Annotated in this window: 51 protein-coding genes, 1 tRNA gene, 1 rRNA gene, 1 pseudogene and 1 riboswitch (1 of these 55 cut by a window edge); of the genes and pseudogenes, 21 read left to right on the top strand and 33 right to left on the bottom strand. The window is 71.5% G+C overall.

Features of this window, described 5'->3' with window-relative positions:
• The 3 genes from V3T34_RS00485 to V3T34_RS00475 all read left to right on the top strand — a co-directional run.
• On the top strand, positions 1–213 hold the 3' portion of the coding sequence (locus V3T34_RS00485) for a DUF3088 domain-containing protein (RefSeq protein ID WP_305078497.1). Its footprint begins 132 nt before the window's first position; the window shows 213 of its 345 coding nt (coding positions 133–345); the start codon falls outside the window, past its left edge; the stop codon is at positions 211–213.
• A gap of 188 nt (positions 214–401) precedes the next feature.
• A complete protein-coding gene (locus V3T34_RS00480; protein WP_091884792.1) occupies positions 402–1,889 on the top strand; it encodes a PAS domain-containing protein in 1,488 nt (495 codons plus the stop codon).
• Between the two features lie 149 nt (positions 1,890–2,038).
• Positions 2,039–2,560 (top strand): GNAT family N-acetyltransferase, encoded by a 522-nt coding sequence (locus V3T34_RS00475; protein WP_305078498.1) that lies wholly within the window; start codon positions 2,039–2,041, stop codon positions 2,558–2,560.
• Here the strand turns inward: V3T34_RS00475 and V3T34_RS00470 are convergent.
• A complete protein-coding gene (locus V3T34_RS00470) occupies positions 2,553–3,464 on the bottom strand; it encodes a LysR substrate-binding domain-containing protein (protein ID WP_305078499.1) in 912 nt (303 codons plus the stop codon). The genes V3T34_RS00475 and V3T34_RS00470 overlap by 8 nt on opposite strands.
• A 130-nt stretch (positions 3,465–3,594) precedes the next feature.
• On the opposite strand from V3T34_RS00470, the gene V3T34_RS00465 reads away from it, so the two are divergent.
• Positions 3,595–4,860, top strand: coding sequence for a serine hydroxymethyltransferase (locus V3T34_RS00465; protein ID WP_305078500.1), 1,266 nt, complete (start codon positions 3,595–3,597; stop codon positions 4,858–4,860).
• On the opposite strand, the gene V3T34_RS00460 is transcribed toward V3T34_RS00465, so the two are convergent.
• The 4 genes from V3T34_RS00460 to V3T34_RS00445 form a co-directional block, all read right to left on the bottom strand.
• Positions 4,848–5,879, bottom strand: coding sequence for a 5-oxoprolinase subunit C family protein (locus V3T34_RS00460; protein WP_305078501.1), 1,032 nt, complete (start codon positions 5,877–5,879; stop codon positions 4,848–4,850). The two genes, V3T34_RS00465 and V3T34_RS00460, sit on opposite strands and share 13 nt — an antisense overlap.
• A complete protein-coding gene (locus V3T34_RS00455; RefSeq protein ID WP_305078502.1) occupies positions 5,876–6,598 on the bottom strand; it encodes a 5-oxoprolinase subunit B family protein in 723 nt (240 codons plus the stop codon). Before V3T34_RS00455 ends, V3T34_RS00460 begins: the two co-directional genes overlap by 4 nt.
• Before the next feature lie 5 nt (positions 6,599–6,603).
• Complete coding sequence (locus tag V3T34_RS00450) at positions 6,604–7,365, bottom strand: LamB/YcsF family protein (RefSeq protein ID WP_091884777.1); 762 nt, start codon at positions 7,363–7,365, stop codon at positions 6,604–6,606.
• A gap of 115 nt (positions 7,366–7,480) precedes the next feature.
• Positions 7,481–7,690: a hypothetical protein gene (locus V3T34_RS00445; RefSeq protein WP_305078503.1), complete on the bottom strand. Its 210-nt coding sequence runs from the start codon at positions 7,688–7,690 to the stop codon at positions 7,481–7,483.
• 303 nt (positions 7,691–7,993) lie between these two features.
• Between V3T34_RS00445 and V3T34_RS00440 the strand changes: the two genes are divergently transcribed.
• Entirely contained in the window at positions 7,994–8,560 is a 567-nt protein-coding gene (locus V3T34_RS00440; RefSeq protein ID WP_331369079.1) for a hypothetical protein, read from the top strand.
• Between the two features lie 16 nt (positions 8,561–8,576).
• On the opposite strand, the gene V3T34_RS00435 is transcribed toward V3T34_RS00440, so the two are convergent.
• From V3T34_RS00435 to V3T34_RS00410, 6 genes are all read right to left on the bottom strand, one after another.
• Entirely contained in the window at positions 8,577–9,341 is a 765-nt protein-coding gene (locus V3T34_RS00435) for a sulfite exporter TauE/SafE family protein (protein WP_060849101.1), read from the bottom strand.
• A gap of 11 nt (positions 9,342–9,352) precedes the next feature.
• On the bottom strand, positions 9,353–9,559 hold the full coding sequence (locus V3T34_RS00430; protein ID WP_060849102.1) for a hypothetical protein: 207 nt from the start codon (positions 9,557–9,559) through the stop codon (positions 9,353–9,355).
• Positions 9,560–9,739: 180 nt separating this feature from the next.
• Positions 9,740–10,144: an ACT domain-containing protein gene (locus tag V3T34_RS00425; protein WP_305078505.1), complete on the bottom strand. Its 405-nt coding sequence runs from the start codon at positions 10,142–10,144 to the stop codon at positions 9,740–9,742.
• Positions 10,141–10,578, bottom strand: coding sequence for an acyl-CoA thioesterase (locus V3T34_RS00420; protein ID WP_091884770.1), 438 nt, complete (start codon positions 10,576–10,578; stop codon positions 10,141–10,143). The genes V3T34_RS00425 and V3T34_RS00420 overlap by 4 nt, the downstream gene beginning before the upstream one ends.
• 68 nt (positions 10,579–10,646) lie before the next feature.
• A complete protein-coding gene (locus V3T34_RS00415; protein ID WP_091884767.1) occupies positions 10,647–11,474 on the bottom strand; it encodes an aldo/keto reductase in 828 nt (275 codons plus the stop codon).
• A gap of 91 nt (positions 11,475–11,565) precedes the next feature.
• Positions 11,566–12,780 (bottom strand): ABC transporter substrate-binding protein, encoded by a 1,215-nt coding sequence (locus V3T34_RS00410; RefSeq protein ID WP_060849106.1) that lies wholly within the window; start codon positions 12,778–12,780, stop codon positions 11,566–11,568.
• Positions 12,781–12,997: 217 nt separating this feature from the next.
• Positions 12,998–13,198, top strand: a riboswitch (cobalamin riboswitch).
• A 265-nt stretch (positions 13,199–13,463) separates the two neighbouring features.
• Here V3T34_RS00410 and V3T34_RS00405 point away from each other — a divergent pair.
• The 3 genes from V3T34_RS00405 (at position 13,464) to V3T34_RS00395 (ending at position 19,975) form a co-directional block, all read left to right on the top strand.
• Entirely contained in the window at positions 13,464–15,599 is a 2,136-nt protein-coding gene (locus V3T34_RS00405; protein WP_305078506.1) for a TonB-dependent receptor, read from the top strand.
• An 11-nt stretch (positions 15,600–15,610) separates the two neighbouring features.
• The gene (locus V3T34_RS00400) at positions 15,611–17,038 is read left to right on the top strand and encodes a PepSY domain-containing protein (protein ID WP_331369078.1); all 1,428 of its coding nucleotides are present in this window, start codon (positions 15,611–15,613) and stop codon (positions 17,036–17,038) included.
• 648 nt (positions 17,039–17,686) lie between these two features.
• Complete coding sequence (locus V3T34_RS00395) at positions 17,687–19,975, top strand: putative bifunctional diguanylate cyclase/phosphodiesterase (RefSeq protein WP_305078508.1); 2,289 nt, start codon at positions 17,687–17,689, stop codon at positions 19,973–19,975.
• A 129-nt stretch (positions 19,976–20,104) separates the two neighbouring features.
• On the opposite strand, the gene V3T34_RS00390 is transcribed toward V3T34_RS00395, so the two are convergent.
• Together V3T34_RS00390 and V3T34_RS00385 are read right to left on the bottom strand one after the other, a co-directional pair.
• Positions 20,105–21,157 carry a DMT family transporter gene (locus V3T34_RS00390; RefSeq protein WP_305078509.1) on the bottom strand — a complete coding sequence of 351 codons (1,053 nt, stop codon included), beginning with the start codon at positions 21,155–21,157 and terminating at the stop codon, positions 20,105–20,107.
• Between the two features lie 143 nt (positions 21,158–21,300).
• Positions 21,301–22,179: a hypothetical protein gene (locus V3T34_RS00385; RefSeq protein WP_305078510.1), complete on the bottom strand. Its 879-nt coding sequence runs from the start codon at positions 22,177–22,179 to the stop codon at positions 21,301–21,303.
• 297 nt (positions 22,180–22,476) lie between these two features.
• On the opposite strand from V3T34_RS00385, the gene V3T34_RS00380 reads away from it, so the two are divergent.
• From V3T34_RS00380 to V3T34_RS00370, 3 genes are read left to right on the top strand one after another with little or no spacing between them, the layout of a single operon-like run.
• Positions 22,477–23,325, top strand: coding sequence for an FAD binding domain-containing protein (locus V3T34_RS00380; protein ID WP_305078511.1), 849 nt, complete (start codon positions 22,477–22,479; stop codon positions 23,323–23,325).
• Positions 23,322–26,090, top strand: coding sequence for a molybdopterin-dependent oxidoreductase (locus tag V3T34_RS00375; RefSeq protein WP_305078512.1), 2,769 nt, complete (start codon positions 23,322–23,324; stop codon positions 26,088–26,090). Before V3T34_RS00380 ends, V3T34_RS00375 begins: the two co-directional genes overlap by 4 nt.
• Positions 26,081–27,436: an NCS2 family permease gene (locus V3T34_RS00370; RefSeq protein ID WP_331369077.1), complete on the top strand. Its 1,356-nt coding sequence runs from the start codon at positions 26,081–26,083 to the stop codon at positions 27,434–27,436. Before V3T34_RS00375 ends, V3T34_RS00370 begins: the two co-directional genes overlap by 10 nt.
• Positions 27,437–27,572: 136 nt before the next feature.
• On the opposite strand, the gene lexA is transcribed toward V3T34_RS00370, so the two are convergent.
• From lexA to V3T34_RS00350, 4 genes are all read right to left on the bottom strand, one after another.
• Positions 27,573–28,313 carry a transcriptional repressor LexA gene (lexA, locus tag V3T34_RS00365; protein WP_060849115.1) on the bottom strand — a complete coding sequence of 247 codons (741 nt, stop codon included), beginning with the start codon at positions 28,311–28,313 and terminating at the stop codon, positions 27,573–27,575.
• A 220-nt stretch (positions 28,314–28,533) separates the two neighbouring features.
• Complete coding sequence (gene uvrB, locus V3T34_RS00360; RefSeq protein ID WP_305078514.1) at positions 28,534–31,314, bottom strand: excinuclease ABC subunit UvrB; 2,781 nt, start codon at positions 31,312–31,314, stop codon at positions 28,534–28,536.
• 44 nt (positions 31,315–31,358) lie between these two features.
• Positions 31,359–32,420 (bottom strand): PAS domain-containing protein, encoded by a 1,062-nt coding sequence (locus V3T34_RS00355; protein WP_305078515.1) that lies wholly within the window; start codon positions 32,418–32,420, stop codon positions 31,359–31,361.
• A complete protein-coding gene (locus tag V3T34_RS00350) occupies positions 32,417–33,394 on the bottom strand; it encodes a LysR family transcriptional regulator (protein WP_305078516.1) in 978 nt (325 codons plus the stop codon). Before V3T34_RS00350 ends, V3T34_RS00355 begins: the two co-directional genes overlap by 4 nt.
• Positions 33,395–33,522: 128 nt before the next feature.
• Between V3T34_RS00350 and V3T34_RS00345 the strand changes: the two genes are divergently transcribed.
• Positions 33,523–34,029, top strand: a complete 507-nt coding sequence (locus V3T34_RS00345; RefSeq protein ID WP_091884737.1) for a VOC family protein — start codon at positions 33,523–33,525, stop codon at positions 34,027–34,029.
• Here the strand turns inward: V3T34_RS00345 and V3T34_RS00340 are convergent.
• Positions 34,016–34,273: a DUF3297 family protein gene (locus tag V3T34_RS00340; RefSeq protein WP_060849118.1), complete on the bottom strand. Its 258-nt coding sequence runs from the start codon at positions 34,271–34,273 to the stop codon at positions 34,016–34,018. The two genes, V3T34_RS00345 and V3T34_RS00340, sit on opposite strands and share 14 nt — an antisense overlap.
• Positions 34,274–34,624: 351 nt before the next feature.
• Between V3T34_RS00340 and V3T34_RS00335 the strand changes: the two genes are divergently transcribed.
• Complete coding sequence (locus tag V3T34_RS00335; protein WP_305078517.1) at positions 34,625–34,951, top strand: hypothetical protein; 327 nt, start codon at positions 34,625–34,627, stop codon at positions 34,949–34,951.
• Positions 34,952–35,054: 103 nt separating this feature from the next.
• Here V3T34_RS00335 and V3T34_RS00330 read toward each other — a convergent pair whose 3' ends face one another.
• Positions 35,055–35,681, bottom strand: a complete 627-nt coding sequence (locus V3T34_RS00330) for a hypothetical protein (protein ID WP_331369076.1) — start codon at positions 35,679–35,681, stop codon at positions 35,055–35,057.
• 146 nt (positions 35,682–35,827) lie between these two features.
• Positions 35,828–37,333: a D-alanyl-D-alanine carboxypeptidase family protein gene (locus tag V3T34_RS00325; protein ID WP_305078519.1), complete on the bottom strand. Its 1,506-nt coding sequence runs from the start codon at positions 37,331–37,333 to the stop codon at positions 35,828–35,830.
• A 370-nt stretch (positions 37,334–37,703) separates the two neighbouring features.
• Between V3T34_RS00325 and queE the strand changes: the two genes are divergently transcribed.
• From queE to recF, 6 genes are all read left to right on the top strand, one after another.
• Positions 37,704–38,336 (top strand): 7-carboxy-7-deazaguanine synthase, encoded by a 633-nt coding sequence (gene queE, locus V3T34_RS00320; RefSeq protein WP_305078520.1) that lies wholly within the window; start codon positions 37,704–37,706, stop codon positions 38,334–38,336.
• Between the two features lie 85 nt (positions 38,337–38,421).
• Positions 38,422–38,778 (top strand): 6-carboxytetrahydropterin synthase QueD, encoded by a 357-nt coding sequence (gene queD / locus V3T34_RS00315; protein WP_060849121.1) that lies wholly within the window; start codon positions 38,422–38,424, stop codon positions 38,776–38,778.
• Between the two features lie 273 nt (positions 38,779–39,051).
• Positions 39,052–39,717, top strand: coding sequence for a nucleotidyltransferase family protein (locus tag V3T34_RS00310; protein WP_305078521.1), 666 nt, complete (start codon positions 39,052–39,054; stop codon positions 39,715–39,717).
• Positions 39,718–40,217: 500 nt separating this feature from the next.
• The gene (dnaA, locus tag V3T34_RS00305) at positions 40,218–41,720 is read left to right on the top strand and encodes a chromosomal replication initiator protein DnaA (RefSeq protein ID WP_305078522.1); all 1,503 of its coding nucleotides are present in this window, start codon (positions 40,218–40,220) and stop codon (positions 41,718–41,720) included.
• A 168-nt stretch (positions 41,721–41,888) separates the two neighbouring features.
• Positions 41,889–43,010 (top strand): DNA polymerase III subunit beta, encoded by a 1,122-nt coding sequence (gene dnaN / locus V3T34_RS00300; protein WP_060845197.1) that lies wholly within the window; start codon positions 41,889–41,891, stop codon positions 43,008–43,010.
• Positions 43,011–43,272: 262 nt separating this feature from the next.
• A complete protein-coding gene (recF, locus tag V3T34_RS00295; protein ID WP_305078523.1) occupies positions 43,273–44,418 on the top strand; it encodes a DNA replication/repair protein RecF in 1,146 nt (381 codons plus the stop codon).
• Positions 44,419–44,424: 6 nt separating this feature from the next.
• On the opposite strand, the gene V3T34_RS00290 is transcribed toward recF, so the two are convergent.
• Together V3T34_RS00290 and V3T34_RS00285 are read right to left on the bottom strand one after the other, a co-directional pair.
• Positions 44,425–44,826, bottom strand: coding sequence for a type II toxin-antitoxin system VapC family toxin (locus tag V3T34_RS00290; RefSeq protein WP_305078524.1), 402 nt, complete (start codon positions 44,824–44,826; stop codon positions 44,425–44,427).
• Positions 44,826–45,065, bottom strand: coding sequence for a type II toxin-antitoxin system VapB family antitoxin (locus V3T34_RS00285; RefSeq protein ID WP_091884723.1), 240 nt, complete (start codon positions 45,063–45,065; stop codon positions 44,826–44,828). Before V3T34_RS00285 ends, V3T34_RS00290 begins: the two co-directional genes overlap by 1 nt.
• Before the next feature lie 86 nt (positions 45,066–45,151).
• On the opposite strand from V3T34_RS00285, the gene recQ reads away from it, so the two are divergent.
• The gene (recQ, locus tag V3T34_RS00280) at positions 45,152–46,996 is read left to right on the top strand and encodes a DNA helicase RecQ (RefSeq protein WP_305078525.1); all 1,845 of its coding nucleotides are present in this window, start codon (positions 45,152–45,154) and stop codon (positions 46,994–46,996) included.
• Positions 46,997–47,190: 194 nt separating this feature from the next.
• Here the strand turns inward: recQ and rsgA are convergent, their stop codons facing one another.
• From rsgA to V3T34_RS00235, 9 genes and pseudogenes are all read right to left on the bottom strand, one after another.
• Positions 47,191–48,225: a ribosome small subunit-dependent GTPase A gene (gene rsgA, locus V3T34_RS00275; protein ID WP_305078526.1), complete on the bottom strand. Its 1,035-nt coding sequence runs from the start codon at positions 48,223–48,225 to the stop codon at positions 47,191–47,193.
• A 44-nt stretch (positions 48,226–48,269) separates the two neighbouring features.
• Positions 48,270–48,434 (bottom strand): annotated as a pseudogene (locus tag V3T34_RS00270) (IS5/IS1182 family transposase); the annotation flags it as partial.
• Positions 48,435–48,464: 30 nt separating this feature from the next.
• A complete protein-coding gene (locus V3T34_RS00265; protein WP_244533402.1) occupies positions 48,465–48,767 on the bottom strand; it encodes a hypothetical protein in 303 nt (100 codons plus the stop codon).
• Positions 48,764–49,534, bottom strand: coding sequence for an RlmE family RNA methyltransferase (locus V3T34_RS00260; protein WP_060845204.1), 771 nt, complete (start codon positions 49,532–49,534; stop codon positions 48,764–48,766). The genes V3T34_RS00265 and V3T34_RS00260 overlap by 4 nt, the downstream gene beginning before the upstream one ends.
• 214 nt (positions 49,535–49,748) lie before the next feature.
• Positions 49,749–50,858, bottom strand: a complete 1,110-nt coding sequence (locus tag V3T34_RS00255; protein ID WP_060845205.1) for a Ppx/GppA phosphatase family protein — start codon at positions 50,856–50,858, stop codon at positions 49,749–49,751.
• Between the two features lie 183 nt (positions 50,859–51,041).
• Entirely contained in the window at positions 51,042–51,905 is an 864-nt protein-coding gene (locus V3T34_RS00250) for an ABC transporter ATP-binding protein (protein ID WP_305078527.1), read from the bottom strand.
• Positions 51,906–51,907: 2 nt separating this feature from the next.
• Positions 51,908–52,690, bottom strand: a complete 783-nt coding sequence (locus V3T34_RS00245; RefSeq protein WP_407942628.1) for an ABC transporter permease — start codon at positions 52,688–52,690, stop codon at positions 51,908–51,910.
• Positions 52,691–52,729: 39 nt separating this feature from the next.
• Positions 52,730–53,710, bottom strand: a complete 981-nt coding sequence (locus V3T34_RS00240) for an ABC transporter substrate-binding protein (protein WP_091884708.1) — start codon at positions 53,708–53,710, stop codon at positions 52,730–52,732.
• 172 nt (positions 53,711–53,882) lie between these two features.
• Entirely contained in the window at positions 53,883–54,362 is a 480-nt protein-coding gene (locus V3T34_RS00235) for a response regulator (protein WP_048432124.1), read from the bottom strand.
• 145 nt (positions 54,363–54,507) lie between these two features.
• Between V3T34_RS00235 and V3T34_RS00230 the strand changes: the two genes are divergently transcribed.
• Entirely contained in the window at positions 54,508–55,221 is a 714-nt protein-coding gene (locus V3T34_RS00230; RefSeq protein ID WP_305078528.1) for an alanyl-tRNA editing protein, read from the top strand.
• Positions 55,222–55,271: 50 nt separating this feature from the next.
• Here V3T34_RS00230 and V3T34_RS00225 read toward each other — a convergent pair.
• Positions 55,272–55,348: transfer RNA gene (locus V3T34_RS00225), tRNA-Met, on the bottom strand.
• Positions 55,349–55,392: 44 nt separating this feature from the next.
• A 5S ribosomal RNA gene (gene rrf, locus V3T34_RS00220) occupies positions 55,393–55,504 on the bottom strand; the annotation flags it as partial.

Raw genomic sequence — 55,504 nt, 5'->3', positions numbered from 1 at the left:
GACGTGACGCGCCTGCCCTGGCCGCGGCCGCGGGACGCCCTCGTCTCGCGCCTCGGCGAGGCGCACCAGGTGCTGCCCGTGCTGGTGCTCGCCCCGGATGCCCCGGATGGCCTCGCCACCGGCCGCCGGGGCCCGATGCGCTTCGTCGACGACAAGGACGCGATCCTGCGCGTCCTGCACGCGCGGCACGGATTCCCGGAAGCGCATCCGTGACGGAGCGACCGACCGCCGCGCGCCGTCCATGACGTGCGGCCGGATATATTCGATCGCACGCGATTGAACCAACCTCTCCGGATGTGCGTTTTTGCAGCGGTCCGGAGCGTTGCACCGAACCGGACCCTTGCTCATGAGATAGTGGCAGACGCGCGCCCTCCGACGGGCGCGCAAGGGACGACCGACGCGTGACCGACCGCCGCGAAGAGAACCGCATCGCCGCCGAGCTGACCCGGGTCGGCGCGAGCTCCGATCCGTTCGCCGCGGCCGTGCGGGCGACGCGGATGCCGATGCTGGTCACCGACCCGCACCAGGCCGACAACCCGATCGTCTTCGTCAACGACGCCTTCTCGAAGCTCACCGGCTACACCAGGGACGAGATCCTCGGCCGCAACTGCCGCTTCCTGCAGGGTCCCGAGACCAACCGCGACGACGTCGCCCGGGTGCGCGACGCGATCGAGCGCCGGGTCTCGATCGAGGTCGACCTCCAGAACTACAAGAAGTCGGGCGAGACGTTCTGGAACCGCCTGCTCGTCTCGCCGGTCTTCGACGACGAGGGCCAGCTGACCTACTACTTCGCCTCGCAATTCGACGTGACGCTGGAGCGCGAGCGGCTGGTGCGCCTGCAGCGCGACCGCGATGCCCTGGAGCAGCAGATCGAGCGGCGCTCGCAGGCCCTGCGGCGCAGCGAGGAGCGGCTGCACTTCATCCTCAAGGCGTCGCGGCTGGGCTCCTGGACCCTCGACCTCGACGGCATGCGGCTCGTGGCCTCCGACAGCTGCAAGCGCAACCTCGGCCGGGAGCCGGGCGACCCGTTCACCTTCGAGGACCTGATCGACGCGATCCTGCCGGAAGATCGCGACCGGATGCAGGCGGCGATCCGCGAGTCGATCGAGAACCGGAGCGACTACGACATCGAGTACCGGATCCGTACGCCGGCCGGCGAGGTGCGCTGGCTCGAGATCCGCGGCCAGCCCTTCTACGATGCCGACGGCGAGCCGCTGAGCATGGCGGGCGTCACCCTCGACGTGACCGAGCGCAAGCGCGGCGAGGAGCACCGGGCGCTGCTGGCCGAGGAGCTGAACCACCGGGTGAAGAACTCCCTGGCGACCATCCAGTCGATCGCCAACCAGACCCTGACCCACGCCGCCTCGCTCACCGAGGCGCGCCTCGCCTTCAACGCGCGACTGCAATCGCTCTCGGCCGCCCACGACGTGCTCACCCGCGAGAGCTGGGAGGGTGCGACGCTGGCCGAGATCGTCGAGGAATCCTTACGCCCGTTCCGCACCGGCCAGGGGACACGGTTCAAGACCGGCGGTCCGCCCGTCCGCCTGCCGCCGCGGCTAGCCCTGGCCTTCGTGATGGCCCTGCACGAGCTCGCCACCAACGCGGTGAAGTACGGCGCGCTCTCGAACGCGCAGGGCCGGGTGATCCTCAACTGGGACATCGTCGACGGCTCGAACCCGGGCCGCCTGTGGCTGCGCTGGGAGGAGATCGGCGGCCCGCCGGTCGTCGAGCCGGCGCGCCGCGGCTTCGGCTCGCGGATGATCGAGCGGGTGCTCGCCGCCGAGCTCGGCGGCAGCGCGGAGGTCGAGTACCGCCCGCGCGGCGTGGTCGCGACCGTCGAGGCGCCCCTGCCGGCGGTGGGGACGCGCAAGACCGGGGCCGCGGCCTGAGCGGCGCGGCCCTGACGGCCGGGGCCGTCACGGTCTAGGCAGACTTGCGTTGGCAGGCCAACGCTTCGTCCGCTTAGGTCCTTGTTTTGTCGCAGATTTTTGTCGCAAAACCGGTGACCACTTTTGCGAAACCTGCTTAGAAGCGGGGCATGACGACCGATACGGTGACCCTCGCCCCCGCGCATCCCGACGATCTCCCGGCCTTCAAGCGGGAATTGCAGGAGGCCTTCGCGATCGCCGTGGTGGCGGAGTTCGGGGCGCTGCCGGACGGCCCGATCCCCTCCGACGACGACCTCGACGCCACCCTCGCGCATCCGGGCGCCGTGGTCCTGCGGATCCGGCACGAGGGCCGGGTGGTCGGCGGCGCCGTAGTGACGATCGATCGCGAGACGCATCGCAACGCGCTCGACCTGTTCTTCATCACGCCCGGTGCGCATGGACGCGGCCTGGGGCGCCGGGCCTGGTTCGCGATCGAGCGGCACTTTCCGCAGACGCGGGTCTGGGAGACGCACACGCCCTATTTCGAGAAGCGAAACATCCACTTCTACGTCAACGTCTGCGGCTTCCGGATCGCCGAGTTCTTCGGCGCGCATCACCCGGACCCGCACGGGCCAGGGCAGAGCGACCTGCCCGGCGACGGCGAGGCGTTCCGATTCGAGAAGGTCATGTGACCGGCGGGGCGTCGCGCCGGCCAGGTTCTTCCGCCCCGCACAGCCAGCCGATCACCGGCGCCAGCCGCGCCCCCTCCCCGCCCGCCGGCACGACCAGCCGCAGCGGCGGTCCCGCCACCGCCCGGTTGCCGAACGGTGCGACGAGGCGCCCATCCTCCAGCGCGCCGGCAACGAGCACGCTGTGGCCGATGAGGACGCCGCTGCCGGCGAGCGCCGCATCGAGGGCGAGGCTGTAGAGCGAGAACGCCGCCTCCCGGGCCGGCCGCAGCGCCCCGGGCCCGTGGGCGGCGAGCCAGCGCGGCCAGTCCCCGCGCCAGACCGAATCGTGCAGCAGCGTCGCCCCGGCGAGGTCCTCCGGGTGATGCAGGCCCGCCGCCAGGGCCGGGGTGCAGACCGGATACAGGTCGTCGCGGGCGAGCACCACGGAGGTGCAGCCGGCGGGCGCCGCGTCGCCGACATAGAGCCCGAGATCGACGAGGTCGCGGGCGTAGTCCGGCTGCTCGTCCCGGGTGAGGATCGTCACGTCGAGGTCGAAGGCGGCCTGGAGCGCCGGGAGCCGGGGCGCGAGCCAGAGCTGGGCGATGCAGGGCAAAGCCGCGAGCGTCAGGCTGCGCGGCCGGCCGATCGCCCGCATCTCCCGCACCGCTCCGTTGAGCGCGTCGAAGGCCGCGCTCAAGGCGGGCAGGGCCGCCCGCCCCTCCGGGGTGAGGACGAGGCCGTTGGGCAGGCGGTGAAAGAGCGGCCGGCCGAGCCATGCCTCGAGCCCCTTCACCTGGGTGCCGATCGCCGCCGGGGTGACGTGGAGCTCCCGCGCCGCGCCGACATAGCCGCCGTGCCGCGCTGCCGCCTCGAAGGCTCGCAGGGCGTTGAGGGAGGGGGATGAGGGCCGGCCGCCCTGGTCCATCGCGAGGCCTTCGGCAGGGTGATCCAGAGGCCAAGGAAAGCTTGGCCTCAGCCCAAGCTTATCCCGTTTGCGGGCCGGCCCGGCAAGCCCGACAGTCGGGACCAGACGGACACCGAGCGAGCCCCCGACCATGCGCCTCCTCCACGACGGCTATTTCGACCGGGGCCTCGACGCCGACCCCGCACTCGCCGCCTCGATCCGGGGCGAGCTCGCCCGGCAGCGGGACGGGATCGAGCTGATCGCCTCGGAGAACATCGTCTCGCGCCTCGTGCTGGAGGCGCAGGGCTCGGTCCTCACCAACAAGACCGTCGAGGGGCTGCCCTACGCCCGCTACTACGGCGGCGCCGAGCATGCCGACGCGATCGAGGCCCTGGCGGTGGAGCGGGCGACGCGGCTCTTCGGCTGCCGCTTCGCCAACGTGCAGCCGCATTCGGGCTCGAACGCCAATGCGGGAGTCTTCCTCGGGCTCTTGAAGCTCGGCGACACCATCCTGTCGATGGGCGTCGAGGCCGGCGGCCATATCAGCCACGGCCACCCGGCGACCCTGACGGGGCGCGACTACACCATCGTGCGCTACGGCGTGGCGCGCGGCAGCGAGCGGGTGGAACTGGAGGCGGTCGCGGCGCTCGCCCGCGCGCACAAGCCGACGATGATCGTGGCCGGCGGCTCGGCCTACGCGCGGGCGCTGGACTTCGCGGGCTTGCGGGCCATCGCCGACGAGGTCGGGGCACTCCTGATGGTCGACATGGCGCATTTCGCCGGCCTCGTCGCCACCGGGCTCTACCCGCACCCGTTCCCGCACGCCCACATCGTGACCTCGACCACCTACAAGTCCCTGCGCGGGGCCCGGGGCGGGCTGGTTCTGTGGAACGACGCCGCGCTGTCGGACCGGATCAACTACGGCATCTTCCCGGGCGTGCAGGGCTCGGTGATGATGCACGCCGTCGCCGCCAAGGCGGCCTGCTTCGGCGAGGCGCTGCGGCCCGAGTTCCGGGCCTACAACCAGGCGGTCCTCGACAATGCCCGGGCGCTCGCCGAGAGCGTCGCGGCATCCGGGATGCGCCTCGTCGCCGGCGGCACCGATTGCGGGCTGATGCTGGTCGACCTCTCGCCCCAGGGCGTGACCGGGGACGTCGCCGCCAGGGCGCTCGAGGCCGCGGGGCTCGCGGTCAACAAGAACCAGATCCCGTTCGACACCCGCCCGCCCGAGGCGCCCTCGGGCCTGCGCCTGTCCTCGAATGCCGGCACGGCGCGGGGCTTCGGCGCGCAGGAGTTCCGGCAGGTCGGCCGCTGGATCGCCCGGGTGGTGGCAGCACCCCACGACGCGGCCGGGCTGGCGGCGATCCGGGAGGAGGTGCTGGCCCTGTGCCGGCGGTTTCCGATCTACGGCGCGTGAGCGTCCGCCCCGTCCACCACCCCGCCGATCAGGTTGCGCCCGAGCAGGAACTCGGCGGTGAAATCGGTGCGGATCAAGGGCTCCATCGCCACCGGCCCGGCAAGCGCCTGCGCCTCGGCGCGGCGCGCCGCCACCGCCTCGGCGCGCTCGACGGCGCGGAAGCGGATCCGCGTGCCGCCCTGGGCTTGCGCGAGCCGCCCGAGATCGGGGCCGATCACGGTCGCGATCTTGGGATAGCCGCCGGTGGACTGGCGGTCGGCCATCAAGACGATCGGCCAGCCCTCCCCCGGCACCTGGATCGCCCCCATGGCGATGCCGTCCGAGACGATGTTGTAGCCCTTGGCGTGGGTGAGCGGCGTCCCGTCGAGGAAGCATGCCATCCGGTCGCCCTTGGTCGTCACCGTCCAGGGCCCGGCCAGGAAGGCGGCGATCTGGTCGTCCGAGAAGAAATCGTCCTGAGGGCCGAGCACCACCCGGATCTCCTCCGGCGGCCGGTCGAGCCAGGGGGCCGTGAGGGCGTGGGGATCGGTCGGGCCGGGGCGGGCGTCGCGCACCGCCAGCCGATCGCCGGCCCGCAGGGCCCGGCCGTCGAGCCCGCCGAAGCCGGAGCGGGTATGGGTGGCGGTGGAGCCGAGGGTGGGAGGAAGATCGAACCGGCCCGCCGCCGCGAGATACGCCCACGCCCCGACCCGGCCCGCCCGCACGACGAGGCTCTGGCCGGGGTGGAGCGTCAGCGCGCAGGCCGGCGGCAGGGGCGCGCCGTCGAGGGCGAGCCGGAAGGCGCCGCCCGCGACCGCGATCCCGAGCGGTCCGCCCTCCGCCGTCACCTCGACGCCGCCGAGGGAGACTTCGAGGGCGGTGGCCCCGAGCGGGTTGCCGAGCGCCCGGTTGGCGGTGGCGTGGGCGAGCGGGTCCATCGGCCCGGCGGCGGTGATGCCGTAACGGAGATAGCCGTGGCGCCCGCCATCCTGGAGCGTCACCCCGGGACCGGCCGACAGGATGCTGAGACGCGAAGTCATGCGGCCTCCCGGCGCTGGGCGACGATCTCGCCCGCGGCGGCGCGGTTTTCGAGATCGGCGAAGGTGGCGGCGTCGATCGCCTCGAACCGGAGCGTGTCGCCGACCGCGACCGGGAACGGCTCGGGCCGCTGCGGCGCGTAGAGCCGCTCGGGCGTGCGCCCGATCACGTACCACCCGGTCGGCATCGGGAAGGTGCCGACCGCCGCGAGCCCGCCACCGATCAGCAGGGCGTTGGCCGGGTGCGGCGGGCGCGGGGTGGCGCGGCGCGAGACCGCCAGTTCCCGCGGCAGGCCGCCGAGATAGGCGAAGCCCGGGGCGAAGCCGTACATGTAGACCCGGTACTCGGCGCCTGCGTGAAGCGCGGCGACGCGCTCGACCGTGAGCCCGGTCGCCTGGGCGATCGCGCCGATATCCTCGGCGCAGGCCGGGTCGTAGCAGCAGGGCAGGATCCACTGGGCGGCGCCGGGCCGGGCCGAGGCGGGCCCGGCCGCCAGCGCCGTCACCCTGGCGGCGAGGTCGTCGTGGTCGAGGACCAGGGGATCGTAGTGGATCATCAGCGAGCGGTAGGTCGGCACCGTCTCGGTGAGACCGTCGGGCGGCGCGGCGCGGAGCGCGTCGTCGAGGGCGAGCACCCGGTCGTGGATCGCCGGGTCGACGGTGGTGCCGAACTCCGCCACGAGGGCGGCCTCGCCGGCGTCCAGAAGGCGGGGGCTCTCCATCGGAATCAGGCCCGGAACGGGGCGAGGCGCACGCCGGCGCCCTCGAGCCGGGCGCGCACGGCGCGGGCGGTGGCGACCGCATGGGCGGAATCGCCGTGGACGCAGACCGAGCGGATCGGCGTCGGCAGGCGCCGGCCGCTCGCCGCGATGATCGCTCCCTCCTGCACCATCGCGAGCACGCGGTCGGCGGCCTCACGCTCGTCGGTGATCATCGCGCCGGGCTGGCTGCGGGGGATCAGGAGCCCGGCCTCGGTGTAGCCGCGATCGGCGAAGATCTCCTGGTGCACGTCGAGGCCCTGCGCCTCGCCGGCCGCGACCTGGGCCGTCAGCGCGATGGCGAGCAGCGACAACGACGGGTCGACGGCCCTGACCGCCTTGGCGATGGCGTCCGCCACCGGGCGCTCGACCGCCGCGAGATTGGCGAGCGCGCCGTGCGCCTTGACGTAGGTGAGGCGGTGGCCGGCATAGGCCGCGAGCCCCGCCGCGGCGCCGACCTGGTAGGCGACCAGCCGCTCGACCTCGCCGGGGGTGAAGGGGAGCACCCGGCGGCCGAAGCCCCACAGGTCCGGGTAGCCCGGATGGGCGCCGACCGCGACGCCGCGCTCGCGGGCGATGGCGAAGGTACGGGCCATGATCTCGGGATCGCCCGCATGCAGGCCGCAGGCGACGTTGGCCGAGGTCACGACCTCGAGCATCGCCGCGTCGTCGCCGCAGCGGTAATCGCCGAAACCCTCGCCGAGGTCCGAGTTGAGGTCGATGGACAGCATGGCGGGCCTCCGGGCGGACGGTTGCGGGCCCTCTGTTCCTGGCACCGCGCCCACGCCCCTGCAACCCGCGGGCCGCGCCGGCCCGGGTTGTTTCCGCCGCCGGTCCGGCGACCCGTCAGAGCGTGAGGGCGCTCACCGACAGTTCCAGGGCGTTGCGCGCGAGCCAGAGCACACCCCAGCCGATCAGCCCGAACCAGGCGAGAACCAACGGCACGCCGACCATCAGCGTCAGCACCATGGCGGCGCGGCGCAGCCTGGCCTCGAATGACGCGCCGCGGGCCGCCAGCCGTACCGCAATGGAGGGGTTCGTCTCGAACTGGATCATCGGCATCGGTCCCGGTGAGGTCATGGGTTCGGGGTGGCAAGCGGTGGGCCCGATCGAATCACCGCCCGTCACTCAATTGCGCGCGATATAGCGCCTGCGGCGCGGGCGGGGAGGGTTTGGTTAACGCATTCCGCAGGACCTAATGCCGCATTTCGTACCGTGGCGAAACAGTTTCCTGCGCCCGGACGACAGTATTTGTTAGTCTATGACAATGGACGGCCCCGGCGCGTCCCGCTACGGTTCCCGGACACGGCCGGGACATGGAGCCCGGCTTTCCGCGCCCGCCGACCCGGAGGTGCGATCATGCGTGACGGGATGCGTCGCCTCGGCCTCGCCTTGCTGCTCGGCCTCCTGTGCGGAGCGCCGGCCTCGGCCCAGAGTCCGGACCGGGATCGGTCCGGCTCCCGTCCCTGGAGCGACCCGCCGGCGAAGCCCGCCGAGGCGCCGGCCCTCCCGTCGGCAGCGGGACCCGCGGCCGCGACGGCGACGGCAAAAAACCCGCTCCTTGCCGCCAGACCCCGGAGCGTCGCGAAACCCCGCCGGGCCGCGGCCCGGCCCGCCGAGCGGGAGCGCCTGGCCGTGACGCGGCGCGCCATCCCGGCGCGGATCGCGGCGCGGGCGACGCGCGGGGCCGGGGCGCCGCCGGCCCGGCGCGTCGCCGGAGCGCCGCCCCGGATCGCCGCGACGCGGCCGGTGCGGTACGCCCCGCCAGACCTGCAGGCGCCCACCGATCTGTGGATCGACGCCCGGGCCGACCGGATCCGCCGCGCTCGGGACGGCGGCTACCTCGTGATGCGCCGCACCACGATCGAGGACGCGACGGGGCGGCGGATCGAGGTGCTGCGTCCCCTCGACGACGACGACGAGTAGGGCGCAGCCGCTCGCCTCACAGCCACGGCCGCAGGGCGAGGTGGGCGCCGAGGAGCAGCAGGCCGATCAGGAAGGCGCGCCGGAAGGTCGGCGCCGAGACCCGGCCGCGCAGCCACTGCCCGGCCGCCATGCCGAGGAGCGCCGGCGCCAGCGTGACCAGGGAGGCCGCCCCGGCGGCGAGAGGCAGCGCGCCCTCCCGGGCGAGGCCGGCGGCGAGCGCCACGGTCGAGACCGTGAAGGAGAGGCCGAGCGCCTGGATCAGCCCGTCCCGGTCGAGGTTCAGCGCCTGGAGGTAGGGCACGGCCGGGATCACGAAGACGCCGGTCGCCCCGGTGACGAGGCCGGTGGCGAGGCCGACGAGGGGCGAGAGCCAGGGCTCGGCCCGAGGCGGCACCCGGACCGACAGACCGGCGAGCCCGGTGACCGCGTAGGCGACGAGGGCGATGCCGAGCGCGCTCGCCGGCCCCGGTCCCCGCGCCCCGGCGATCAGCCCGGCGCTCGCCACGGTGCCGACGGCGATGGCCGCCATCATCGGCCCGAGCCGGCGCGCCAGGCCCCCGAAGCGCGGGCCGGCCAGGAGCTGCCAGATATTGGTGACGAAGGAGGGCACGATCAGCAGCGCCGCGGCCTGGGCCGGGCTCATCACGGTGGCGAGCAGCCCCACCGCCACGGTCGGCAGGCCGAGGCCGATCACGCCCTTGACGAAGCCGGCGACGAGGAAGGTGGCGAGGATCACCGCCCAGCCGAGCGGGCCGGCGGTGCCGGCGAGGAGATCGGTCACGGCGGATCCGGTCAGTCGCGGCCGATCAGGTCCTGGAGCATCGATTCCTGGCTCGGCAGCGGCGAACCGACGATCTCCGGCTCCCCGACCCGCGGCAGGACCGAGGCGTCGACCGGGTGCCCTTCGAGGAGCAGGCCGGCGGCGACGATCGCCAGGGCGAGGGCGACGAGACCGAGCGGGCCGGGACCACCGGAGCTGAGCGGGATGCGCGGCGGCATGGATGGACGTCCTCCGGTGGCAACGGCCCGAGCTTGGGCGGCGCCGGAGGGGGTAACAAGCCGTAAGAGACGAATGTTGCCTTCGTGCGGGCCAGAGGCCCGGGCGGACCACAGGCCCGTGCGGGCCAGAGGCCCGGGCGGCTCGAAGTCCGAGGGGACCGCCGGAGCACGCCGGTCGCGTCAGGGCGCGGACGGCACGGCGAGGTCCCGCAGCAGCGCCATCGTCTCGTCAGCCCGCGCGACCGGGACGAAGAGGTGATCGTGGTGGAAGGCCGAGACCGCGTTGACGGCGATGCCGGCTTCCGCGAGGCGCGCCGTCACGGCGGCGAGGAAGCCGACCGCCGACAGGGAGGAATGCACCGCGAGCGTGATCCAGCCGCACGGGAAGGCGCCGGCAAGCCCCGCCCGCGCCGCCTCGTCCCCGGTCAGGATCAGGGTCGTCCCCTCGGCCTCGCGAAAGCGCATCGCCGGGTCGAGCCCCGCCGGCACCGCGCCGTCCGGCAGGGTCGCGAAGACGTAGCTGCCCGGCCGCCGCTCCGGCCGCATCCCGGCGAGGAGCCGCGCGAGGTCGGTCTCGCCGGTCATGCGGTGAGCGACTCCAGCGCCCGGCGCAGCTCCGCCGGCAGGGGCACCGGGCGCTGCGTCGCCCGGTCGACGTAGACGTGGACGAAGTGCCCCTGGGCGGCGGCCGCCTCCTCGTCCTCGCGGAACAGCCCGACCTCGTAGCGCACGCTCGACGTGCCGAGATGCGCGACCCGGATTCCGGCCGTCACCCGGTCGGGAAACGCCATCGAGCGGAAGTAGCGGCAACCGGTCTCGACCACGAGGCCGATCACCGGACTTTTCGCGATATCGAGAACGCCGTCGGCGATCAGCACGCTGTTCACCGCCGTGTCGAAGAACGCATAATAGACCACGTTGTTGACGTGGCCGTAGACGTCGTTGTCGGCCCAGCGGGTGGTGATCGGCACGAAGCGCCGGTAGGCGGCGCGGGTCTCGGGGGGCGTGCGGCCGCTCAAAGGGCTGTCTCTCGATGCTGATCGGGGGCCGAGCCTAGGCCGGCCCGGCGCCGCCGATCAAGCGGCACTCACGTCCCGAAGGTCTCCGGGTCAGGCCCCATCCGGCCCGCCGGGTCGTCGAGGGCCTCGATCCGCGCGAGGTCGTCGGCATCGAGGGCGAAGCCCGCCACGTCGCGGTTCTCGCGGATGCGGGCGGGCGTCGCGGATTTCGGGATCGCGACGTTGCCGATGTCGAGTTGCCAGCGCAGCACGACCTGGGCCGGGGTGCGGCCGTGCTTCTCGGCGATCGCCCGGATCGCCGGATCGTCGAGCACCCCGCCGCGGCCGAGCGGCGCCCAGGCCTCGGTGACGATGCCGGCCTCGGCATGGAAGGCCCGCAGGGCGTCCTGCTGGAAGCGCGGATGCAGCTCGACCTGGTTGATCGCCGGCGTCGAGCCGGTGGCGTCGATGACGCGCTTGAGGTGCTCGATCGTGAAGTTCGAGACGCCGATCGAGCGGGCGCGGCCGTCCTCGCGCAGGCGCATCAGGGCGCGCCAGGTGTCGAGATAGGCGCCGCGCTGCGGCACCGGCCAGTGGACGAGGTAGAGGTCGACGTGGTCGAGGCCGAGGCGGGCGAGCGAGTCCTCGCAGGCCCGCAGGGTCTCGTCGTAGCCGTGGCGGTCGTTCCAGACCTTGGTGGCGACGAAGACCTCCTCGCGCGGCAGGCCCGAGGCCGCGATGGCGCGGCCGACCCCGGCCTCGTTGCCGTAGACCGCCGCGGTATCGATCGAGCGGTAGCCGGCCTCGAGCGCCGCCCCGACGATCGCCGGGGCCTCCTCGTTCTCGAGCCGCCACACCCCGAAGCCGAGCTGGGGGATGCGCTTCCCGTCGTTCAGGGTCAGGACGGCGTCGGACATGGGAAACTCTCGGCGGGGCCTAACAGGGGTGCAAGCCCCTGATCTGGGTCGGGCCCCGCCGAAGTCGAGGCGGCGGTCGGGCGCGGCTCCCCTACTTCACCAGCGGGCAGCCGCCCTCGGCCATCGGCCGGAAGGCCTGGTCGCCCGGCACGGTGTCGAGGAGCTTGTAGTAGTCGTACGGCCCCTTGCTCTCGGCCGGGCTCTTCACCTCGTACAGAAAGACGTCGTGCACGGCGCGGCCGTCCTGGCGCACCGTGACGGTGCCGAAGAGCGGATCGTTGATCGGCTTCTCGCGCATCGCCGCCACGACCTTCTCGCCCTCGATCGTGCCGGTGTCGCGCACCGCCCGCAGGTAGGCCAGGGTCGAGGAATAGACGCCGGCGTGGTTCTCGGTCGGCATCCGGCCGTTCATCCGCTCGGCGAAGCGCTTGGCGAAGGCGCGGGTGCCGTCGGTGCGGTCCCAGTAGAAGGCGCTGGCGAGCTGGAGCCCCTGCGCCGCCTTGAGGCCCAGCGCATGGGTATCGGAGAGCTGCACGAACAGGGCGGCGAGCCGCATCTGGGGCATCAACCCGAACTCCGCCGCCTGCTTGACGGCGTTGATCATGTCGGCGCCGGTATCGGCGAGCGCCAGCACCTGAGCGCCCGAGCCCTGGGCCGAGAGCAGCGGCGAGGCGAAGTCGCCGGCATTGAGCGGGTGCTTGGTCGACCCCTTCACGGTGCCGCCGACAGCCTTCAGCGCCACGGTGGCGTCGCGCTCCAGCGCGTGGCCGAGCGCGTAGTCGACGGTGACGAAGTACCACGACTTGCCGCCGCGGCCGGCGACGGCACGCGCGGTGGCCGAACCCTGCGCCCAGGTGTCGGACACCCACTGCACGGTCGTCGGCGCGCAGGCCTTGCCAGTGAGGTCGGAGGTGAGCGCGCTCGAGGCCAGCGCCACCCGGTGGCGCTCCCGCATCAGGTTCGCGACCGCCAGCGCGACCGCCGAGTTCGGCAGATCGACGATGGTCGAGACGCCCTCCTGGTCGAGCCAGCGGCGGGCGGTGGCGAGCCCGATATCGGGCTTGTTCTGGTGGTCGGCCGAGACGACCTCGACCTTCAGCTCGCCGGCCTCCTTGGCGAAATCCTCCACCGCGAGCTGTGCGGCCGTGACCGAGCCGGTGCCGGCCTGGTCGGCGAAGGGCCCGCTCATGTCGCTGAGCACGCCGACCTTGATCGGCGCCTTGGAATCCTGCGCCAGCGCGGAGGTGCCGAGCGCGAGCGACAGGGCGAGGCCGGCGAGACCGGCGGCCCGAGAGCGGAACGACATCGGGGATCCTCCCAGGGAGTTTATGTCAGATCTTGTTCGCGGCCCGACCGGGCCGTTCGGGCCTCTGTATGTCAGGGGTGCGGGGCGGCGTCGATGCGGGATCGCGCGGCGTGGTTGAGAAAGCCGGGGGCTGCATCGGCGCGGTCCGTCGCGCCGTCCGTTCTCGTCTTCCGCGTCTCTCGCGCGTCGACGACGGTTGCTCCTTGATTGCCGAATGGCTAAGCTTTTCGTCGACGGTTCCCTCCGGGGATCAAAAGGGAACGCGGTGAGGGCTTGCCCGAAGCCGCGGCTGCCCCCGCAACTGTAAGCGGCGAGCCTTCCATCATTCATGTCACTGGGAACCCGACACGGTTCCTGGGAAGACGATGGCAGGCGACGACCCGTGAGCCAGGAGACCTGCCGTCAGCCGTGGTCACACGCGAGCACGTCGGGCGGGGTGTCCTGACGGGTGTCGGGATGGGGGCGAGAGGTCCCCGTCGCGCCGTCGTTCGCGGTGACGTGCCACAGCCGCGTCTCGTCCCGCCATGTCCCCCGCCGCCCTCCCCCGATCCGCCGATGCGGCGCGCCCTCCGCGCGCCGTCCCATCACGGCGACGGACCGGATGGCGAGAATGTAACTTTATAACGTTACATTTTAGGATGACTCCGCTACGGACGGTGCGCACGCCTCCTCTGGAAACCCGCATGTCTCCCCGTCGCGCCCGCCGCCTCGCTCCCGTCGCCGCCCTCGCCGCCCCGCTCCTCGCCGCCGCGCCCGCGGGCGCCGAAGACCTGCCCCTCGATGCCATCGACGTGGCGGGCGGCCGGAACCGGGAGGTGGCCGCCCCCGGCCTCAACCTCGCGACGCCCGCGCGCTCCGGCAGCCGGCTGGGCCTCACCCCGCTCGAGACCCCGGCGAGCCTCGACGTCATTTCCGGCGAGACGATCCGGGCCCGGGGCCAGAACACCGTCGAGGAGGCGGTGACCCAGAACGCCGTCGGCATCACCAGCGTCGCCGGCCCGGGCAACGGCAACCTCTCCTTCGCCAGCCGCGGCTTCGTCGGGCCGAGCTCGGTGCAGCAGCTCTACGACGGCACGCGGCTCTATGTCGGGGTCGGCACGGTCACCTTCCCGTTCGACACCTGGTCGGCGGAGCGGATCGAGGTCCTGCGCGGGCCCGCCTCGGTGCTCTACGGCGAGGGCGCGATCGGCGGGATCATCAACGTGGTGCCGAAGAAGCCGGTCTTCACCGCCCTCGGCGAGGCGCGGGCGGCGATCGGTTCCGACGGCGTGGCGCGGCTCGCCCTCGACAGCGGCGGGCCGGTCGGCGAGGACCTGGCCTACCGGATCAACCTCAGCGGCAACCGGGCCGACGGCTGGGTCAAGCCCGACGGCGACTTCCGCAACCTCGCCCTCTCGGCGGCGATGACCTGGCGGGTCACGCCCGACCTGGCCGTCACCCTCTCGCACGACCTCGGCTACAACGAGCCGACCCGCTACTGGGGCTCGCCGCTCGTCGGCAACCGGGTGCCCGACCGCCTGCGCTTCATCAACTACAACATCCGGGATTCGCAGATCGCCTGGTTCGACAACTGGACGCAGCTGCGCACCGAATGGAACCCGAGCGCCGACATCACGGTGCGCAACACCGCCTACCGGCTCTCGACCGAGCGGCACTGGCGCGACGTCGAGCAATACACCTACCAGCCGGCGACCGGCCTGATCGGCCGCAGCGACTACATCGAGATCCTCCACCACGAGGAGCAGATCGGCAACCGCCTCGACGCGACGCTACGGAGCAGCCTGTTCGGCTTCAAGACCACGACGGTCGTCGGCTTCGACGTCAACCACATCGCGTTCCGGCGCGACAGCAACGCGCCGTTCGGCGGCGAGAGCACGGTCGATCCGTTCAACCCGGTCCCGGGCGCCTTCATCAACGTCGCGGGCACTCGCACCGACATCGTGTCGCGGACCCGCCAGGCCTCGGTCTTCGCCGAGAACCGGCTCGAGCTGTCGCCCCAGCTCGCCCTGGTGACGGGGGTGCGCTACGACGCCCCGACGGTGGCGGTGAGCCGGCCGCTGGCCGGCAGCCGCTTCGAGAAGACCTTCGACTCGACGAGTTTCCGGGTCGGCGCCGTCTACACCCCGGTTCCGGATTTCGCGCTCTACGCACAATACGCCACCGCCGCCGACCCGCTCGGCAGCCTGATCACCACCAGCGTCCCGCAAGCGCAGTTCCAGCTCGCCACCGGCGAGCAGGTCGAGGCCGGCGCCAAGGGCCTGTTCGATGGCGGGCGCGGCGAGTGGACGGTGGCGGCCTACCACATCGCCAAGGACAACCTGCTCTCGCCGATCCCCGACCGGCCGACCGAGGTGGCGCAGGTCGGCAGCCAGTCCTCCCGCGGCGTCGAGGTGGCGCTGGCCTACCAGCTCTCGGACGCCTGGCGCATCGAGGCCAACACCGCGCTGCTGAAGGCCCGCTACGACAGCTTCTCGCAGAACACCGATGCGGGCCTGGTGTCGTTCGCCGGCAAGATCCCGGTCGACGTGCCCCAGCGCGTCACCAACGTCTGGCTCAGCTACGCCTTCGCGCCGGGCTGGGTGGCGCGGCTCGGCGTCAACGATGTCGGGCCGGTGTTCAGCGACTTCGCCAACACGGTGAAGCGGCCGGCCTACACGCTGGTGAACGCGACGCTCGACTGGCAGGTGACCCCGACCTCGCGCCTGTCGCTGCGCGGCTACAACCTCACCGACCAGATCTACGCGGTCTCGGGCAACACCAATTCCTGGCTGCTCGGCCGGCCGCGCTCGGTCGAGCTCGCCTACCACGTCGTGTTCTGATGCACGGCAGGGTGGCGAAGGCGGCCGTCAAGCGGCTCAAACGGTGGCTGCATCTCGGCCATCGCTGGCTCGGCATCGCCACCGGGCTCCCGATCCTCCTCTGGTTCGGCTCCGGCCTGGTGATGCTGTGCGTCGGCTTCCCGACCCTCACCGAGGGAGAGCGGCTGGGCGCCCTGCCGCCGCTCGCCCTCGCCTCGGTGCGGGTCACCCCTCAGGCGGCCCTGGAGCGGGCGGGCCTCGCGCATTACCCGGCCCGGCTGACGCTCGCGATGCGGGGCGGCGCGCCGGCCTACTGGATCGCCGATACCGACGGGCGCCGGCAGGCCCTGTCGGCGGTGACCGGCGATCCGGTGCCCGAACTGACGGCGGCGGACGCGACGGCGCTCGCCGCTACCCATCCGGCGGCGCGCGCCGTCGCCGATCTCGGCACCGTGACCCGCGACCAGTGGACGGTGACGGCGCGCTACGACCCCTTGCGGCCGTTCCGCGTGGTCGCCCTCGGCGATCCGGCCGGGACCGAGCTCTACCTGTCGGCGGCGACGGGCGAGCTCGCCCTCGACACCACCCGGGCCGAGCGGGTGTGGAACTGGCCCGGCGCCGTCACCCACTGGATCTACCTGACGCCGCTGCGGGCGCGGGCGGGCCTGTGGCAGGACGTGGTGCTGTGGGTCTCCGGCATCGCGCTCGCGGCGGGCGTGAGCGGCTACGTGCTGGGCTTCGTGCGGCTGATGCGCGACCGGCTGACTCCCTATCGCGGCTGGGCCGCCTGGCACCACCTCGCCGGGGTGGCGGGCGGCCTCGTCGTCGTCAGCTTCCTCGTCAGCGGCTGGCTGTCGATGAACCCGCGCGGCTGGTTCGGGCCGCGCGGCCCCGACGCCGCCATGCGGGCGGCCTATGCCGGGCAGGCGGCGCCGGTCTTCCCGCTCGGCCCCGACGCCCTGGCGCGGGCTCCCGCCGGCACCGTCGCGCTCGATTTCGCCTGGATCGGCGGGCGGCCCGTCATCCTCGCCGCCGGTCCCGGCGGCACGGCGCCGTGCTGCGGCAGCGCGCTGACCTCGGAGGCGATCGTGGCGGCCGGCCGGGCGATGCTGCCGGCGGCCCGGTTGCGGGAGGTCACCCGCCTCGAGGCGCCGGACGCCTACTGGTACGACCGCCACGGCGCCCCGATCCTGCCGGTCCTGCGCCTCGCCTTCGACGACCCGGCCGGGACCTGGTTCCACCTCGACCCCGCCACCGGGGCGATCCTGGGGCGGACCGACCGCAGCGGCCGGGCGAACCGCTGGCTGTTCTACGCGCTCCACACCCTCGATGCCGGCCCGCTCGCCGGGCGCCCGGCCCTGCGCCTGGCGCTGATCGTCACCCTCTCGGCGCTCGGCCTCGTCGTCGCGACGAGCGGCACGGTCCTCGGCTGGCGCCGGTTGCGCCGCCGCCGGGCCTGAGACCCGGCCCGATCCCCCAGCCTGCGCGGCCCTCGTCATCGGCGCGGTTCGGACGCCGGCGACAGAATGGATCGCGCCCGCAGCCGAATATTCATTTGCCGGAACCGGTAGGGGACGCCCGCATCGCCGACGCAAGGACGATCGACGCGCGTCTCTACATGCGAATACGCTGAACCGGCCGGCAGGACCGGTGATCAAGTCGACAGGGGAAGACCCGCGTCGAACCGGCGGATTGCCGGGTGCAGGCGCTGCGGCGATGCCTCGCGCGTCGGTTGATCGATTGGGCGGAGCCGGACAACCAAGACCAGAGGAACGGGATACACGATCTCGCAGCCTTGCAACGCCCACGAAAGCATGATCCTTCTCACTACTTTCGGTTGCATACCCCCGCCTCGACTTGGAGAGGCGACGAGGATCCGACGACTCGACGTACCGCCGGTGATCGCCATGCCGGCCTGGACGGTCATGGACGCGGCTATACGGGACGGCGGCGCCGGATAGTCCATCCGGCTCGGCGCCGGGGCCCTCCCCCAAAAGGCTATGCCTTTGTACGCACAGGCGAAAGTGTCGGAATAGGACGATCGTATTCAGATCTCGATAACGTTCGCCATGCATGCTCGACCGAACGAAGGCGCTGGACGAGCCGGGATGGCGGTGTACCTCAAGCAATTTCCCAGGTTTTTGGCGGAGCGCCGCGGCCCGGTGATCCTCGGCACGATCGTGGTCGTCCTGCTCTGGCTCAGCGTCGGGGCCAAGCACGTCAACGACCTGCGCGGCGCGCTGCAGGATTCCGAACGCACCACCCACAACTTCGCGATGGTGTTCGAGGAGAACGTGCTGCGCTCGATCGGCGAGATCGACAAGGCGCTGCTCTACATGCGGCGCAGCATCGAGAGCCGCGCCGGCCGCGAGGATTTCGGCACGATCGTCAACACGACCGACCTCCTGAGCGAGATCATCGTGCAGGTGGCGATCATCGGGCGCGACGGCGTGATGCGGGCGACCAATGTCGGCCCGCAGCCGCCGCCGGCGACCGACCTCAGCGACCGCGACCATTTCCGCATCCACGTCGAGAGCCCCGACGACGCCCTCTACATCAGCCGCCCGGTGATCGGGCGGGCGAGCGGCCGGGTCTCGGTGCAGGTCAGCCGCCGCTTCCTGGGGCCGGACGGCCGGTTCGGCGGCGTGGTGGTGGCCTCGCTCAACCCCAGCCACCTGACCCAGTTCTACGACAAGATCGACCTCGGCAGCCCGGCCGCGATCTCGCTCATCGGCAGCGACGGCGTGGTGCGCTCGAGCGGCGGCGTCGGCGGCGGGTTCGGGGTCGGCGCCGACCTGTCGCGGACCGAGACCTTCCAGAAGATCCGTTCCGGCCGCTCGGGCACCTTCACCCTCGCGATGCCCGACGAGGGCCAGCACCGGATGGTGACGATCCGCAAGGTGCGCGACCAGCCCCTCTGGGTCAGCGTCAGCGTGCCGGAGGTCGAGATCTACAAGGACGCGCAATCGGCCCTGCGGATCGACGCCATCGTGGCGGCGATCCTGACCCTGCTCGTCGGGATCGCGGTCGAGAAGCTCCTGCGCATCGAGGCCAAGCGCTCGGAGGCGGAGGCCCGGGTCGCGCGCCTGGCCTCGCTCGATCCCCTCACCGACCTGCCGAACCGCCGGGTGTTCCGCGCCTCCCTCGAAGCCGAGGCGGCCAAGGGCAATCTCCCCGATACCGCGCCCTACGCGGTGATGTTCCTCGACCTCGATCGCTTCAAGCTCGTCAACGACACGCTCGGCCACAAGATCGGCGACGACCTGCTGCAGGCGGTGGGCGAGCGGCTCGCCGCCGTCCTGGCGCCCGGCCAGGTGCTGGCGCGGCTGGGCGGCGACGAGTTCGCCCTGCTGGTGCCGGGCGTCGGCGACCGGGCGGCCCTGGAGGCCCTGGCGGAGCGCATCGCCGAGGCGGTCCTGGCCCCCTTCGAGATCGGCAGCCACCAGATCCGATCGAGCGTGAGCATCGGCATCGCGGTCGCGCCCGGCGACGGCGGGACCGCCGACGACCTCCTGATCGCCGCCGACCTCGCGCTCTACGCCGTGAAGGCGGGCAAGCGCGGTACCTTCCTGTTCTACGACCGGCAGATGAGCGTGGGGCTGGAGGACCGGCGCCAGCTCGAGGCCGACCTGCGCCGGGCGATCGAGCGGAACGAGCTGGAGCTGCACTACCAGCCCTCGGTGATCCTCAAGACCGGCGAGATCGCCGGGTTCGAGGCGCTGGCGCGCTGGCGCCACCCGGTGCGGGGCAACGTGCCGCCCGCGACCTTCATCTCGATCGCCGAGGAATGCGGGCTCATCCATGCCATCGGCGAGTGGTCGCTGACCGAGGCCTGCCGCCGCACCGCGACCTGGCCCGACCGGCTCAAGATCGCCGTGAACCTGTCGCCGGTGCAGTTCGCCGGCCCCGACCTCGTCGGGATGGTGCGGGGCGTGCTGGAGGCGACCGGCCTGCCGGCCCACCGCCTCGAGCTCGAGATCACCGAGCAGATGCTGCTCGACAGCGGCGAGGCGACGCTGGCGATCCTGCGCGACCTCAAGGCGCTCGGCCTCCACATCGCCATGGACGATTTCGGCACCGGCTACTCCTCGCTCAACTACCTGAGGAGCTTCCCCTTCGACCGCATCAAGGTCGACCGCAGCTTCGTCACCGGCCTCGGCAGCGGGGCCCAGAACGCGGCGATCATCCGGGCGGTCATCGACATCGCCCGGGCGCTCGGCATGCGCACCACCGCCGAGGGGGTCGAGACCGCCGACCAGCAGCACGTCCTGTCCCTGCTCGGCTGCGACGAGGTCCAGGGCTACCTGTTCAGCCGCCCGGTCCCGGCCGAGGAGGCGCAGGCCCTGATCACCCGCTGGCGCCCCGAGGACCGGCGCGCGGCGACGCGGGCGGCGTGATCGGCCCCTGCTAAGACCGGGGTCGCCGCGTCCCGGTCGACGCGTCCCGTCCCGGGCCGACGGCGACAATCCTGCGCCGAACCGGCGACCGGTCCGCCGCAGGAGGCCGAGGGGGCAGTGTCCCCTCGCTCAAGCCGCGAAATCCCGGGAAAGGTCGAGTGCCGCGGGCCTGTGCAGGCGATGGACCTCCGGGCGCGACAGCCGCAGGGGCCCGCCGTCGCGCAGGCGCATCCAGCCCGCGGGCCAGCGGGGCATCCGCGTCTCCCGCCCCCGCCGCAGCCAGGTCTCGTGCCAGAGCAGCAGCGCGCCGGCCGCCACCACGATCACGCCGCCGACGACGAGGTGCAGGTTCGGGACCTCGCCGAAGGCGAGGTAGCCGAGGGCCATGCCCCAGACCAGCATCAGGTAGTAGAACGGCGACACCGCGGTGGCCGGCGCCGCGGACAGGGCCCGGGTCCAGAGATACTGCGCGCCGACGTTCGAGGCGCCGAGCAGCCCGAACAGGGCGGCATCGGGCAGGCTCGGCCAGCGGAAGCCGAAGGCGAGCAGCGCCGCATGGGCCGCGGTCATCACCGCCATCTGCCAGATCAGCAGGGTGCCGGGCTTCTCGGTCTTGGCCATGCCCCGCACCGCCACCGTGACGGTGCCGTACATCACGGCGTTGCCGAGGGCGAACAGGGCGCCGACCTGGAGCGAATCGGCGCCAGGATTGGTCACCACCAGGACCCCGAGGAAGCCCACCACCAGGACGGCCCAGCGCACCGGGTCCGACGCCTCCTTGTGCCAGAGGATCGCCACCACGGCGGCGAAGAGCGGCGCCGAGAACCCGATCGCCGTGACCCCGGCGAGCGGCATCAGGCCGAGCGCCAGCACCGTCAGCGTCTGCGAAATCGCCTGCGACAGGCCGCGGGCGACGTGGGCCCGGGGCTTGGCGGTGCGGAACACCGACAGGCCCGTCGCCGGCAGCATGAAGGCGCAGACCAGCCCGAAGGCGATCGACGAGCGCAGGAACATCACCTCGCCGACGGGATAATGCGCGACGAGGTGCTTCGAGAACGCGTTCGACAGGGTCAGCAGCACGGTCGCGCCGATCATCAGCGCGATGCCGAGGGGGACGTTGTCGGCGGGACGCCCGGCGACGTCGGGACGACCCGCGGCCTGGGGACGGGCGGCGCTCTGCATGGGGGGCTTCTCCGGGGCTCTCCAAGCAGACTTGCGTTGGCAGGCCAACGCTTCGCCCGCTTAGGTTCTTGTTTGGTCGCAGATTTTCGGCGCCGAACCGGTAACCACTTCGGCGAGATCTGCTTAGCGAGGCCGTCGCCGGGTCAGGCGGTCGTCTGTGCCGCCGGCTGGGCGTCCATGAACCAGGGCTTCACCCCGACGCCGCGGCGCAGGGAATACATGTAGAAGATCGGCATCGTGGCCGGGAACAGGTCGCGGAACTCGCTGCCGTTGAAGGTGACGAACAGGGCCTCCGGAAAGGCCGCCGCGACGGCGCGCTTCTCGACCATGTTCATGCGGTGGTAGTCGAGGGCGCCCTGCTCGGTGGAGCCCTCGCCGCGGTACCACTTGGCGGCGCAGGCGATCAGGCTGGCCAGGATCTCGCCCGACGGCTCCTCCTCGGCGGTGCCGGCGCCGATCTCCCGGGCGAAGGCGACGACGTCGCTGAGCCGGGTGCTGGCGAAGCCGCGGGCCTGGGCGGCGGCGTCGATGGCGTCGAAATAGGCATTCATCGCCGCGGCCGGATGGCCGTTCAGGGTGGCATGGGTGTCGGTGAAGATCAGCCGGAAGATCGCGCCCGGGGCGTAGACCTGGCGCACACGCTCGGCGAGCTGGCCGAGATAGTCGAGGCAGGCGAGGTCCGGCGCGGCGATCTCGGCGCGCGGGCCCTTGCCCCAGTACAGGACGAACTCGACCGGACGCCCGGCGCGCGCCGCCGCATCGACCGCCGGCACCAGCCGCTCGGGGTTGCCGGGCTGCTCGCGCTTGAACGCCCAGGTATTGAACGCCTTGATGATCGCGTCGGCGTCGACCGGCCCGGATGCCGCAGACTTGTGGTTGAATTTTCCGTTTGACTTGCCTTGCGGTTTAGCCGACCGGCCGGAGCCCTGGCCCTGCCGCTGGGTCGAACCGGACCCCGTCAGTTCAGCCGCCTCCGGCGCCGGCGCGTGAGCCTCGATGACGTTCGGGTAGATCGGTTCCATGTCTGTCGCCTCGATTGCCGACGGAACAGTATAATTTAAATTAAACTTGTCGAGGGTGGACATGATGCCGGCCTGTTCGTCATTCGGTATACGTGAAAAATGTATTAACGAACTGTTGGAGTCAAACAGAATGCTGACGGATAGTTAACGCGATCGCATGAATTGATGTTCGCCGGCTCAGGATCGGTGCGGGGCGGCGGACGCCGCCACGCCGCAGCCGCGCTGGACAGGATCTTGCCTTATGGTGAGGGAGGCCCCCGCCGGGGCCGCACCCCGGGAGGATCGCAGGAACCCCGCATGGACCTCGACAGCATCACGGAGGTGGTGGCGCCCCGCGCCCGGGACATGCTGCCGCCTTGGAGGCCGGGCGACGCCTGGCTCGCCGGGGGAACCTGGCTCTTCTCCGAGCCGCAGGACGGGATCGCCCGGCTGGTCGACCTGCCTTCCCTCGGCTGGGAACCGCTGGCGGTGGATGCGTCGGGCTTGCGGATCGCAGCGACCTGCACCATCGCCGCCCTCGACCGGCTCGTGCTCCCGCCGCCGTTCCGCGCCGCCCCGCTGATCGGTCAGTGCTGCCGGGCGCTGCTGGGCTCGTTCAAGGTCTGGAACGCCGCGACCGTCGGCGGCAACCTGTGCCTGGCGCTGCCGGCCGGGCCGATGATCGCCCTGACGGTCGCCCTCGACGGGACCGGCCTGATCTGGACGCCGGACGGCGGCGAGCGCCGCCTGCCCATCCGCGACCTCGTGCTCGGCCCGCAGGAAACGGCGCTCGGCCCCAGCGAGATCCTGCGCCGGATCGACCTGCCGGCGGCGGCGCTCGCCCGCCGCACGGCCTTCCGGCGCCTGTCGCTCAGCCCCAACGGCCGCTCGGGGGCGCTCGCGATCGCCACCCTGGATCCGTCGGGTGCCTTCGCCCTCACGGTGACGGCGGCGACCCGGCGCCCGGTGCGGATCGACCGGCCCGCCCCGCCGGGGGCGGAGGCGCTTCGCGACGCGCTCGCCGCCGCGATCCCCGACGGGCTCTGGTACGACGACGTCCACGGCGCCCCCGACTGGCGCCGCCACGTCACCGGGCTCCTCGCCGAGGAGGTCCGGGCCGAGCTGGCGGGAGACGCCGCGGAGAACGCCGCGGGAGGGGCACCATGAGGCTGACGGTCAACGGCACGAGCCACGAGGTCGCGCCCCGGCCCGGCCAATCCCTGCGCACCCTGCTGCGGGAGCTCGGCTGGTTCGGCGTCAAGAAGGGCTGCGACGCGGGCGATTGCGGCGCCTGCACGGTCCATCTCGACGGCGAGCCGCTGCATTCCTGCCTGGTGCCGGCCTTCCGGGCGGCGGAGCGGCAGGTCACCACGGTCGAGGGCCTCGCCGGCCCCTGCGCCCCCGGCGACGGGGTGCCGGACGCGCTCCACCCGGTCCAGGCGGCCTTCGTCGCCGCGCAAGGGTTCCAGTGCGGGTTCTGCACCCCCGGCATGGTCATGACCGCCGCCGCCCTCGACCAGGGCCAGCGCCGCGACCTGCCGGCGGCCCTGAAGGGCAACCTGTGCCGCTGCACCGGCTATCGGTCGATCGCATCCGCGATCGAAGGGATCGCATCCGCGATCGAGGGCCGCGCATCCGCGATCGATGGCAGCGACGGCCCGGCCGCGCCGCCCTGCCCCCATGGCGCCCCGGCCCCGGCCAGCGCCGCGATCGTCAGCGGCCGCGCCCGCTACACTCTCGACCACGACCTGTCGGGCGCGCTCCACCTCAAGGTGCTGCGCTCGCCCCACGCCCATGCGCGGGTGGTGAGCATCGATCCCGCCGCCGCGCTGGCGGTGCCGGGCGTCGTGCGGGTGCTGACCCATGCGGACGCGCCGGACCGGCTGTTCTCCACCGCCCGGCACGAGAACCCCGCCGACGACGCCAGCGACACGCGGGTGCTCGATCCCGTCCTGCGCTTCGTCGGCCAGCGCGTCGCCGCGGTGCTCGCCGAGACGGAGGCCGCCGCCGCCGCCGGCTGCCGGGCGCTTCGGGTCGATTACGAGGTGCTGCCGGCCTGCCTCGATCCCGAGCGAGCGCTCGACCCCGATGCGCCGCTGGTCCACGGCGCGCGGCCGACGGGCGAGGACGCGCCGCCGCTCCATCCCCATCCCAACCTCGCCGCCGAGGCACATGGCGAGATCGGCGACGTCGCGGCGGGCCTCGCGGCGGCCGACGTGGTCCACGAGGGCACCTACCGCTCGCAGCGGGTCCAGCACGCCCATCTCGAGACCCACGCGGCGATGGGCTGGCGCGATGCCGATGGGCGCCTCGTCATCCGCTCCAGCACCCAGGTGCCGTTCCTCACCCGCGACGCCCTCTGCGCCCTGTTCGACCTCCCGCGCGAAAAAATCCGGGTCGAGTGCGGCCGGGTCGGCGGCGGCTTCGGGGGCAAGCAGGAGATGCTGACCGAGGACCTGGTGGCGCTCGCCGTGCTGGCCACCGGCCGGCCGGTGCGCTGGGAGCTGACCCGCACCGAGCAGTTCACCGCCACCACCACCCGCCACCCGATGCGGGTGCGGGTGCGCCTCGGGGCGCGCGCCGACGGCACCCTGACGGCGATCGACCTCCAGGTGCTGTCGAATACCGGCGCCTACGGCAACCATGCCGGCGGCGTGCTGCACCACGGCTGCAACGAGGTGATCGCGGTCTATCGCTGCGCCAACAAGCGGGTCGACGGCTATTCCGTCCACACCCATACCCTGCCGGCCGGCGCCTTCCGCGGCTACGGCCTGAGCCAGACCATCTTCGCGGTCGAATCCGCCATGGACGAGCTCGCCCGGGCGCTCGACCTCGATCCGTTCGAGCTGCGGCGCCGCAACGTCGTCCGCCCCGGCGACCCGATGGTCTCGACGAGCCTGGAGCCGCACGACGTGCAGTACGGCAGCTACGGCCTCGACCAGTGCCTCGACCGGGTCGCGGAGGCCCTGGCCTTGCCCCCGCCTCCGGCGCCGCCGGGCTGGCGCACGGGATCGGGCATGGCGCTGTCCATGATCGACACCATCCCGCCGCGGGGCCACTTCGCCGAGGCGCGGATCGCGCTCGAGGACGGGCGCTACGTCCTGCGCGTCGGCACGGTGGAGTTCGGCAACGGCACCTCGACGGTGCACGGCCAGATCGCCGCGGAGGTTCTCGCCACCACGCCGGACCGCATCGTCCTGCGCCAGGGCGACACGGACGCGGTGAGCCACGATACCGGCGCCTATGGCAGCACCGGCATCGTGGTCGCCGGCCAGGCAACGTGGCGCGCCGCGGACAGCCTGGCCGCGCTGCTGCGGGGGCGCGCCGCCGCCCGGCTCGGGCTCGATCCCGCCGCATGCCGGCTCGACGGCGATGCGGTCATCGCGGGAGAGGCCCGGATACCCCTGGCCGATCTCGGCCCCGCGGAGGCCGTGGGGCATGCCGACGGCAGCCCGCGCTCGGTGGCGTTCAACGTCCAGGGCTTCCAGGTCGCGGTGCGGCCCGAGACCGGCGAGGTGCGCCTCCTGCGAAGCGTCCACGCCGCCGATGCCGGGCGGGTGATGAACCCGGTCCAGTGCCGCGGCCAGATCGAGGGCGGCGTCGCCCAGGCGCTCGGCGCCGCGCTGTACGAGGACCTGGCGATCGACGCCGAGGGCCGGGTCGCGACCCCGACCTTCCGCACCTACCACATCCCGGCGATCGCCGACGTGCCCCGCACCGAGGTGATCTTCGCCGACACCCATGACGGCATCGGGCCGCTCGGCGCCAAGTCGATGAGCGAGAGCCCGTTCAACCCCGTGGCGGCGGCGCTCGCCAACGCCATCCGGGACGCGACCGGCGCACGGCTGACCGCCACGCCGTTCACACCCGACCGGATCTACCGGCAGATCGGCACCACGACCCAGAGCGGCGAGGAGAAGCGATGGACCTGAAGCGCGACGACGGCCTGACCGGGCCGGGCGGTTCCTCCCGAAGCGGGTTCCTGGAGCGCACCTTCGCGCTCTCGGCCCACGGCACCACCGTGCGCACGGAATTGCTCGCCGGGCTGACCACCTTCCTGACGATGGCCTATATCATCTTCGTCAACCCCAACATCCTGGGCGATGCCGGGATGCCGAAGGGGGCGGTGTTCGTCGCGACCTGCCTCGTCGCGGCGATCGGCTCGCTGGTGATGGCGTTCTATGCCAACTACCCGATCGCGCTGGCGCCGGGCATGGGGCTCAACGCCTACTTCGCCTACGTGGTGGTGCTCCAGATGGGCTACACCTGGCAGGCGGCGCTCGGCGCGGTGTTCATCTCCGGCCTGCTCTTCATGGTCGTCACGCTGACGGGTTTGCGCCGGATCATCGTCGAGGGCATCCCCCGGTCGATGCGCATCGCCATCACGGTCGGCATCGGGCTGTTCCTGGCGATCATCGCGCTGAAGAGCGCCGGCGTGGTGGCGGCGAGCCCGGCGACCTTCGTCACCCTCGGCGACCTGCACAAGCCGAGCGCGGTGCTGGCGGTACTGGGCTTCCTGATCGTCGCGGTGCTCTCCGTGCGCAAGGTGCGCGGCGCGCTGCTCGCCGGCATCCTGACCGTCACGGCGTTGAGCTTCGTCGTCGCCGACAACACCTTCCAGGGTGTCGCCTCGCTGCCGCCCTCGATCGCCCCGACGCTGTTCGCCCTCGACATCACCGGCGCGCTGTCGGGCGGCCTGCTCAACGTGATCCTGGTGTTCTTCCTCGTCGAATTGTTCGACGCCACCGGTACGCTGATGGGCGTCGCCAACCGGGCGGGACTCCTCACGCAGGGAAAGATGGAGCGCCTCGACAAGGCGCTGATGGCCGATTCCTCGTCGATCTTCGTCGGCTCGCTCCTCGGCACGTCGAGCACCACGGCCTATCTGGAGAGCGCGTCGGGCGTCGAGGAGGGCGGGCGCACCGGGCTCACCGCGGCGACGGTGGCGGTCCTGTTCCTGGCCTGCCTGTTCTTCGCGCCGCTCGCCGGCTCGGTCCCGGCCTACGCCACGGCTCCGGCTCTGTTCTACGTCGCCTGCCTGATGCTGCACGAGCTGGTCGATCTCGACTGGGACGACCTGACCGAGGTGCTGCCGGCCTGCGTGACGGCGCTCCTGATGCCCTTCACCTACTCGATCGCCAACGGCGTCGCCTTCGGCTTCATCACCTATGCGGTGATCAAGCTGCTCACCGGCCGCTTCCGGGAGGTGAAGCCGGTGGTGTGGGTGATCGCGGGCGTGTTCCTGTTCAAGTTCGTGGCGACGGGGAGTGCGCACTGACGGGCGCTGCCGTCCTCAACCCTCCCCCCCTCCGCGGCAGGGCTGCCCGGGCAAGGTGTAGCGCGCGGGCTCTCCCCTCTCCCCGCGGGCGGGGAGAGGGGAAACTCGCGCCTTTTCGTGAAGACGAAGCGCCGCCTCAGTACTTCCGAACCAGGCTCACCAGCCGGCCCTGGATCCGCACCCGGTCCGGCCCGAGCACCCGGGTCTCGTAGGCCGGGTTGGCAGCCTCCAACGCGATCGACGAGCCGCGGCGGCGCAGGCGCTTCAGGGTCGCCTCCTCGTCGTCGATCAGGGCCACGATGATGTCGCCAGTATTGGCGGTCTCCTGGCGGCGGATCACCACGAGGTCGCCGTCGAGGATGCCGGCCTCGATCATCGAGTCGCCGCGCACCTCCAGGGCGTAGTGCTCGCCGCTGGCGAGGAAGTCCGGCGACATCGCCACCGTGCGGCTCTGGCTCTGGATCGCCGAGATCGGCGTACCGGCGGCGATCCGGCCCATCACCGGCACGCTGACCGACTGGCCGTTCTCGTCCGAGGCCGTCGCCATGGCGGGGATGCCGGCGGGCCGCTTGGGCTCGTGAGCGCGCCCGCCCTCGACGACGCTCGGGTTGAACCGCACCACCTCGGCCCCGGCCGCGGGAGCCGTCGCCGGCCCCGTCACAGTCTCGGGGATGCGGATCACCTCGATCGCCCGGGCCCGGTTCGGCAGGCGGCGCAGGAAGCCGCGCTCCTCCAGGGCGGTGATCAGGCGGTGGATGCCCGATTTCGACTTGAGATCGAGGGCGTCCTTCATCTCGTCGAAGGACGGGGGGACGCCCGTCTCGCGCATTCTCTGCTGAATGAAGCGGAGCAGGTCCAACTGCTTACGCGTGAGCATGTGACACTCTCATCCCCGCGCTGCCGCGCTCCGGAAACAAATCGCGAACATGGTAAGCGTTCCGCAAGTGTTCCGCAAGCGGCTTCGAAAAAGCGGCGCACGGCCGCAGCAACCGGGGTGATAGACGGGGATGTCGCGGGTCGATCGTACGATGAGGCAGGCCCCTCCCGGAATTCGACCGGCGCGGGACTGTCCGCCGCGCCGGCCCGTCGGACGGGTGTCAGCCCCGCCCCTTGCGGCCCTTGTATTTGGGCTTCTGGCCCGGAAAGCCTTGCGTCGAGCGGCCGGTGGGGCGCTCGGCGTAGGAGAAGGGCACCTCGCGGTCGGTGCCCGGGCCCATGTCGTCGAGGTCGGGCTGGCGGATGCGGGTGCCCTCGTCGGAGGTGCCCTTGCCGCCGGGGCCGTATCCCAGGGGCTCGGGGCCGCGCCGCTTGCGCTTGGCGCCGAAGCGGCCGGCGTCGCGCTCGACGTCGGCCTGGGCCGCCATCGGGTCGTCGGCGATGGCGAGCTCGGTCGCCTGGAGACGCTTGAGCTCGTCGCGCAGGCGCGCCGCCTCCTCGAAGTCGAGGTCCGCGGCGGCCGTCCGCATCCGCTTCTCGAGGTCGGCCATCACCGCCTTGAGGTTGTGGCCGACCGTGACGGCGGACTTGGCGAGCCCCGTATCGACCTGGACGTGGTCGCGCTCGTAGACGCTCTCCAGGATGTCCGAGATGTTGCGCTTCACGCTCTGGGGCGTGATGCCGTGCTCCTCGTTGTAGGCGAGCTGCTTCTTGCGCCGGCGCTCGGTCTCGGCCATCGCCCGCTCCATCGAGCCGGTGATGTGGTCGGCGTAGAGGATGCAGCGGGCGTCCGCGTTGCGGGCGGCCCGCCCGATGGTCTGGATCAGCGAGGTCTCGGAGCGCAGGAAGCCTTCCTTGTCGGCGTCGAGGATGCCGACGAGGGCGCATTCCGGGATATCGAGGCCCTCGCGCAGGAGGTTGATGCCGATCAAGACGTCGAAGGCGCCGAGCCGCAGGTCGCGGATGATCTCGATCCGCTCCAGGGTGTCGATGTCGGAGTGCATGTAGCGCACCCGCACGCCGTTCTCGTGCAGGTACTCGGTCAGGTCCTCGGCCATGCGCTTGGTGAGCGTCGTCACCAGCGTGCGGTAGCCGGCGGCCGCCACCTCCTTGACCTCGCCAAGCAGGTCGTCGACCTGGGAGCGGGCCGGGCGCACCTCGATGACCGGGTCGACGAGGCCGGTCGGGCGGATGACCTGCTCGGCAAAGACGCCGCCGGTCTGCTCCAGCTCCCACTTCGCCGGCGTCGCCGAGACGTGGATCGATTGCGGGCGCATCGCGTCCCATTCCTCGAACCGCAGCGGACGGTTGTCGAGGCAGGAGGGCAGGCGGAAGCCGTACTCGGCCAGCGTCGCCTTGCGGCGGAAGTCGCCCCGGTACATGCCGCCGATCTGCGAGACCGTGACGTGGCTCTCGTCGGTGAAGACCAGCGCGTTGTCGGGCAGGTACTCGAACAGGGTCGGCGGCGGCTCGCCGGGCTTGCGGCCGGTGAGGTAGCGCGAATAGTTCTCGATGCCGTTGCAGGCGCCCGTGGCCTCGATCATCTCAAGGTCGAAGGTGCAGCGCTGCTCCAGGCGCTGGGCCTCGATCAAGCGGCCCATCCGGGTCAGCTCCTCGACCCGCCACTTCAGCTCGTCCTTGATGCCCTTGACCGCCTGCTGGAGGGTCGGGCGCGGCGTCACGTAGTGGCTGTTGGCGTAGACCTTGACGAACTTCAGCGTGTTGAGGGTCTTGCCGGTGAGCGGGTCGAACTCGGAGATCGCCTCGATCTCGTCGCCGAACAGGCCGATGCGCCAGCCGCGATCCTCCAAGTGGGCCGGCCACAGCTCGATCACGTCGCCGCGGACCCGGAAGGTGCCGCGGGCGAAATCGGACTGGATGCGCTTGTACTGCAGCGCCACTAGATCGGCGACGAGCTGGCGCTGCTCGATCTTCTCGCCGAGGCTGACGGTGAACGACATCGCCGTATAGGTCTCGACCGAGCCGATACCGTAGATGCACGACACCGAGGCGACGATGATGACGTCGTCGCGCTCCAGGAGCGCCCGGGTCGCCGAGTGGCGCATCCGGTCGATCTGCTCGTTGATCGACGATTCCTTCTCGATGAAGGTGTCGGAGCGCGCGACGTAGGCCTCGGGCTGGTAATAGTCGTAATACGAAACGAAGTACTCGACAGCGTTGTCGGGGAAGAAGCTCTTGAACTCGCCGTAGAGCTGCGCCGCTAGGGTCTTGTTGGGGGCGAGGATCAGGGCCGGGCGCTGGGTCTCCTCGATGACCTTGGCCATCGTGAAGGTCTTGCCCGAGCCCGTGACCCCGAGCAGCACCTGGTCGCGCTCCTGGCCCTGGACGCCCGCCACCAGCTCGGCGATGGCCCGGGGCTGGTCACCGGCCGGGGTGAATTCGGAATTCAGCCGGAACGGGACGCCGCCCTCGGATTTCTGCGGCCGCTCCGGCCGGTGCGGCCGCCACAGCTCGCCGTTCTTGAACAGCGGGTTGCCCTCGGTGAGGAGCTTGGTCAGCGCGTCGACCGTCGCCGAGACGCCCTCGGCCGCCAGCGACCCGCGCTCCTCCACCGCCTCGCCGTCCGGCTCGCGCAGGCCGAGCGCCTCGGCGAGCGCCGGCTCGACATCGGCCGCGGCGCCGTGCGCGAAGGCGGCCTGCGGCGCCTCGCCGAAACCGTCAGGCCCTGCAGCCTCCGGGCCCCGGGCGCGGCGGGCCGCCGGCTTGTCGGCAGCCTTCGCCTCCGCGGGCTTGGCCTGCGCCGCGTCCTTGCGCGGGCGGCCCCGCTTCGGCGGCTCGGGCGGCGGTGGCGGCGCGGCGGCGGGCAGGCGGTCGCGGTTCAGCGCTGGGTTCAGCAGCTCGGCGAGGAAGGGATCGAGCGGCTTCAGCTCGGGCTTCGAGGCCTTGCCGGTCGACGGACGGGGCTTCTTCGGGGCGGGCATGCGGCAGATATGGCAAGCCGCACCGGGCCCGGAAAGAGCCCGCGTCACCGCACCTTGGCGACCGCCAGAGTGCTGCCCTCGACCAGCAGGAAGCCGACGCCGGCCCGGCGCAGGGCGGCGACGGCGGCGTGGCGGCTTCTCGCCGCCGGCCCTTCGCCGCCCTCCTCCAGGCGCCGGACGGTCGAGAGCGACAGGCCGCTCGCCCCGGCGAGGTCGCCCATCGACCAGCCGAGCAGGCCGCGGGCGGCGCGCAGGTGCGGGGCCTGCACCGCCTGCTCCAGTCCCTGCCTGATCTGTCCGGTAGGTTGCACCCGCTGCCCGCCGACGCGGGAATTCACGCTGGCCCAGCACAGGATCCCCCCGCCCGGGCCGCGCACCGGGACGAAGACGCCGCGGAACCGGCCGGTCCCGCCCTCGGCGAGACACAGGTGCTGGTCGACCGTGAAGGACCGCCCGGCGACGATCATCTCCTCGAACAGCTCGCTCACGCGCCGGCGCTCGTCCGGCGCCGTCACCCTGGTCCAGTCGGCACGGAACGCTTCCTGGCTCAGGCCCGTGAGGCTGAGGAGTTCCCGCGACGCGACGCGGAACGTCTCCGAGTACGGCGAGGCGTGCTGCCAGGTCTGCGCCTGCTCGAACAGGATCCGGCGGCGCCGCTGCTCCTCGCGATGCAGGGCCGCCATGTGCTCGGGATCGGTCACGTCCATCAGCACGCCGGCGGCCGCCCGAGGTCGACCCTCAAGGGTGAAGTAGACCGTGCCGTGGCCGGACAGGACGCGAACCGACCCGTCCGGCCGGACTATCCGGAAGAAGTAGTTGGTGACGATGCCATCCCGCATCGCCTGCGCCCCGCCTTCGATGAGCGCGCGATCGTCCGGATGGACGAGGTTGAAGAACAGGTCTGTAGCCGGCCTCGCCGCGCCCGGCTCGAGACCGAGCAGGCGGAAGAGCCCGGGGGACCAGGTCTGCTCGTCGGTGGCGAAGGTCCAGGTCCAGGTGCCGGTCAAGCCATGGGCCTCGATCAGCTGGAGCCAATCGCGATCCGCGAAGGCCAGGGTCCGCTGCGGGCCGCCCGGGATGGCGCCCTCCGGTCCGAGCCCGCTCACGCGTCGACCTCCGCGGGCCGATACGGCCCGTCGATCGGCGCCGGGGCCTCGCCGGGCAGCGGCGCATCGACCCCGAGCGGGGCGGGCAGGTCCCGGTCCCAGGGCGGATCGGCGAAGCGGGCCGCCACGAACGCGACCAGGGCCCGGACCTTGGCGGGCGGATTGCGGCGCGAGGGCATCACCGCGTGCAGCGGCAGCGACGGGATCGGCCCGAGATCGAGCGCCACCAGGCTGCCGCGGCGCAGGGCGTCGGCGACCAGGAAGGTCGGCTGGTAGATCAGCCCGAGCCCGGCGGCGGCGGCGGCCACCAGGGCGTCGCCGTTCGAGGCGCGCAGCGAGCCCTCGACCGCCACGGTACCGCCCGCGAAGCGCCAGCCGTCGCTGCTGGCGAGGGTGTAGCCGAGGCAGTTATGGCCGCGTAGCTCCGCCGGGCGGCGGGGCCGGCCCCGCACCGCGAGATAGGACGGCGCCGCGCAGACGCACATCCGGCACGGGGCGAGCGCCCGGGCGACGAGGCGCGAATCGCGCAGATGGCCGATCCGGAGCGCCAGGTCCCAGCCCTCCTCGATCAGGTCGACCGGCCGGTCGTTGAGGCCGAGCTCGACGGCGAGGCCGGGATGGGCACGGGCGAACTCGGCGAGCGCCGGGGCGACCTGCAGCACGCCGAACGAGACCGGCACGTTGAGCCGCAGGGTGCCGCGCGGCTCCGCCGCCTCGGCGCCGGCCTCCGCCTCGGCCTCGTCGATCTCCGCGAGGATGCGCTCGCACGCCTCGAGGTAGCGCCGGCCGGCCTCGGTCAGGGTCAGGCGGCGGGTCGAGCGGTGCAGCAGCCGGGCGCCGAGGCGCTCCTCGAGGGTGGCGACGTGCTTGGTGACGCCGCTCTGCGACAGGCCGAGCGTCCGGGCGGCGGCCGAGAAGCTGCCGGTCGCGGCGACGCGCACGAAGGTCTGCATGGCGGTCAGCCGGTCGAGCACGGGGGCGATCTCACTCCATGGGCGTGAAGTGAACCGACGGAATGCAGCATTCCACCTTGTTTGCAACCGAGGCAGTCTACGCGGGCCGCGGGGGCGATCCCACCGGCCCGGACGCCGAGGAGAGCCCGATGACGACGCCGATCGACCCGCAGACCCGTATCGGGCACGTCCACCTGCGGGTGGCCGACCTCGACCGGGCGCTCGGCTTCTATTGCGGGGTGCTCGGCTTCACGCTGATGCAGCGCTACGGCAGGGAGGCCGCCTTCGTGTCGGCCGGCGGCTACCACCACCATATCGGGCTCAACACCTGGGACAGCGCCGGCGGGTCGCCGCCGCCGCCCGGGAGCACCGGGCTCTACCACGTCGCGATCCTCTACCCGACGCGGGCAGCGCTCGCCGACGCGCTGGCCCGCCTCGACGCCGCCGGGATCCCGCTGACCGGAGCCAGCGACCACGGCGTGAGCGAGGCGCTCTACCTCGACGACCCGGACCGCAACGGGGTGGAACTGTACCGCGACCGCCCCGAGGCGGAATGGCCGCGGGACGAGGCGGGCGCCCTGCGGATGGCGACACGCCGCCTCGACCTCGCGTCCCTGCGGGCTGAGCTTACTCGGGCGCAGATCACTCGGCCGTAGGAGCCTCGGGCGCGCGGAAATAGGGCTCGACCGGGCCCTTCAGCTTCACGGTCATCGCGTTGCCGAAGCGGTCCTTGGCGTTGCCGGCGGCGAGCCGCACCCAGCCCTCGCTCACGCAATATTCCTCGACGTTGGTCTTCTCGACGCCCTTGAAGCGCACGCCGACGCCGCGCTCGAGCAGGGCGGCGTCGTGGAACGGGCTGCGCGGGTCGGTGCTCAGGCGGTCGGGCGGGGTGTCGGACATCGGGCCGGTCTCCGGGATTCAATCGGCGCCCCAGGTAGCCGCTCCCGGCGCCGCTGCCAATCCGCCCCGGGGCGCCTTCCCGCCGTTTGGAATTTTCATAATTCGGATCAAAGTATAATTTTTGGCCGCAATGTAGAAAATCTCCAATATTTCATGATGATCTTGCCGTCGCGAATGTCTTGCTGCATGGAGGGCTTGCCGATCCCCGGCACGATCCGAGATGGAGGCCGCGATGGCGCGAGCGCTGATCCTGATTCACGGCTGTGCCGGTCTGTTCCGCGAGGGATGGCCCCCGGTCGGGCTGCCCTGGGAGCGGCTCGTCGTCCTGCTGAGCGAGGCGGAGCGCGCACGATGACCTTCCACCAGCACGAGCGCACGCGGGCCGAGGCCGAGATGCGGGCGCAATCGGCCCTGGAGCGGGCCCTGACCCTGGCCTTCTGGGACGCCCTGGAGCGGGGGCCGCTGCCGCCGATGGCCGCGCTCGAAGCCGCGGCCCGCACCGTCGGCGCGCTCTATCGCCAGATCGCTTCCCTGCACGGCCCGGCGCCGCGCTGCGGCTGCGGCTGGCAGCCCGAGCCGGACGAGGACCTGATCCGGCTCGAGGCGATGCTGGCGGCGGCCCTCGTCGAGCGGACCCGGCCGGGACTCGCCGACCTGCCGGTGCAGGGGCGGGCCTGAGGGCGGATCGCCCTCGCCCCTCGGGCCCCGACCCGTCCGCCGCGGTCCCGTCCGGCCCCGGCCTTGCCGCGGGATGGGAGAAGGGCCGGACGTCGGCAGCCGCTCAGGCCGCGCCACCGGCGAGCGGCACGGTCGCCAGCACGCCGCCGTCGAGCACCTGGTCGTCGGTGGCCCAGAGCAGCCACAGGGCCTCGACCGTGAGGCGCAGGATCGGCCGGTCCCACCAGCGCTCGATCAAATCGGCCAGGCACGCGGCCTCGGCCGGGTCGAGGTCGTCGGTCAGGGCGTGCAGGCCGACGACGTAGAGGCCGCTCGGGGGCCGGCCCACGATCCGCTGGACCGTCGCCAGCATGTCGGCGCCGTCGCGGCGCTCCGGGTAGACCCGGAGATAGAGGCGCCCGAGATTGACGTTGCCCGAGAAGAGTCCGCGCAGCTCCACCGCGACCGGGCCGAGCGCCGCCAGGGCCGCGCGCTGCCCGTCGGTGAGCGACGGCTCGGCGTCGGACCCGACCGCCAGGGAGCCGCACAGGGTGGCGTGCAGGCGGTCCGCGCGGCACGCGGCGACATCCCAGGCGATCTTTCCGGCAAGGGGAGAGGCGCGCAGCTCCCGTTCCAGCGCGGCGAAGGCCGGCGCGGCGGCAAGCGACGCCTGCGGCACCGGCAGAACCAGCGAGACGACCCGGGGATGGCGCCCGTGATCGTAATGACGGCCTTCCCGCGATGGAATCACGCGAGGGTGGCCGGGCGCCACCAGGGGCAGGTGCGCCAGGCGGTAGGATTCATCGAGGACGAGCCCGTGGCCCGGCGAGAAGACGGTGCGGCTGCGCCGATAGGCCAGGGCCTCGTCCGGGCAGAAGACCGGCCCGGCCGCCAGGATCAGTCGTCCTTCTTGCGGGCGGACTTCACGGTGGGCTTGGCCGCCGGCTTGGTCTCGGCCTTCGGAGCGGGCTTGGCCGCCGGCTTCAAATCCTGCTTGGCGTCGTGCTTGGCGGCGGGCTTCGCCGCGGCCTTGTGGCCCTTCGGCTCCGCGATCACCGCGGTGGAAGGACCGGTGGAGGCGAAGGCCGAGGCTGCGGCCGGCGCCGCACCCTTGTGGCGGGCGAGCAGCTTCGGCTGCGGCACGGTGGCGCCGGTCGCCGCGATGCTGCGGCTCGGCGCGGGCCGTTGCGGCACGGGCTTGGCCACTTTCACCCGGGCCGCGGGCCTCGCGGCGACGGGCTTCGCCGGCGCCGCCTCGTCGGTCGCCGCGATGGCGCTCTCGGCCGGGTCGCGGCCGGTCCAGACCAGCACCGGCTGCAGCGGCGCCCGCGGCGGCAGGGCGCGGTTGCGCAGGGCCGCGCTGTTCATGGTGGCGAAGGCCAAAGCCGAGGAGGGCGGCGCCCCGGCCGCCATCAGCTGGGCGTTGGCATTGTCGGCGTTGCCCCCGGCCGCCGCGGCGCTCGCGGTGAGGGCGGCGGAATCCGCATCCGTCGGCATCGGCCGGCGCTTGTCGCAGATGTAGGGCCGCATGTCGGGCGGGGTGGCGATCGACGAGGCCGGCAGCTCGGCGAGGGTCTGGCCGCCGAAGCTGAAGCCCGACTGGCCGAAGCCGTAATCGAACAGGTCGGCGGCCTTCAGGTCGCGCTCGCGGGCGCTCGACTGGCCCATCACTACCGTGAGGATGCGCCGGCCGTTGCGGTTGGCGCTCGCCACCACGTTGAAGCCGCCCGAGCAGATGAAGCCGGTCTTCATCCCGTCGACGCCGGCATAGCGGCCGAGCAGGCCGTTGTGGTTCGGCATCACGGCGCGGCCGAACTGGATCGCCGAGATCGAGAAGAGGTCGCGGTTCTCGGGAAAGTCGCGCAGCAGCGCCCGGCCGAGCACCGCCATGTCGCGGGCCGAGGTCCATTGCCGCGGGTCGGGCAGGCCGTTGGGGTTGGTCCAGCGGCTGTCGCGCATGCCGAGGCGCTGCGCGGTCTCGTTCATCTGCGCGGCGAAGCCGTCGATCGAGCCGCCGAGATTCTCGCCGATCGCCCAGGCGACGTCGTTGGCCGACTTCACCATGATGATCTTGAGCGCGTTGTCGAGGGTGAGCTGCGTGCCGGGCTTGAAGCCCATCTTGGAGGGCGGCTCGGCCGCCGCGGCCTCCGAGATGGTGAGCAGCTGGTCCATCGAGGCGCGGCCCTGGCGCACCATGTCGAGGGCGACGTAGGTCGTCATCAGCTTGGTGATCGAGGCCGGGAACCACGGATCGGTGGCGCCCTGGCTGTAGATCACCTTGCCGGAATCGACGTCCACGACCAGCATCGGCGCGGTGACCGCCCCCGCCGTTCCGGCAGCCAGAAGAGCACCGAGGCCGAGGAGGCGTCCGGCGAGGCGCGGCAGCAGCGCAGCGTTGAACATTCCGATGGATTCCCGTCGTACCGGTGCCGCCCCGCGGCGCGCCCCGCGACCGTCCGGCCCCTTGCTCCGGGCCGTCCGATCGCGCCGCCCCGGGCACCGCACGGCGGACCGGCCATGATTGTAGGGCAGCGGCGAAGCTTTTGACAGCGCCGCGCGATGCGCCCATGAACCCGACATCCATGGCGGGAGGATGGCGGCCCGCCCCTCCCCCGGCCGCGCACAGGCCCGTCCACAGGCGGGGGACGCGCGCACCGGCCCTGCGCCGGGCACCCTTGCGGGCGCGGGCCGCATCTGACACGCCGGGGCGACCGTCTCGATCCACAGGGGAGCACCGCGCGACGCCGCAAGGCGGCGCCCGACGACCGACATCATGAGCTACGCCGTCAAGGAGATCTTCCACACCCTCCAGGGCGAGGGCGCCCAGGCCGGGCGCGCCTCGGTGTTCTGCCGCTTTTCCGGCTGCAACCTGTGGAGCGGCCGCGAGGCCGACCGGGCGCAAGCCGCCTGCCGGTTCTGCGACACCGACTTCGTCGGCACCGACGGCGTCGGCGGCGGCCGCTTCCCCGACGCGGAGGCCCTGGCCGAGGCGATCGAGCGGACCTGGAACGGGGCGCGCGGCCGGCGCTACGTGGTGTTCACCGGCGGCGAGCCGCTGCTCCAGCTCGACGACGCCCTGCTGGCCGCCGTCCATGCCCGCGGCTTCGAGGTCGCGGTGGAGACGAACGGCACGCAAGCCGCCCCGGCGGGGATCGACTGGATCTGCGTCAGCCCCAAGGCCGGCGCACCCCTGCGCCTCACCGGCGGCCACGAGCTGAAGCTCGTCTACCCGCAGGCCGGCCTCGACCCGGACGCGCTCGCCGAGCTCGACTTCCGCCATCATTGGCTCCAGCCGATGGACGGGCCCGACCGGATCGCCAACACCCAGGCCGCGGTGGCCCATTGCCTGCGCGACGCCCGCTGGCGCCTCAGCCTGCAGACCCACAAGCTGATCGAGATCCCGTAGCCGCCGCACGGGCCCGCACGGGTTCGCCCGCCGGCCCCATCGGTGCTAAGGGGCCGCCCAACTCCATATCCAGAACAGACGACCGATGAAGATCACCCAGGCCTTCACGTTTGAGGCGGCCCACCGGCTGCCGAACGTGCCCGCGACCCATCGCTGCCACCGCATGCATGGCCATTCCTACCGGGTCGAGCTGACCCTCGACGGGCCGGTCGACCCCGAGACCGGCTGGGTCGTCGACTTCTTCGACGTCGAGGCCGCCTTCGGGCCGGTGCTCGAGCGGCTCGACCATTACTGCCTCAACGAGGTGCCGGGCCTCGAGAACCCGACCGCCGAGCACATCGCGGTCTGGATCTGGGAGAAGACCCGGCCGGCCCTGCCGCTCCTGTCCTCGGTCAAGGTGTTCGAGACGCCGATGTCGTGGGCGGAATATACCGGGGCGTGACACGGAGTGCCTGTTCCAGCGCACATGTCAGTCGGCGATCCGGAAAGCAGGCGCTCCTATCCTCTCACCTCATCCTGAGGTGTTGGCGATCGCAGATCGCACGCGATCGAAGATCGACTGACCTCGAAGGAGGGCTCCAGGGATCACGACGACATCTGAAGCCCCCCTTCGAGGCTCCCGTTGGTCGCACCTCGGGATGAGGTGAGAGAACAGGGTCACTCTGCCGTGTTCACACAGCCGACCGAAAAGCCCGCTCGCACAGGCTCCGACGAGGTGGAGCATCAGCAGCGGCTTGCCGACATCGTCCGGGCCGATCCCGACCTGATGGCGCTCCTGGCGAAGGCCCGCGACCTCGCCCTGCCGCAATGGCGCCTCGTCGCCGGCTGCCTGTACCAGACGGTCTGGAACGCTCTGACCGGGCGGCCGCGCGGGCACGGCATCCGCGACTACGACCTGATCTACTTCGACGATGCCGACCTGTCCTGGGAAGCCGAGGACGCAGTCCTGCGACGCGCGGCCCCTTCTCTCGCGGGTGGCGTCGGCCCGGTCGAGATCCGCAACCAGGCCCGGGTCCATCTCTGGTTCGAGCGCCGCTTCGGCAGCCCCTACCCTCCCCTGCCGAGCGCCGATGCGGCCTTGTCCCGCTACGCGGCGGTCGTCCACGCGGTCGGGGTGCGGTTCGAGCCGGACGACGCGCTCTCGATCGTCGCGCCGTTCGGCCTCGCCGACCTGTTCGGAATGGTCCTGCGCCCCAACCCCGCCATCGCCAACGGGCCGGCCTACGCCGCCAAGGCGGAACGGGCACGGGCGCTCTGGCCCGAGATCACGGTGCTGCCGTGGCCTGGAGCGGCCGCCCCGGCTGTCAAGTGCGCGGGAGACACGGCGGCGGTTTCCACCGGACTGTCCCCCGGGCCCTCCCCGTTCTCGACAAGTCGTTGAGCCGGTAGGGATCTTTTGGCGCTCGCAACGTCGCTTCAACGAAACGGTCACGATTCCAGCACCTTGCCGCCGGACAGGCTGTGGATCGGGTGGGGGTGGCTGCAGGGTGTAACGATCGGTTCACCCTGCGGTCGATCGTTCCTGTTGCGAGGCGTCACCAGGACAGCCTAGTTTTTGGCCCATGCCCGCCCTTCGCGCGGGTCTCGTCCCGCTCTGAGATGATCGACCGGACCGGCTTCCGGGCACGACGCGCCCGGGCGTCGCCGTGGGCTGCCGCCAACCCTTGGCGCCGCCTCGCGGATTTCGGGGTCCCCGGTCCTTAAGAGAAACGAGACCAGTTGTTGATAGACCGGGGTGAACCACGGGAAAAAGGCACGGGAGCCGTTGACTCCCTCGGCCCTTCGACCCGGCCGCCGGGCCCCTCGTCCGGGGTGCGGCAAGCGTATCTGCGTACGGACCGGGTCGCGGGCAACCGCGGACGGGCCGAGAAGGGACCAGTCATGCGTGTGGACGGCAGCTTGGCGGAAGGAGTCGGCTCCGGCCGTGGCGGCAACGGCGACGACGGCCGCACCAGCGGCACCGCCGACATCGCGGGAGCCTGGCAGCGGGTGAAGCGCCGCCTGCGGGCGGAGCTCGGCGAGGACGTGTTCGCGAGCTGGTTCGCCCGGCTCGAGCTTCAGGACGTGTCCGGCGGCGTCGCCCGCCTCACCGTGCCGACCCGGTTCCTGAAGAGCTGGATCGAGTCGCACTACATCGACCGGGTGCTCGCCACCTTCCGCAGCGAGGCCGACGGCATCGAGAGCCTGGAGGTCGGGGTGCGCGGCGCCATGGCCCCGGCCCGGCCGGGCGCCGCCGCGGCGGCCAAGCCCGCCCCGGCCCCGCGCCCGGCGGCCTCCGCCGGCCTGGTCGCCGAGCTGCCCGAGCCCGAGCGCCAGGCCCGCGGTGCCGCCCCGGAGGGCGATCTCGGCGGTGCGCCGCTCGACGCGCGCCTGACCTTCGAGAGCTTCGTGGTCGGCCGCTCGAACGCCCTGGCGCACGCCGCCGCCGAGCGGGTCGCGCGCCACGACGGGGGCCCCGCGCTCTACAACCCGCTCTACTTCCATGCCGGCGTGGGCCTGGGGAAGACCCACCTCCTGCACGGCATCGGCCACTCGGTGAAGAATGCCGGGCGGCGGGTGATCTACCTCACCGCCGACCGCTTCATGTACGGCTTCGTCAACGCGCTGAAGACCCAGAGCGCGCTGGCCTTCAAGGAGAAGCTGCGGGCGATCGACGTCCTGATCCTCGACGACGTGCAGTTCATCCAGGGCCGCTCGATCCAGGCGGAGTTCGGCCACACCCTCAACGCCCTCATCGATGCCGGGCGCCAGGTGGTGGTGGCGGCCGACCGGCCGCCGACGGAGCTGGAGGCCCTCGACGAGCGCGTCCGCTCGCGCCTCGCCGGTGGCCTCGTGGTCGAGATCGGCACCCTCGACGAGGCCCTGCGCGCCTCGATCCTGCAGTCGCGCCTGGAGGCCGTGCGGGCTTCGCACCCCGCCTTCGAGGTGGGTCCCGCAGTCGCCGAGTACGTGGCGAAGGCGATCACCGCCAACGGCCGCGACCTTGAAGGCGCGGTCAACCGGCTGCTCGCCCACGCGACGCTGACCGGAGCACCCGTCACCCTCGACACCGCCGAGACGGCGATCCGCGACCTCGTGAAGAACCGCGAGCCGAAGCGGGTCAAGATCGAGGACATCCAGAAGCTGGTGGCGAGCCGCTACAACGTCTCGCGCTCCGACATCCTCTCCGAGCGCCGCACCGCCGCGGTGGTCAAGCCGCGCCAGATCGCCATGTACCTCTCGAAGGTGCTGACGCTGCGCTCCCTGCCGGAGATCGGCCGGCGCTTCGGCGGGCGCGACCACACCACGGTGCTCCACGCCGTGCGCAAGATCGAGAAGGCGATCGGCGAGGACACGGCGCTGTGCGACGAGGTCGAGCTCCTGAAGCGCATGCTCCAGGATTGAGGCTCCGGAACCGATGGCCGCGCGCGGGGGAGGCTCGTGGATGAGCCTCCCCCGCCGGCTTGCCTTCGGGGAGCGCCTTCGCCAAAGTTCCCGTCCCGTGCGTGCACGGGGCAACGAGTGCGGTTGCCGGCCTTGAACGGTCGGTCGTTCGAGACACGGATCACCCTGATGAAAGTCACCGTCGAGCGCGCGGCCCTTCTTCGGTCGCTCGGCCACGTGCACCGCGTCGTGGAGCGGCGCAACACGATCCCGATCCTGTCGAACGTGCTGCTGCGCTCGGGGCCGGACGGCCTCCAGCTGAAGGCCACCGACCTCGACATCGAGGTGACCGAGACGATCCCCGCCGACGTGGTCGACGGCGGCGCCATCACGGTGCCGGCCCACGTCATCTACGACATCGTGCGCAAACTGCCCGACGGCGCCCAGGTCTCGCTCGAGACCAGCGGCGAGACCGGCCAGATGCTGATCCGCTCGGGCCGCTCGCGCTTCACCCTCGGCGCCCTGCCGGAGGGCGATTTTCCCGACCTCGCCGCCGGCGAGCTGCCGCACCGCTTCGAATTGCCGGCCGCCGACCTCAAGCGCCTGATCGACAAGACCCAGTTCGCGATCTCCACCGAGGAGACGCGCTACTACCTCAACGGCATCTTCTTCCACACCATCGACGCCGAGGGCTCGCTCAAGCTGCGGGCGGTCGCCACCGACGGCCACCGCCTCGCCCGCGTCCAGATGGAGGCGCCGGAGGGCAGCGGCGGCATGCCGGGCATCATCGTGCCGCGCAAGGCCGTGGCCGAGATCCAGAAGCTCGTCGAGGATGGCGGCGAGACCGTCGGCGTCGAGATCTCGTCGGCCAAGGTGCGGTTCAGCTTCTCGTCCGGCGTCACCCTGATCTCGAAGCTCATCGACGGCACCTTCCCGGACTACGCCCGCGTCATCCCGACCGGCAACGACAAGCGCCTGACGGTCGAGCGCGACCAGTTCGCCAAGGCGGTCGACCGCGTCTCGACCATCTCGTCCGAGCGCGGCCGCGCGGTGAAGCTCGCCATGACCGACGGGCGCCTGTCGCTCTCGGTCAACAACCCGGATTCGGGCTCGGCGACCGAGGAGCTGGACGTCGACTACGAGTCCGGTCCCCTCGATATCGGCTTCAACGCCCGCTACCTCCTCGACATCACCGCCCAGCTCGACGGCGACACGGCGCTGTTCCGCCTCGCCGATCCGGGCTCGCCGACGGTGATCCAGGACCGCGAGGGGGCGCCCGCGCTCTACGTGCTGATGCCGATGCGGGTGTGAGGGCGGGATTGCGCGCTCTCGGAGGTTCGAAATGCCGGGCAGCGCCAGCCTTTCCCACCCACGACCCCATCCTGAGGTGTCAGTCGATTGAAATCGACTGACCTCGAAGGAGGGCTCCAGACGTCTCTGTGATCCCTGAAGCCCTCCTTCGAGGCCTCCGCTTCACTCCGGCACCTCAGGATGAGGTGGCGGATGGGATAAGGCTTGCCGAAAAACGAGCGTGGTCCCGAGCGCCTGCGCCGACCTGTGATATGGCCCGGGGATGACCGAGCCCGACCCCTTGCGCGTCACCCGTCTGATCGCCCGCGACTTCCGCAACCACGCCGATCTCGACCTCGCGGTCGGTCGCCACTTCGTCGCGCTGGTGGGGGAGAACGGGGCCGGCAAGACCAACATCCTGGAAGCCCTGTCGCTGTTCGCCCCCGGCCGGGGCCTGCGCCGGGCCGATTTCGCCGGGATGGCGCGCGAGGGCGGGGCCGGCGGCTTCGCGGTCTCGCTCACGCTGGAGGGGCCGAACGGCGACCACCGCATCGGCACCGCCTGGGAGCCGCCGCGGGGCCGCGACGAGCGCGGCGGCCGGCTCTGCCGCATCGACGGGGCCACCGCCCCCTCCCCCACGGCGTTCGCCGAGCAGGTGCGGGTGGTCTGGCTCACCCCCGATCTCGACGCCTTGTTCCGCGGGCCGGCCGGCGACCGGCGCCGCTTCCTCGACCGGCTGGTGCTCGCCGTCGATGCCGGCCACGGCGCCCGGGTGAGCGCGATGGAGCGGGCGTTGCGCTCGCGCAACCGCCTGCTGGAGGAGCGGCCCGACGACGGGCCGTGGCTCGAGGCGATCGAGCGCGAGGTGGCGGAACTCGCGGTCGCCGTGGCGCTCGCCCGCCGCGAGACGGTGGAACGCCTCGACAGCCTGATCCTGTCCACCCGCGACGAGGCCTCGCCCTTCCCCTGGGCCGGGGTGCGGCTCGAGGGCGATATCGACGACCTCGTGGCTGTGTGGCCGGCGGTCGATGCCGAGGACCGGTACCGCGCCACCTTGCGCCAAAACCGCTTTCGCGACCGCGCCGCTGGCCGGACGCTGGCCGGCCCCCAGGCCTCCGACCTCGTGGTCCGCCACGGCCCCAAGGACGTGCCCGCCGCCACCGCCTCGACCGGCGAGCAGAAGGCGCTGCTGATCGGCCTGGTACTGGCCCATGCCCGCCTCGTCACCGGGATGAGCGGGCTCAGCCCCCTGGTCCTTCTCGACGAGGTCGCCGCCCATCTCGATCCCCGCCGCCGCGCCGGTCTGTTCGACGCGCTGGAGGCCCTGCCGGGCCAGGTCTGGATGACCGGGGCCGATCCGGTGCTGTTCGGGGAGTTGGGCGAACGGGCGGATATGGTGCAGGTGGCGGAGGGGAGCGTGCGGGTTTGAACGGCCTCAGAGCGTCGGCGGCAGCGCCGTCCGGCTGAAGTCGTTGCCGACGAACAGCAGCGGCAGGCCGCGGACGGCCGCGCATGCGTAAGCGAAGCAGTCGCCGAGATTGAGCCGCGCGGGATGGCCCCGCCCTTTGCCGTAGCGGGCGTAAGCCAAGAGGGCGCCATTGACCTCGGCCTCCGCGACGGCAACGAGCCCGATGCGGCCGATCGTCATGAACCCCCTCACCTGCCGGTCGGCATCCTCGACGGACAGGCCGGCCTCGCGGCTGATCGCCGTGACGGCTTCGAAGACCGCGAGGGTCGAGGTGACCGGATCTGACGCCGCGTCGATCTGATTGGTCAGATCGGTCGCTCCGGTCTCCTTGAGCAGGATCGCGACGATCGCCGAGGCATCGACGAACATCAGGGTTCGCCGTTCAGATCGTCGAAGAAGGCCTTGTCCGCCTTCAGCCCGGTGCGCGGGAACGACGCGATATAATCCTGGATCGGCTTGATGCGCTCGACGAGCGGCACGGATTCCTCGCGGCGGGCGATCTCGGCAGCCAGCGCCAGGCGAACCGCTTCCGTCTTGCTCACGCCGGCCATCGTCGCCAATTTGTCAGCCAGCTGATTCACCTCCTGGCTGCGGATGTTGAGCGACATGGGACGCGATCCTGTGTAGACACCGTCGCCAGCATGTCTACACGCCTCGCGCCCCGTCGCAAGGCCGCGCAGAGCGATCGAACCCCATGACAGACCGCCTCGACGAGGCCCGCGCCGCCCTTCGCAAAACCTTCGGCTACGAGGATTTCCGTCCCGGCCAGGCCGAGGTGATCGGCGCCGTGCTCGACGGGCGCGACGTGTTCGCGGTGATGCCGACGGGCTCGGGCAAATCGATGACCTACCAGCTCCCCGCCCTGGTAGAAGAGTCGCTGACCGTCGTCGTCTCGCCGCTGATCGCGCTGATGCACGATCAGGTGAAGCAGATGGAGGCCTTCGGCATCGCGGCCGGCACCCTCAACTCGTCGGTGTCGGAATCGAGCGCCCGCGAGACCTGGCGCGGCATCCGCCAGGGCAGCTTGCGCCTGCTCTTCGTCTCGCCCGAGCGGCTCCTGATGGACGGCCTGATCGAGGCGCTGCAGGGTGCGGGCGTGCGCCGGCTCGCCGTCGACGAGGCCCACTGCGTGTCGCAATGGGGCCACGACTTCCGGCCCGAATATCGCGACCTCGCGCGCGCGCGCGAGGCACTGGGCGACGTGCAGACCGTGGCGCTGACCGCGACGGCGGACGCCGCGACCCGGGCCGACATCTCCGAGCGGCTGTTTCCCCGCGGGCGCAAGCCCGAACTCTTCGTCCATTCCTTCGACCGGCCGAACATCCGCCTGACCTTCGCGCCGAAGGAGCACCCGACCCGCCAGCTCTCGCGGTTCCTGCGCCCGCGCAAGGCCGAGAGCGGCATCATCTACTGCTCGTCGCGCAAGCGCACCGAGCAGATCGCCGAGATCCTGCAGCAGGACGGCTTCAACGCGCTCGCCTACCATGCCGGCCTGGAGCAGAGCGTGCGGATGCGCAACCAGGACACCTTCCTGCAGGAGGACGGCGTCGTGGTGGTGGCGACCATCGCCTTCGGCATGGGCATCAACAAGCCGGACGTGCGCTACGTCTGCCACGCCGACATGCCCTCGACGATCGAGAGCTACTACCAGGAGATCGGCCGCGCCGGCCGCGACGGGCTGCCGGCCGACACGCTCACGCTCTACGGCCTCGACGACATGGCGCTCCGCCGTCGCCAGATCGACGAGAAGGAGGTGCCGGACGACCGCCGCCGAGTCGAGCGCCGCAAGCTCGAGGCGATGATCGGCCTGTGCGAGGGCGCGACCTGCCGGCGCCAGTCGCTGCTCGGCTATTTCGGCGAGCAGAGCGAGCGATGCGGCCGCTGCGACCTGTGCCGCGGCGGCGTCTCGCTCATCGACGGCACGGTGGCGGCCCAGAAGGTTCTTTCCGCGGTGGTGCGCACCGGCCAGCGCTTCGGCGCCGCCTATATCTGCGACCTCGTCCACGGCAAGGAGAGCGAGCAGATCCGCCGCAACGGCCACGTCCAGCTCAAGACCTTCGGGGTCGGCTCCGACAAGCCGGTGGCCGCCTGGCGGGCGATCCTGCGCCAGCTCTTCGCCGCGGGCGCGGTTGCCGAGAACGGCGACGGCTACGGCGGTCTCTCGCTCACCGACAAGGGCGAGGCGATCCTGTTCGGCCGCGAGCCGGTGCAGCTGCGTCCCGATCCCGAACCGAAAGCCCCGAAAGAGCGCCGCCGCGCGACCCAGGACGACGACACGCTCGGCCTCTCGGACACCGACGAGGCGCTGTTCCAGCACCTGCGCGGCCTGCGCGCGACGCTCGCCCGCCAGGAGGGCGTCGCCGCCTACATGATCTTTCCCGATCGCACCCTGATCGAGATGGCGCGCGCCAAGCCCGTCGACCTCTGGGCGCTACGCTCGGTCCACGGGGTGGGCGAGCGCAAGCGGGATGCCTATGGGCAGCCTTTCGTGGAGGCTGTGGCGGAGTTCCTGGCGGATGCGGCGAAGCGGGCGGGGTGAGCGGGGTCTCTCACGCAAAGCCCTTCAGACCGCGTATCCCCGCACCCTGTCGATCCCAAAGGATGTGTCGCATAGCCTCTGTGGCGTAAGGTCGATGCGCTTGGTGGTCGGCGGACTCTCCCGTCCGCTTAGCCATGTTGTCCGCCACCCTGAGCCCGATAGGCAGAACGACCGCATAGGGTGGGCAGAGATGTCTACCCGCCCGCACTCCGTCGGCCGCGCGGACCCGTGAAGGCTGGCGTGTTGTCGTGGTTTTCATCGAGGAGCTTGCGCCAGCGGGTCAGGCGCTCGGGGTTGACCGTCCCGTCGGCGACGGCGGCCTGCACGGCGCAGCCGGGTTCGTGCGCGTGCGTGCAGTCGCGGAACCGGCACGAGTGTGCGAGTTCGGTGATCTCGGCAAACAGCGTTGCGATCCCTTCCGTCGCGCCGCTGACGTGCAGCGTTCGCATTCCCGGTGTATCGATCACCCAGCCGCCCCCCGCGATGGCGTGCAGAGATCGCGCCGTCGTGGTGTGGCGTCCCTTGGCGTCGTGTTCGCGAATGCCTCCGGTTTCCTGGGGACGCGCTTGTCCCGGGCCGGCGAGCGTGTTCACCAGGGTCGACTTGCCGACACCGGAAGAGCCGACCAGCGCCACGGTCTGGCCCACCCCGCACCACGAGGCCAAGGTGCGGGCAGCCTCCGGAAGCCGGGGATTGACGGTCACGACGTCGAGCCCGCGCTGCAACTCGGCCGCCTGACGGTGGTAGACGTCAGCATCGGCCGCCATGTCGGCCTTGGTGAGCAGTATCACCGGATTCGTGCCGCCCTGGTTGGCGAGAGCCAGATAGCGCTCGAGTCGGGCCTGATTGAAGTCGGCGTTGCAGGAGGTGACGATGAACAGCGTATCGACGTTGGCTGCGGCCGGCTGCAGGGTTCGGCTGCCTTCGACGCGCCGCTCCAGGACCGTCCTGCGGGTCAGGCGTCGGTGAAGCATCCGGGTCCGGGGATCAACCAGGACCCAATCGCCCACGGCGAAATCACCGGTATTCGTATGAACGGGTAGCGTCAGCTCGACTGACCCCGCCTCCGACAGGGCGCTCAGGCGTGAGCGGTGAACCATGGCGATCCGCACGGGAGCGAGTTCGGCTTCGTGCGGCTCACGCTGCTCCTCGAAGAAGGTGAGCCAACCCAGGCTCGCAAGCGGCGCAGGCGGGAGGGAATGGGGAAGATCGGTCACCCGGCGACACATGGCATGACCTCGGTCCGGTGACCAGCCGCTCGCAACGGCCCGCCTCATCCTGCCCCTGCGAAGCGCTTGGCGAGGATCATGGCTGCGGCGAGGACGAAGACGGCGAGCGCGGACGATCTGGCGTTTTCGTCATCGCGGGCGAGCCTGCGGCACCAACCTACCTGCCGCTGGGACGATCGACGAGGAACCGCAAGTCCCCCCTTCGACGGGAGAGGAAGAACGCATCCGCCTCATAAGGCTCAGTGTGGCGTGATCGCCATCGTCGGCCGCTCCTGCCGTCCCCGAAAATCTCGCAAGGTCGCGCTCAAGCGCTCCCGCAGCGCCGCCTCCGACAGCGGCCCCGTCACGACAAGACTCGCCACCACCTCCGGATGCTTGAGCCGCTGCTTCGGCGTGCGGGCATGGTTCGCCACCCGCACCTGCCCCTCGGCACCGGGCAGGCCGAAGTAGAAGCTCTCGCCCCGCGTCCCCTGCCCGACCTCCGAAAAACCCTCCGCCAGGAGGAGCGCCCGGGCGCGGTCGATCGCCGCCGCCGGCGTCACGGCCGCCAGCCCGCCTCGTCCTCCTCGCCGCCGTCCTCGGTCTCGCGATACGGCCCGTCGGTCGCCTCCGCGCCGCGATAGCCGGTCGCCAGCACGTAGAGCTCGCTCGAATCGGCCCGGCTCGCCGCCGGCTTGACGTGGCGCACGTTCGAAAAATCGCGCTTGAGGTCGGTGAGAAGCCCGCCCTCGGTGCCGCCCTGCAGCACCTTGGCGAGGTAGGTGCCGCCCGGCGCCAGGATCTCGCGGGCAAACGCCAAGGCGGTCTCGGCGAGCCCCATGATGCGCAGGTGGTCGGTCTTCTTGTGGCCGGTGGCGTTGGCGGCCATGTCGGACATCACGACGTCCGCCGGCCCGCCCAGCATTTCGGTGAGGAGACCCGGCGCGGTCGGATCGAGGAAGTCGAGGGTGACGAAGTCGACCCCGGGCATCGGCTCGATCTCGAGGAGATCGATGCCGACCACCCGGCCCCGCGGCGCCGACGCGCCGGGATGACTGCCGACCTTGGCGGCCGCCACCTGCGACCAGCCGCCCGGCGCCGCACCGAGATCGACCACGCGCTGGCCGGGCTTGAGCAGCCGGAAGCGCTCGTCGATCTCGGTGAGCTTGAAAGCCGCGCGCGAGCGGTAGCCCTCGCGCTTGGCGCGGGCCACGTAGGGGTCGTTGAGCTGGCGCTCGAGCCAGAGCTTGGAGGAGACCGTGCGCCCGCGCCCGGTCTTGACCCGCTGCTTCAGGTCGCCCCGGAGGCCGCCGCCGCGACGATCGCTCATATCCCGTGACCTTCGATGATCGAAAAAAATCGTTCTAGAGCATTTTTCGACGAAGTAGATACCGGTTCGTCGGAGAAAATGCGGCAAAATCAAACACCTAGAGCGCTTCGCGATCACGGAGCGATCGTGAGGCGCACGAGGTCAATGACGCTCCGGGCCCGCGGGCGCAAGCCCGCTTCTCCGAGGAGTCCTGCGCGAGCAAGCCCGGAGGCCGTCAGCTCGGCCGCCCTCCCCGGCGCCACACCCCGTCCTCGCGCATCATGTTCATCAAGAGACCCTCGCGCAGGCCGCGATCGGCGATGCGCAGGCGCTCGGACGGGAAGGCCCGGCGGATCGCCTCCAGGATGGCGCAGCCGGCCAGCACTAGATCGGCCCGGTCGCGGCCGATGCAGGGATTCTGCGCCCGGTCCGACAGGCGGGTCGAGAGCAGGCCGTCGATGGCGTCGGTGACCTCGCGGTCGCGCATCCATAACCCGTCGATCCGGCGCCGGTCGTAGCGCGGCAGGCGCAGGTGGGTGGCGGCGAGCGTCGTCACCGTGCCGGAGGTGCCGAGCAGGTGGAAGTTCGGCGCGTGGGCCGCCGCGCCGGCGATCAGCGCGAACTTGGTCAGGCGGTCGGCGACCTCCTCGACCATGCCCTCGAAGACCGGGCGGGTCACGTCGGCCCCGCCGTAGCGCTCGGCCAGGGTGACGACGCCGACGGGCAGCGAATCCCAGGCGCGGATGCGCAAGGTGGGGTCGGCGCTGCGGGCGAGCGCGGCCGAACCGTCGAGCCAGATGATCTCGGTCGAGCCGCCGCCGATATCGAAGATCACCACCGATTCGGCGTGCCGGTCGGCGAGCGCCGCGCAGCCGGTGACCGCGAGATAGGCTTCCGTGCGCCGGTCCACCACCTCGAGGTCGAGCCCGACCTCGCGGTGGACCCGGTCGACGAAGGCCGCGCCGTTGACGGCGAGGCGGCAGGCCTCGGTGGCGATCGACTTCGACCGCACCACCCCGCGGCTGCGCATCTTGCCGAGGCAGACCGCGAGCGCGTCGACCGTGCGCTCGACGGCGTCGTCGCTGAGCCGGTCCGTGGTCCCCAGGCCCTCGCCGAGGCGCACGATGCGCGAGAACGCGTCGATCACCCGGAACCCGTAGGGCGCCGGCTCGGCGATCAAGAGCCGGCAGTTGTTGGTGCCGAGATCGAGCGCCGCATAGGCGCGCCGGTCCGGACGACGTGGGGGGTCGACCCCCGCCGGATCCGGCGGAGGCGCGGTCGCGCGCGCTGTCTCGGCATACTCCGCGGCGCGCGCCGGCACGGAGACGGCCGTCTCATCCCTCATCGGCGATGCCGATATCCTTCACCTCCGACCCTGGCGGGACGGATTAAGCCCATCACATGAGACAAGCTTACGTGGCTCCGGGCCGAACGCAAAGCCGCGATCGTGCCGCGCCGCGCGCCGATGCACCGGGACGACGCGGCTCCGACCAAGCACAGCCGTCGATCGACGACCGGGATTCGTCGGTCAATCGACCGCCGACCCGGTCAGCTCGGCCTGCGTGAAGCGCTGCTGCTCCTCCATCACCAGCCCGGCGAGCTCGCGCTTCAGCGCGTTGAACTCGGCCGAGGCGGTGTCGCGCGGGCGGGCGAGCGGCACGATCAGGTCGCGCTTCATCCGGCCCGGGCGGTAGGTGAGCACGACGATGCGGTCGGCGAGGTAGATCGCCTCCTCGATCGAGTGGGTCACGAACACGATGGTCTTGCGGTACTCGGCCCAGATCCGCAGCAGCTCGTCCTGGAGCGTGCGCCGGGTCAGTGCGTCGAGGGCGCCGAACGGCTCGTCCATCAGCATCACCGGCGGGTCGAGGGCCAGGATGCGGGCGATGGCGACGCGCTGGCGCATGCCGCCCGACAGGTCCTTGGGAAACCGCCCGAGGAAGTCCGACAGGCCGAGCTTCTGGGCGATGCGGGCGACCACCGCGTCGGCCTCGGACCGGGCGACGCCCTTGATGTCGAGGCCGAAGCGGATGTTCTGCTCGACCGTCATCCACGGAAACAGGGCGTATTCCTGGAAGACCATGCCCCGCTCGGGGCCCGGATCGACGACCGGGCGCCCGTTCATCCGGATCGACCCGCCGGTGAGGGGCGAGAACCCCGCGATGGCGTTGAGCAGGGTGGACTTGCCGCAGCCGGACGGCCCGAGCAGGCAGACGAACTGCCCGCCCGGGATCGCCGCGGACACGCCGTCGAGCGCCACCACGGCGCCCTCGCCGGTGCCGAACACCTTCGAGGCGTTCTCGATAACGATCTCGGCGGCGCCCGGGCCGGGGCGGGCGGCGGGCTCGGCGCGGCGGAGCGGGGCCGTCGCGGTCTTTGCTTGCGCGGTCATGGTCAGCGCTCCAGGCCGCGATGCCAGCGCAGCAGGTGGTCGTTGAGGCGCGACATCGCGCCGTCGATGACGAGGCCGAGGATGCCGATCGTCAGCATGCCGCCGATGATCTTGTCCGACCACATGTACTCGCGCGCCTCCAGGATCCGGTAGCCGAGCCCGTCCGAGACCGCGATCATCTCGGCGACGATCACCACGATGAAGGCGGTGCCGATGCCGATGCGCATGCCGGCGAGCACGAAGGGGCTCGCCGCCGGCAGGATCACCCGCCGGAACATCGTCCAGGAATTGGCCCCCAGGTTGCGGGCCGCCCGGATATAGATCGAATCGACCTGCCGCACGCCCGCCACCGTGTTGACGAGGACCGGAAAGAAGGTACCGAGCGCGATCAGGAACAGGGCCGGCGGGTTGCCGAGCCCGAACCACACGATGGCGAGCGGGATGTAGGCGATCGGCGGGATCGGCCGCAGGATCTGCAGGAGCGGATTGACGAGGGCGTAGAGCCGGTCGCTCGTGCCCATCAGGAGCCCGACCGGCAGCGCGAGGCCGACGCCGATGGCAAAGCCCGCGATGACGCGGCCCAGGCTCGCCACCGCGTCGTGCGGCAGCTCGCCGGAGAAGAGCCAGGCGGCGTAGCTCTGGGTCGCGGGGTCGTAGGGCAGGGCCGGCACGAGGCTGGCGATCCAGCGCGAGGCCACCGCGCTCGGCGGCGGCAGCACCACGGCGGAGAAGAGGCCGGCGCGGCTGGCGGCCTCCCACAGGATCAGGAGCCCGACCGGCAGCAGGGCGCCGCGGAAGGCGGAGAGACGATTCACGATGACGGCTCAGTTCGTTTTGGCGCCGAGTTCGGCCTTTGCCTTTTCGAGCAGGTCGAGCTTGACCCACTCGGCGTCTCCCTTCGGCGGGTTGACCATCTTGCCGAGCCCGTACTTGTGCATCAGGTCGGCCGTGACCTGCATGTGGCCGGCCGGCATGTCGTAGGTGTAATCCGCGTTCTCCATCGAATCGCGAAAATCCTTGCTGCTGAGCTGGCCCTTGAACACCGTTTCGCGGACGTACTTCTCGGCGAGATCCGGCTTCTCGATGAACGTCTTGGTCGCCTCGACGAACAGCTTGAGAACCCGGGCGGCGATCTCGGGCTTCTCGGTATACATCTTCTCGGTCATGACGAGCGGGCGGTAGGGCACGCCGACCGGGGTGTCGTAGGGCTTGACGATCTCGTAGCCCCAGCCGTTCGAGATGGCTTGCGTCGATTGCGGCTCGCTCTGGCAGATCACGTCGACGTACTTTTGCGCCAGCGCCTGGTTCAGGTCGGCGTAGTTGTTGAAGTAGACGAGCTGCACGTCCTTGCCCGGCCGTTCGGACCAAGTGATGCCGTTCTTCTCGAGCTCGGCGAGCAGCATCAGGTCCTGGGTGCCGCCGCGCACCACCGCGACCTTCTTGCCCTTCACGTCGGCCAGCGTCTTGGCGCCGAGATCGGGCCGGCCGAGGATGCGCACGCCGCCATTGGCGAAGCCCGCCACCACCAGAAGCTTCACGCCGTTGCCGCGCGCCGCCACCGCGCCGTCGGCCCCCGAGGCCGCGATGTCGATCTGGTCCACCGCCATCGCCGGATAGATGTCGGCGCCCTTGGCGAACTGCTTCTCGTCGATCTTGAGGTTATATTTTCCGGCGATCTCCTTCATGTAGGAGATCGCGCCGTAATGGGCGAATTTCAGGTTGCCGAGGCGCACGACGTCCTGGGCGGCGGCCGGGCCGGAGATGGCCGCCAGGGCGGCGGCGACGGCGGCGAGGCGCTTGAGCATGCTTCACTCCCTGTCCGTCCGGCCACTGGCGGGCCTGAATCGGTTCGGACGGGATCTTGGACAAAAGTCGAGGCTGGCGGAAGCGTGATCGCGGGGCCGACGCTAAGACTTTAGACTCCGGGATTAAATCCGGACCACGGTTCGCCGATGTCAGAACCTGATCGCGACACCCTTACAGCAGTCCCTTGACCGCGGCCGCGGCGGCCAGCCGCGGCTGGGGCCGCAGCAGGCTCTTCACTTGCGAGAACGGACGCGGGCGGTTGATCACCTCGTCGAGGCGCGACCACAGGGTCTTGGGCGAGAACGGCTTGGCGATGATCTCGTTGACGCCGAGGTTGATCGCGCGATCGACCACGTTGCGGCGCGGCTGGGCCAGCATCAGGATGATCGGCACGGTGGGCGCCGGCGAGGTGGCGGGCGTGCGCGCGAGACGAATGAACTCCTCGCCCGAGAGGATCGCCAGGTCCCAGTCGAGCACGACGAGGTCGGGCTTGCTCTCGGCCAGCACGCCCAGCGCCTCGGCGCCGTCGGGCGCTTCCAGGAGACGCTTGATGCCGACGCGCATCAGCATGTCGCGCACGATGCGGCGGATGTAGAGACTCTCGTCGACCACGAGGGCCGAGAGGTCCGGGAAGGTCGGAGTGGCGATCATCGCGGGCTTCGTCTCGAATCTTGCCAGAGATTGAACGGGCAGCCCTACGGTTTCGCTAATCGACGTGGTTAATTCTTGGTGATCTCGACGGCAGCACGGCGACGGGCCACTCTCGCGGCCACGACTCACCGATTCGCGAGGCCCGATGTCCACCACTCTCCTGTTTCGCGACGACGCCTTCCTGCGCGAGGCCGACGCACGGGTCGTCGCAGCCGACGAGACCGGCGTGGTCCTCGACCGGACCGTGTTCTACGCCCAGGGCGGCGGCCAGCCCGGCGACCGCGGCCGGATCGTGCGGGAGGACGGCCGCGCGATCACGGTCGCCGACACCGTCTACGGCGCCGACAAGAGCACGGTGCTGCACAAGGTGGCGCCGACCGAGACGCTGCCGCGGCCGGGAGAGGCGGTCCGCCTCGTTCTCGACTGGCCCCTGCGTCACGCCCGCATGCGCGTGCACACCGCTCTCCACCTGCTCTCGGTCGCCCTCCCCTACCCGGTGACCGGCGGATCGATCGGAGACGGCGAGGAGGGCCGGCTCGATTTCGACATCCCGGATGCCGGGCTCGACAAGGAGGCGGTGACGGGTCGCTTGCGCGAGATGATCGCGCGGGACGCGGCCGTGTCCACGCGCTGGATCAGCGACGCGGAGCTCTTGGCCAATCCGGGGCTCGTGAAAACGATGTCAGTGAAGCCGCCAATGGGCAGCGGGCGCGTGCGCCTGGTGGCGATCGACGGCCTCGACCTCCAACCCTGCGGCGGCACCCACGTCGCGCGGACCGGAGAGATCGGCTCCGTGACGGTCACGGCGATCGAGAAGAAGGGCAAGCAGAACCGCCGCGTGCGCATCGACTTGGCCTGAACACACGAAAAACCCCGCCGGCGATGCCGAGCGGGGTTTTTTGTTTGGTTTGGTTGCGGGGACAGGATTTGAACCTGTGACCTTCAGGTTATGAGCCTGACGAGCTACCGGGCTGCTCCACCCCGCGCCAGGGTGTGTTCGTAATGAGGGAATGCATGACGTGCTTGGCAGGTCTGGCGGTGACCGACTCTCCCGTGTCTTGAGACACAGTACCATGGGCGCTGGGGCGGTTAACGGCCGAGTTCGAGATGGGATCGGGTTCTGATCACCCCGCTCTGACCAC

Origin of the sequence: Methylobacterium ajmalii, assembly GCF_036448855.1 — a bacterium.
Classification (GTDB): domain Bacteria; phylum Pseudomonadota; class Alphaproteobacteria; order Rhizobiales; family Beijerinckiaceae; genus Methylobacterium; species Methylobacterium ajmalii.
The sequence above is the reverse complement of the archived record's forward strand: the minus strand, read 5'-3'. Positions and strand labels throughout refer to the sequence as shown.

What these genes read in the sequence shown, in the direction of transcription:
- V3T34_RS00475 (WP_305078498.1), top strand. Translation starts at nt 2,039, where the DNA reads ATGACGACCGATACGGTGACCCTCGCCCCCGCGCATCCCGACGATCTC.
- V3T34_RS00470 (WP_305078499.1), bottom strand. Translation starts at nt 3,464, where the DNA reads ATGGACCAGGGCGGCCGGCCCTCATCCCCCTCCCTCAACGCCCTGCGA.
- V3T34_RS00465 (WP_305078500.1), top strand. Translation starts at nt 3,595, where the DNA reads ATGCGCCTCCTCCACGACGGCTATTTCGACCGGGGCCTCGACGCCGAC.
- V3T34_RS00460 (WP_305078501.1), bottom strand. Translation starts at nt 5,879, where the DNA reads ATGACTTCGCGTCTCAGCATCCTGTCGGCCGGTCCCGGGGTGACGCTC.
- V3T34_RS00455 (WP_305078502.1), bottom strand. Translation starts at nt 6,598, where the DNA reads ATGGAGAGCCCCCGCCTTCTGGACGCCGGCGAGGCCGCCCTCGTGGCG.
- V3T34_RS00450 (WP_091884777.1), bottom strand. Translation starts at nt 7,365, where the DNA reads ATGCTGTCCATCGACCTCAACTCGGACCTCGGCGAGGGTTTCGGCGAT.
- V3T34_RS00445 (WP_305078503.1), bottom strand. Translation starts at nt 7,690, where the DNA reads ATGATCCAGTTCGAGACGAACCCCTCCATTGCGGTACGGCTGGCGGCC.
- V3T34_RS00440 (WP_331369079.1), top strand. Translation starts at nt 7,994, where the DNA reads ATGCGTGACGGGATGCGTCGCCTCGGCCTCGCCTTGCTGCTCGGCCTC.
- V3T34_RS00430 (WP_060849102.1), bottom strand. Translation starts at nt 9,559, where the DNA reads ATGCCGCCGCGCATCCCGCTCAGCTCCGGTGGTCCCGGCCCGCTCGGT.
- V3T34_RS00425 (WP_305078505.1), bottom strand. Translation starts at nt 10,144, where the DNA reads ATGACCGGCGAGACCGACCTCGCGCGGCTCCTCGCCGGGATGCGGCCG.
- V3T34_RS00415 (WP_091884767.1), bottom strand. Translation starts at nt 11,474, where the DNA reads ATGTCCGACGCCGTCCTGACCCTGAACGACGGGAAGCGCATCCCCCAG.
- V3T34_RS00410 (WP_060849106.1), bottom strand. Translation starts at nt 12,780, where the DNA reads ATGTCGTTCCGCTCTCGGGCCGCCGGTCTCGCCGGCCTCGCCCTGTCG.
- V3T34_RS00405 (WP_305078506.1), top strand. Translation starts at nt 13,464, where the DNA reads ATGTCTCCCCGTCGCGCCCGCCGCCTCGCTCCCGTCGCCGCCCTCGCC.
- V3T34_RS00395 (WP_305078508.1), top strand. Translation starts at nt 17,687, where the DNA reads ATGGCGGTGTACCTCAAGCAATTTCCCAGGTTTTTGGCGGAGCGCCGC.
- V3T34_RS00390 (WP_305078509.1), bottom strand. Translation starts at nt 21,157, where the DNA reads ATGCAGAGCGCCGCCCGTCCCCAGGCCGCGGGTCGTCCCGACGTCGCC.
- V3T34_RS00385 (WP_305078510.1), bottom strand. Translation starts at nt 22,179, where the DNA reads ATGGAACCGATCTACCCGAACGTCATCGAGGCTCACGCGCCGGCGCCG.
- V3T34_RS00380 (WP_305078511.1), top strand. Translation starts at nt 22,477, where the DNA reads ATGGACCTCGACAGCATCACGGAGGTGGTGGCGCCCCGCGCCCGGGAC.
- V3T34_RS00375 (WP_305078512.1), top strand. Translation starts at nt 23,322, where the DNA reads ATGAGGCTGACGGTCAACGGCACGAGCCACGAGGTCGCGCCCCGGCCC.
- V3T34_RS00370 (WP_331369077.1), top strand. Translation starts at nt 26,081, where the DNA reads ATGGACCTGAAGCGCGACGACGGCCTGACCGGGCCGGGCGGTTCCTCC.
- lexA (WP_060849115.1), bottom strand. Translation starts at nt 28,313, where the DNA reads ATGCTCACGCGTAAGCAGTTGGACCTGCTCCGCTTCATTCAGCAGAGA.
- uvrB (WP_305078514.1), bottom strand. Translation starts at nt 31,314, where the DNA reads ATGCCCGCCCCGAAGAAGCCCCGTCCGTCGACCGGCAAGGCCTCGAAG.
- V3T34_RS00345 (WP_091884737.1), top strand. Translation starts at nt 33,523, where the DNA reads ATGACGACGCCGATCGACCCGCAGACCCGTATCGGGCACGTCCACCTG.
- V3T34_RS00340 (WP_060849118.1), bottom strand. Translation starts at nt 34,273, where the DNA reads ATGTCCGACACCCCGCCCGACCGCCTGAGCACCGACCCGCGCAGCCCG.
- V3T34_RS00335 (WP_305078517.1), top strand. Translation starts at nt 34,625, where the DNA reads ATGACCTTCCACCAGCACGAGCGCACGCGGGCCGAGGCCGAGATGCGG.
- V3T34_RS00325 (WP_305078519.1), bottom strand. Translation starts at nt 37,333, where the DNA reads ATGTTCAACGCTGCGCTGCTGCCGCGCCTCGCCGGACGCCTCCTCGGC.
- queE (WP_305078520.1), top strand. Translation starts at nt 37,704, where the DNA reads ATGAGCTACGCCGTCAAGGAGATCTTCCACACCCTCCAGGGCGAGGGC.
- queD (WP_060849121.1), top strand. Translation starts at nt 38,422, where the DNA reads ATGAAGATCACCCAGGCCTTCACGTTTGAGGCGGCCCACCGGCTGCCG.
- dnaA (WP_305078522.1), top strand. Translation starts at nt 40,218, where the DNA reads ATGCGTGTGGACGGCAGCTTGGCGGAAGGAGTCGGCTCCGGCCGTGGC.
- dnaN (WP_060845197.1), top strand. Translation starts at nt 41,889, where the DNA reads ATGAAAGTCACCGTCGAGCGCGCGGCCCTTCTTCGGTCGCTCGGCCAC.
- recF (WP_305078523.1), top strand. Translation starts at nt 43,273, where the DNA reads ATGACCGAGCCCGACCCCTTGCGCGTCACCCGTCTGATCGCCCGCGAC.
- V3T34_RS00290 (WP_305078524.1), bottom strand. Translation starts at nt 44,826, where the DNA reads ATGTTCGTCGATGCCTCGGCGATCGTCGCGATCCTGCTCAAGGAGACC.
- V3T34_RS00285 (WP_091884723.1), bottom strand. Translation starts at nt 45,065, where the DNA reads ATGTCGCTCAACATCCGCAGCCAGGAGGTGAATCAGCTGGCTGACAAA.
- recQ (WP_305078525.1), top strand. Translation starts at nt 45,152, where the DNA reads ATGACAGACCGCCTCGACGAGGCCCGCGCCGCCCTTCGCAAAACCTTC.
- rsgA (WP_305078526.1), bottom strand. Translation starts at nt 48,225, where the DNA reads ATGTGTCGCCGGGTGACCGATCTTCCCCATTCCCTCCCGCCTGCGCCG.
- V3T34_RS00260 (WP_060845204.1), bottom strand. Translation starts at nt 49,534, where the DNA reads ATGAGCGATCGTCGCGGCGGCGGCCTCCGGGGCGACCTGAAGCAGCGG.
- V3T34_RS00255 (WP_060845205.1), bottom strand. Translation starts at nt 50,858, where the DNA reads ATGAGGGATGAGACGGCCGTCTCCGTGCCGGCGCGCGCCGCGGAGTAT.
- V3T34_RS00250 (WP_305078527.1), bottom strand. Translation starts at nt 51,905, where the DNA reads ATGACCGCGCAAGCAAAGACCGCGACGGCCCCGCTCCGCCGCGCCGAG.
- V3T34_RS00240 (WP_091884708.1), bottom strand. Translation starts at nt 53,710, where the DNA reads ATGCTCAAGCGCCTCGCCGCCGTCGCCGCCGCCCTGGCGGCCATCTCC.
- V3T34_RS00235 (WP_048432124.1), bottom strand. Translation starts at nt 54,362, where the DNA reads ATGATCGCCACTCCGACCTTCCCGGACCTCTCGGCCCTCGTGGTCGAC.
- V3T34_RS00230 (WP_305078528.1), top strand. Translation starts at nt 54,508, where the DNA reads ATGTCCACCACTCTCCTGTTTCGCGACGACGCCTTCCTGCGCGAGGCC.